Origin of the sequence: Paenibacillus oryziterrae (genome assembly GCF_042610485.1) — a bacterium.
In the GTDB taxonomy this organism is placed as follows: Bacteria; Bacillota; Bacilli; order Paenibacillales; family Paenibacillaceae; genus Paenibacillus_AQ.
In genome coordinates this window covers 1-57,671 of record NZ_JBGJZO010000025.1, presented here as the reverse complement: position 1 = coordinate 57,671, position 57,671 = coordinate 1, and the positions used below count along the sequence as shown (strand labels likewise).

Annotated in this window: 59 protein-coding genes, 1 rRNA gene and 1 riboswitch (1 of these 61 running past the window's edge); of the genes, 57 read left to right on the top strand and 3 right to left on the bottom strand. The window is 49.2% G+C overall.

Annotated features, from left to right (window positions below; genetic code table 11):
- The 7 genes from ACAN55_RS20330 to rsmI form a co-directional block, all read left to right on the top strand.
- Positions 1 to 205, top strand: partial view of a cyclic di-AMP receptor DarA gene (locus ACAN55_RS20330; RefSeq protein ID WP_379137121.1) — the 3' portion only. 125 nt of this gene lie to the left of the window's left edge; 205 of the gene's 330 nt are visible here — the last part of the coding sequence; its start codon lies beyond the left edge, outside the window; its stop codon occupies positions 203 to 205.
- A 118-nt stretch (positions 206 to 323) separates the two neighbouring features.
- Positions 324 to 767 carry a YaaR family protein gene (locus ACAN55_RS20325; RefSeq protein WP_379137118.1) on the top strand — a complete coding sequence of 148 codons (444 nt, stop codon included), beginning with the start codon at positions 324 to 326 and terminating at the stop codon, positions 765 to 767.
- Positions 768 to 785: 18 nt separating this feature from the next.
- Positions 786 to 1,760: a DNA polymerase III subunit delta' gene (gene holB, locus ACAN55_RS20320; RefSeq protein ID WP_379137115.1), complete on the top strand. Its 975-nt coding sequence runs from the start codon at positions 786 to 788 to the stop codon at positions 1,758 to 1,760.
- Between the two features lie 147 nt (positions 1,761 to 1,907).
- Entirely contained in the window at positions 1,908 to 2,708 is an 801-nt protein-coding gene (locus ACAN55_RS20315; RefSeq protein WP_379137112.1) for a PSP1 domain-containing protein, read from the top strand.
- Between the two features lie 28 nt (positions 2,709 to 2,736).
- Positions 2,737 to 3,111: an initiation-control protein YabA gene (locus ACAN55_RS20310; protein ID WP_379137109.1), complete on the top strand. Its 375-nt coding sequence runs from the start codon at positions 2,737 to 2,739 to the stop codon at positions 3,109 to 3,111.
- Positions 3,112 to 3,225: 114 nt separating this feature from the next.
- Positions 3,226 to 3,996: a tRNA1(Val) (adenine(37)-N6)-methyltransferase gene (locus tag ACAN55_RS20305; protein WP_379137106.1), complete on the top strand. Its 771-nt coding sequence runs from the start codon at positions 3,226 to 3,228 to the stop codon at positions 3,994 to 3,996.
- Positions 3,993 to 4,898, top strand: coding sequence for a 16S rRNA (cytidine(1402)-2'-O)-methyltransferase (rsmI, locus tag ACAN55_RS20300; protein ID WP_379137104.1), 906 nt, complete (start codon positions 3,993 to 3,995; stop codon positions 4,896 to 4,898). Before ACAN55_RS20305 ends, rsmI begins: the two co-directional genes overlap by 4 nt.
- Before the next feature lie 242 nt (positions 4,899 to 5,140).
- Here the strand turns inward: rsmI and ACAN55_RS20295 are convergent, their stop codons facing one another.
- Together ACAN55_RS20295 and ACAN55_RS20290 are read right to left on the bottom strand one after the other, a co-directional pair.
- Positions 5,141 to 5,323 (bottom strand): hypothetical protein, encoded by a 183-nt coding sequence (locus ACAN55_RS20295; protein ID WP_379137102.1) that lies wholly within the window; start codon positions 5,321 to 5,323, stop codon positions 5,141 to 5,143.
- Positions 5,324 to 5,520: 197 nt separating this feature from the next.
- The gene (locus ACAN55_RS20290) at positions 5,521 to 5,775 is read right to left on the bottom strand and encodes an AbrB/MazE/SpoVT family DNA-binding domain-containing protein (RefSeq protein WP_036651645.1); all 255 of its coding nucleotides are present in this window, start codon (positions 5,773 to 5,775) and stop codon (positions 5,521 to 5,523) included.
- Positions 5,776 to 6,206: 431 nt separating this feature from the next.
- On the opposite strand from ACAN55_RS20290, the gene ACAN55_RS20285 reads away from it, so the two are divergent.
- The 13 genes from ACAN55_RS20285 to ACAN55_RS20225 all read left to right on the top strand — a co-directional run bounded on the left by ACAN55_RS20285 (position 6,207) and on the right by ACAN55_RS20225 (position 18,704).
- The gene (locus ACAN55_RS20285) at positions 6,207 to 7,493 is read left to right on the top strand and encodes an HD domain-containing protein (RefSeq protein ID WP_379137099.1); all 1,287 of its coding nucleotides are present in this window, start codon (positions 6,207 to 6,209) and stop codon (positions 7,491 to 7,493) included.
- Positions 7,494 to 7,542: 49 nt separating this feature from the next.
- On the top strand, positions 7,543 to 8,313 hold the full coding sequence (locus ACAN55_RS20280; protein WP_379137097.1) for a TatD family hydrolase: 771 nt from the start codon (positions 7,543 to 7,545) through the stop codon (positions 8,311 to 8,313).
- A 200-nt stretch (positions 8,314 to 8,513) separates the two neighbouring features.
- A riboswitch (cyclic di-AMP (ydaO/yuaA leader) is annotated at positions 8,514 to 8,747 on the top strand.
- Between the two features lie 286 nt (positions 8,748 to 9,033).
- On the top strand, positions 9,034 to 10,182 hold the full coding sequence (locus ACAN55_RS20275; RefSeq protein WP_379137094.1) for a resuscitation-promoting factor: 1,149 nt from the start codon (positions 9,034 to 9,036) through the stop codon (positions 10,180 to 10,182).
- A gap of 174 nt (positions 10,183 to 10,356) precedes the next feature.
- Positions 10,357 to 10,908, top strand: coding sequence for a ribonuclease M5 (gene rnmV, locus ACAN55_RS20270; RefSeq protein WP_379137091.1), 552 nt, complete (start codon positions 10,357 to 10,359; stop codon positions 10,906 to 10,908).
- On the top strand, positions 10,905 to 11,789 hold the full coding sequence (gene rsmA / locus ACAN55_RS20265) for a 16S rRNA (adenine(1518)-N(6)/adenine(1519)-N(6))-dimethyltransferase RsmA (protein WP_379137089.1): 885 nt from the start codon (positions 10,905 to 10,907) through the stop codon (positions 11,787 to 11,789). The genes rnmV and rsmA overlap by 4 nt, the downstream gene beginning before the upstream one ends.
- Positions 11,790 to 11,860: 71 nt before the next feature.
- On the top strand, positions 11,861 to 12,763 hold the full coding sequence (yabG, locus tag ACAN55_RS20260; RefSeq protein WP_379137086.1) for a sporulation peptidase YabG: 903 nt from the start codon (positions 11,861 to 11,863) through the stop codon (positions 12,761 to 12,763).
- Between the two features lie 269 nt (positions 12,764 to 13,032).
- The gene (gene veg, locus ACAN55_RS20255) at positions 13,033 to 13,308 is read left to right on the top strand and encodes a biofilm formation stimulator Veg (RefSeq protein ID WP_379137083.1); all 276 of its coding nucleotides are present in this window, start codon (positions 13,033 to 13,035) and stop codon (positions 13,306 to 13,308) included.
- A 167-nt stretch (positions 13,309 to 13,475) separates the two neighbouring features.
- Complete coding sequence (locus ACAN55_RS20250) at positions 13,476 to 13,652, top strand: protein sspF (protein WP_379137080.1); 177 nt, start codon at positions 13,476 to 13,478, stop codon at positions 13,650 to 13,652.
- 148 nt (positions 13,653 to 13,800) lie between these two features.
- The gene (ispE, locus tag ACAN55_RS20245; protein WP_379137078.1) at positions 13,801 to 14,655 is read left to right on the top strand and encodes a 4-(cytidine 5'-diphospho)-2-C-methyl-D-erythritol kinase; all 855 of its coding nucleotides are present in this window, start codon (positions 13,801 to 13,803) and stop codon (positions 14,653 to 14,655) included.
- Between the two features lie 72 nt (positions 14,656 to 14,727).
- Complete coding sequence (gene purR, locus ACAN55_RS20240; protein ID WP_379137075.1) at positions 14,728 to 15,552, top strand: pur operon repressor; 825 nt, start codon at positions 14,728 to 14,730, stop codon at positions 15,550 to 15,552.
- A 194-nt stretch (positions 15,553 to 15,746) separates the two neighbouring features.
- Entirely contained in the window at positions 15,747 to 16,037 is a 291-nt protein-coding gene (spoVG, locus tag ACAN55_RS20235; protein WP_042123119.1) for a septation regulator SpoVG, read from the top strand.
- 227 nt (positions 16,038 to 16,264) lie between these two features.
- The gene (glmU, locus tag ACAN55_RS20230) at positions 16,265 to 17,665 is read left to right on the top strand and encodes a bifunctional UDP-N-acetylglucosamine diphosphorylase/glucosamine-1-phosphate N-acetyltransferase GlmU (protein WP_379137070.1); all 1,401 of its coding nucleotides are present in this window, start codon (positions 16,265 to 16,267) and stop codon (positions 17,663 to 17,665) included.
- An 85-nt stretch (positions 17,666 to 17,750) separates the two neighbouring features.
- A complete protein-coding gene (locus ACAN55_RS20225; RefSeq protein ID WP_379137068.1) occupies positions 17,751 to 18,704 on the top strand; it encodes a ribose-phosphate diphosphokinase in 954 nt (317 codons plus the stop codon).
- 138 nt (positions 18,705 to 18,842) lie between these two features.
- Here the strand turns inward: ACAN55_RS20225 and ACAN55_RS20220 are convergent, their stop codons facing one another.
- On the bottom strand, positions 18,843 to 19,043 hold the full coding sequence (locus tag ACAN55_RS20220) for a hypothetical protein (RefSeq protein WP_379137066.1): 201 nt from the start codon (positions 19,041 to 19,043) through the stop codon (positions 18,843 to 18,845).
- Between the two features lie 100 nt (positions 19,044 to 19,143).
- On the opposite strand from ACAN55_RS20220, the gene pth reads away from it, so the two are divergent.
- The 37 genes from pth to ACAN55_RS20035 form a co-directional block, all read left to right on the top strand.
- Positions 19,144 to 19,704 (top strand): aminoacyl-tRNA hydrolase, encoded by a 561-nt coding sequence (gene pth, locus ACAN55_RS20215; protein ID WP_379137063.1) that lies wholly within the window; start codon positions 19,144 to 19,146, stop codon positions 19,702 to 19,704.
- Between the two features lie 82 nt (positions 19,705 to 19,786).
- Positions 19,787 to 20,017 (top strand): anti-sigma-F factor Fin, encoded by a 231-nt coding sequence (locus ACAN55_RS20210; protein ID WP_379137060.1) that lies wholly within the window; start codon positions 19,787 to 19,789, stop codon positions 20,015 to 20,017.
- 129 nt (positions 20,018 to 20,146) lie between these two features.
- A complete protein-coding gene (gene mfd, locus ACAN55_RS20205) occupies positions 20,147 to 23,671 on the top strand; it encodes a transcription-repair coupling factor (protein ID WP_379137057.1) in 3,525 nt (1,174 codons plus the stop codon).
- The gene (locus tag ACAN55_RS20200; RefSeq protein WP_379137055.1) at positions 23,658 to 24,695 is read left to right on the top strand and encodes a peptidylprolyl isomerase; all 1,038 of its coding nucleotides are present in this window, start codon (positions 23,658 to 23,660) and stop codon (positions 24,693 to 24,695) included. The genes mfd and ACAN55_RS20200 overlap by 14 nt, the downstream gene beginning before the upstream one ends.
- Positions 24,696 to 24,956: 261 nt before the next feature.
- The gene (gene spoVT, locus ACAN55_RS20195) at positions 24,957 to 25,499 is read left to right on the top strand and encodes a stage V sporulation protein T (protein WP_379137053.1); all 543 of its coding nucleotides are present in this window, start codon (positions 24,957 to 24,959) and stop codon (positions 25,497 to 25,499) included.
- 136 nt (positions 25,500 to 25,635) lie between these two features.
- Positions 25,636 to 27,408 carry a putative polysaccharide biosynthesis protein gene (locus tag ACAN55_RS20190; RefSeq protein WP_379137051.1) on the top strand — a complete coding sequence of 591 codons (1,773 nt, stop codon included), beginning with the start codon at positions 25,636 to 25,638 and terminating at the stop codon, positions 27,406 to 27,408.
- Positions 27,409 to 27,544: 136 nt separating this feature from the next.
- Positions 27,545 to 29,044, top strand: coding sequence for a bifunctional methyltransferase/pyrophosphohydrolase YabN (gene yabN / locus ACAN55_RS20185; protein ID WP_379137048.1), 1,500 nt, complete (start codon positions 27,545 to 27,547; stop codon positions 29,042 to 29,044).
- 339 nt (positions 29,045 to 29,383) lie between these two features.
- On the top strand, positions 29,384 to 29,656 hold the full coding sequence (locus ACAN55_RS20180; RefSeq protein WP_379137046.1) for an HU family DNA-binding protein: 273 nt from the start codon (positions 29,384 to 29,386) through the stop codon (positions 29,654 to 29,656).
- A complete protein-coding gene (locus ACAN55_RS20175; protein ID WP_379137043.1) occupies positions 29,656 to 29,934 on the top strand; it encodes an RNA-binding S4 domain-containing protein in 279 nt (92 codons plus the stop codon). Before ACAN55_RS20180 ends, ACAN55_RS20175 begins: the two co-directional genes overlap by 1 nt.
- A 175-nt stretch (positions 29,935 to 30,109) precedes the next feature.
- Positions 30,110 to 30,394, top strand: coding sequence for a sporulation protein YabP (gene yabP, locus ACAN55_RS20170; protein ID WP_379137038.1), 285 nt, complete (start codon positions 30,110 to 30,112; stop codon positions 30,392 to 30,394).
- Positions 30,391 to 30,954, top strand: a complete 564-nt coding sequence (gene yabQ, locus ACAN55_RS20165; RefSeq protein WP_379137035.1) for a spore cortex biosynthesis protein YabQ — start codon at positions 30,391 to 30,393, stop codon at positions 30,952 to 30,954. The genes yabP and yabQ overlap by 4 nt, the downstream gene beginning before the upstream one ends.
- 21 nt (positions 30,955 to 30,975) lie before the next feature.
- Positions 30,976 to 31,308 carry an FtsB family cell division protein gene (locus tag ACAN55_RS20160; RefSeq protein WP_379137033.1) on the top strand — a complete coding sequence of 111 codons (333 nt, stop codon included), beginning with the start codon at positions 30,976 to 30,978 and terminating at the stop codon, positions 31,306 to 31,308.
- A 117-nt stretch (positions 31,309 to 31,425) separates the two neighbouring features.
- On the top strand, positions 31,426 to 31,941 hold the full coding sequence (locus ACAN55_RS20155; RefSeq protein WP_379137031.1) for a S1 domain-containing RNA-binding protein: 516 nt from the start codon (positions 31,426 to 31,428) through the stop codon (positions 31,939 to 31,941).
- 481 nt (positions 31,942 to 32,422) lie between these two features.
- Entirely contained in the window at positions 32,423 to 34,930 is a 2,508-nt protein-coding gene (gene spoIIE, locus ACAN55_RS20150) for a stage II sporulation protein E (RefSeq protein ID WP_379137028.1), read from the top strand.
- Positions 34,931 to 35,020: 90 nt separating this feature from the next.
- The gene (locus ACAN55_RS20145; protein WP_379137025.1) at positions 35,021 to 35,767 is read left to right on the top strand and encodes a vWA domain-containing protein; all 747 of its coding nucleotides are present in this window, start codon (positions 35,021 to 35,023) and stop codon (positions 35,765 to 35,767) included.
- A complete protein-coding gene (locus tag ACAN55_RS20140) occupies positions 35,757 to 36,689 on the top strand; it encodes a serine/threonine protein kinase (RefSeq protein ID WP_379137022.1) in 933 nt (310 codons plus the stop codon). Before ACAN55_RS20145 ends, ACAN55_RS20140 begins: the two co-directional genes overlap by 11 nt.
- A gap of 137 nt (positions 36,690 to 36,826) precedes the next feature.
- On the top strand, positions 36,827 to 38,254 hold the full coding sequence (gene tilS, locus ACAN55_RS20135) for a tRNA lysidine(34) synthetase TilS (RefSeq protein ID WP_379137019.1): 1,428 nt from the start codon (positions 36,827 to 36,829) through the stop codon (positions 38,252 to 38,254).
- A gap of 64 nt (positions 38,255 to 38,318) precedes the next feature.
- Positions 38,319 to 38,858 (top strand): hypoxanthine phosphoribosyltransferase, encoded by a 540-nt coding sequence (gene hpt / locus ACAN55_RS20130; RefSeq protein WP_379137017.1) that lies wholly within the window; start codon positions 38,319 to 38,321, stop codon positions 38,856 to 38,858.
- 98 nt (positions 38,859 to 38,956) lie between these two features.
- Positions 38,957 to 40,999 (top strand): ATP-dependent zinc metalloprotease FtsH, encoded by a 2,043-nt coding sequence (ftsH, locus tag ACAN55_RS20125; RefSeq protein ID WP_379137015.1) that lies wholly within the window; start codon positions 38,957 to 38,959, stop codon positions 40,997 to 40,999.
- Between the two features lie 201 nt (positions 41,000 to 41,200).
- Entirely contained in the window at positions 41,201 to 42,139 is a 939-nt protein-coding gene (gene nadA, locus ACAN55_RS20120; RefSeq protein WP_379137013.1) for a quinolinate synthase NadA, read from the top strand.
- Positions 42,140 to 42,178: 39 nt separating this feature from the next.
- Positions 42,179 to 43,795 carry an L-aspartate oxidase gene (gene nadB, locus ACAN55_RS20115; RefSeq protein ID WP_379137010.1) on the top strand — a complete coding sequence of 539 codons (1,617 nt, stop codon included), beginning with the start codon at positions 42,179 to 42,181 and terminating at the stop codon, positions 43,793 to 43,795.
- Complete coding sequence (gene nadC, locus ACAN55_RS20110; RefSeq protein WP_379137007.1) at positions 43,785 to 44,660, top strand: carboxylating nicotinate-nucleotide diphosphorylase; 876 nt, start codon at positions 43,785 to 43,787, stop codon at positions 44,658 to 44,660. Before nadB ends, nadC begins: the two co-directional genes overlap by 11 nt.
- A complete protein-coding gene (locus ACAN55_RS20105) occupies positions 44,657 to 45,424 on the top strand; it encodes a type III pantothenate kinase (protein WP_379137004.1) in 768 nt (255 codons plus the stop codon). The genes nadC and ACAN55_RS20105 overlap by 4 nt, the downstream gene beginning before the upstream one ends.
- Positions 45,425 to 45,470: 46 nt before the next feature.
- Positions 45,471 to 46,355: an Hsp33 family molecular chaperone HslO gene (gene hslO, locus ACAN55_RS20100; protein ID WP_379137001.1), complete on the top strand. Its 885-nt coding sequence runs from the start codon at positions 45,471 to 45,473 to the stop codon at positions 46,353 to 46,355.
- 3 nt (positions 46,356 to 46,358) lie between these two features.
- Positions 46,359 to 47,294: a peptidylprolyl isomerase gene (locus ACAN55_RS20095; protein ID WP_379136999.1), complete on the top strand. Its 936-nt coding sequence runs from the start codon at positions 46,359 to 46,361 to the stop codon at positions 47,292 to 47,294.
- A 137-nt stretch (positions 47,295 to 47,431) separates the two neighbouring features.
- Positions 47,432 to 48,370 (top strand): cysteine synthase A, encoded by a 939-nt coding sequence (cysK, locus tag ACAN55_RS20090; protein ID WP_379136996.1) that lies wholly within the window; start codon positions 47,432 to 47,434, stop codon positions 48,368 to 48,370.
- 234 nt (positions 48,371 to 48,604) lie between these two features.
- Positions 48,605 to 50,137, top strand: a complete 1,533-nt coding sequence (locus ACAN55_RS20085; RefSeq protein WP_379137138.1) for an anthranilate synthase component I family protein — start codon at positions 48,605 to 48,607, stop codon at positions 50,135 to 50,137.
- Positions 50,134 to 50,715, top strand: a complete 582-nt coding sequence (gene pabA / locus ACAN55_RS20080) for an aminodeoxychorismate/anthranilate synthase component II (protein ID WP_379136994.1) — start codon at positions 50,134 to 50,136, stop codon at positions 50,713 to 50,715. Before ACAN55_RS20085 ends, pabA begins: the two co-directional genes overlap by 4 nt.
- Positions 50,712 to 51,587 carry an aminotransferase class IV gene (locus tag ACAN55_RS20075; RefSeq protein WP_379136992.1) on the top strand — a complete coding sequence of 292 codons (876 nt, stop codon included), beginning with the start codon at positions 50,712 to 50,714 and terminating at the stop codon, positions 51,585 to 51,587. Before pabA ends, ACAN55_RS20075 begins: the two co-directional genes overlap by 4 nt.
- A 1-nt stretch (position 51,588) precedes the next feature.
- Positions 51,589 to 52,446, top strand: coding sequence for a dihydropteroate synthase (gene folP, locus ACAN55_RS20070; RefSeq protein ID WP_379136989.1), 858 nt, complete (start codon positions 51,589 to 51,591; stop codon positions 52,444 to 52,446).
- Between the two features lie 36 nt (positions 52,447 to 52,482).
- Positions 52,483 to 52,845 carry a dihydroneopterin aldolase gene (folB, locus tag ACAN55_RS20065; protein WP_379136986.1) on the top strand — a complete coding sequence of 121 codons (363 nt, stop codon included), beginning with the start codon at positions 52,483 to 52,485 and terminating at the stop codon, positions 52,843 to 52,845.
- 10 nt (positions 52,846 to 52,855) lie between these two features.
- Positions 52,856 to 53,404, top strand: a complete 549-nt coding sequence (folK, locus tag ACAN55_RS20060; RefSeq protein WP_379136983.1) for a 2-amino-4-hydroxy-6-hydroxymethyldihydropteridine diphosphokinase — start codon at positions 52,856 to 52,858, stop codon at positions 53,402 to 53,404.
- Complete coding sequence (locus ACAN55_RS20055; RefSeq protein ID WP_379136981.1) at positions 53,371 to 53,565, top strand: helix-turn-helix domain-containing protein; 195 nt, start codon at positions 53,371 to 53,373, stop codon at positions 53,563 to 53,565. Before folK ends, ACAN55_RS20055 begins: the two co-directional genes overlap by 34 nt.
- Before the next feature lie 34 nt (positions 53,566 to 53,599).
- Complete coding sequence (dusB, locus tag ACAN55_RS20050) at positions 53,600 to 54,622, top strand: tRNA dihydrouridine synthase DusB (RefSeq protein WP_379136979.1); 1,023 nt, start codon at positions 53,600 to 53,602, stop codon at positions 54,620 to 54,622.
- A gap of 202 nt (positions 54,623 to 54,824) precedes the next feature.
- Entirely contained in the window at positions 54,825 to 55,304 is a 480-nt protein-coding gene (greA, locus tag ACAN55_RS20045) for a transcription elongation factor GreA (RefSeq protein WP_379136976.1), read from the top strand.
- 224 nt (positions 55,305 to 55,528) lie between these two features.
- A complete protein-coding gene (gene lysS, locus ACAN55_RS20040) occupies positions 55,529 to 57,049 on the top strand; it encodes a lysine--tRNA ligase (protein ID WP_379136973.1) in 1,521 nt (506 codons plus the stop codon).
- Positions 57,050 to 57,488: 439 nt separating this feature from the next.
- Positions 57,489 to 57,671: ribosomal RNA gene (locus ACAN55_RS20035) — 16S ribosomal RNA — on the top strand; the annotation flags it as partial.

Here is a 57,671-nt window from a genome sequence, read left to right as displayed (position 1 = left end):
AACATTTATGATCGGGGTCGATGATGCCCAGGTAGAATCCGTATTAACTGTCATTCGCAACAGCTGTAAGGTTCGTGAACAGCTGGTAACCCCGGTTACACCAATGAGCGGTACTACTGATTCTTATTTGCCGCTTCCTGTAGAGGTTCAAGTAGGTGGAGCAACGGTATTCGTGCTTCCCGTCGACCGTTTCGAGCATTATTAATTCCTTTGGCAGTAACGGTGATCATTCACCGGTTACCGGTATGATCAACCGTTTCTGCCCGCTACGGGTCTTGTGAATATCGACATATAATTTAGTTTAGTAAAGGTGGTAGATCGCTTTGAAAATTAATCCGGGTTACAGGCCCCTGAAAAGTGATCTTTCAACCACAGAAGGGTCGAATAAACCTGTTCAGCAGAAGAACTTCTCTGATGTCTTTCATCAGCAGGGGGAACAAGCTTCACGGGATGAATTAACCCGCCAGATCAAGGATATTCAAATGCAGGGCGACCGGTTGTCCAAATCGATGACTGTTCGTGAGCTGACGATATACAAGGTGATGATTAGGCGATTCCTGGAAGAGACTGCACGACGGGGAGTATCGATGAAGGATACACGGGGCTGGGATCGCAGAGGCCGCGGTAAGCGATATAAAATACTAGAAGAGATTGATTCTGCCCTGTTAACTTTAGCAGATGATTTGCTCGAGAGCGAACAGGGACGTATTGACTTGCTCGGACGTGTCGGTGAAATTCGCGGCATGCTGATCAACCTTTCTTTTTAACAGTTCAGGGAGGAAATTATGCCTTTTCAAGATATACTCGGTCAGGACAATGCAAAACGGCTACTGCAGAATGCTCTCCGGAACGAATCTGTCAGTCATGCGTACTTGTTCAGCGGGCCGGCAGGCTGCGGTCAGATGAAGACGGCGTTAACTTTCGCCCAGGCCATCTTTTGTACCACTTCGCAGGATGATGCCTGCGGCGAATGCTTGGAATGCCGGAAGGTCGAGCATGGGAATCATCCCGATCTGCAGCTGCTTGCACCGGATGGAGCGAGTATTAAGATTGACCAGATCCGTGATCTTCAGCGGACCTTCTCTTACCGCTCCGGGGGCACTAATCCTAAGGTTTATATTATAGATGGAGCAGATAAAATGACGGTGCAAGCCGCCAATAGTCTTTTAAAATTCTTGGAAGAGCCGCCTGCACCGGCTGTAGGTATTCTAATTGCAGATAACGGGCGATCCCTGCTGCCAACAATCCAGTCGCGGACCCAGCGGATCCCTTTTAGTCCCTTGCATCCGGAAATCATGCTGCAAGCTTTGGCCAGCGAAGGTATTCCAGCTCCGCTTGCTAGGTGCGCGGTTTCGCTGACTGCCGGAATCGAAGGTTGCAGGGAAATTTTACAACAGAATTGGTTTGCAGAAATGAGAAACCTAATGTTACAATTAGCAAAGGAGTCTTTGAGCAAAGGAAGCTCTGCGGTGGCAACCGCCGGGCAGAAAGTGTTTAAGACCGGGCTTGGTGAACATTTGGATACCCTGTTTAGCATGTTTCATCTTTGGTTTAAAGATATGCTCTACTTCCTGCACCGAAAGCACGAAAGTATTGTTTTTATAGATCAGTTAGATTTCATTTCCAGGCATGCAGATCTACGGGACAAGGCAGAGTGGGTGAATTATATGGAAGCTGCGGCCGAGAGCAAAAAGAAGCTGCGATTTAATGTGAATCCCCAGCTTTGTTTGGAACAGTTCTTAATTTCTCTGGAACGTTGAAGCATAATCATTTTTTGTGCTTTTAGCATATATCCTCCGGATGTCGCTTCAACCTGAAAGTTAACGGTTTATCGGATGAGGAAGGACAAGCAATCATCAGAGCGAACAGCTCAGGTTCCTTTTACCGGCATACAAGGGGGTTAATTTTTGTACAGCGTAGTAGGGGTCCGCTTTAAAAAAGCGGGTAAAATATATTACTTCGATCCACTGGATTTCCCTATTGAACGGGATCAGCACGTGATCGTGGAAACGGCACGCGGGGTCGAGTATGGCAAAGTCGTTGTAGGCAAGAAGATTGTTCAGGAGTCTGACGTCGTTCTTCCGCTGAAGAAAGTAATGCGTATTGCCGGAGATTCCGATGCACGTATTGTGGAAGAGAACAAAGGAGCCGCAAAAGACGCTTTTACGGTCTGTTTAAATAAAATTCGCGATCATTCACTTAAGATGAAGCTGGTGGATGTGGAGTTCACGTTTGACCGTAATAAGATTATTTTTTACTTTACGGCTGAGGGAAGAGTGGATTTCCGTGAGTTGGTTAAGGATTTGGCCAGTATTTTCCGTACAAGGATTGAACTAAGGCAGATTGGTGTGCGTGATGAAGCCAAAATGCTTGGAGGTTTGGGACCGTGCGGACGAGTGTTGTGCTGTTCCTCATGGTTGGGTGATTTTGAGCCGGTATCGATTAAGATGGCCAAGGATCAGAATCTTTCACTGAACCCTACGAAGATTTCCGGACTTTGCGGTCGTTTGATGTGCTGCCTGAAGTTTGAACATGATAATTATGAAAGTGTGAAAGAAGAGATGCCAGCCGTAGGCAAAATGGTCATCACTTCTCTAGGAGACGGCAAGGTTGTAGGGATCAATGCTGGTAGTCGCACCATTCATGTTCAGTTGTTTGAAGTGGGCAAAGTTAAAGAACTTCCAATGGATGATGTTGTCGTCAAGTAAACCATTAGGTTACTTTCGGGGTGGAAACTTGGAAAAGAAAAATATATTTGCACACATGCAGGATATGGAAGCTCAGATGGAAAGCATGAGATCCAATCTGGGTAATTGGAAAGAAACCGTCAAGGAACTGATGGAAGCCAATCAAAGGCTCACGCTTGAGAATGAGCAGCTGCGCAAAATTTTAAAAAGAGAAGCACCGAATCCGCAGGACCCGGACACAGTTGTACCTGCAGATACAGAAGCTCTTCTGGCCGACGGTGAAAGAATCGGTGAAGTGGTTGGGGAAGGTTATGATAATCTGGCCCGGCTCTATCATGAAGGCTTTCATATTTGCAATGTGTATTTCGGGCATTTGCGTACGGAAGGCGATTGTCTCTTCTGTCTGTCTTTTCTTAATAAATAAGGATACTCAGCCGTAGGAGAAACTCGCCTACGGTTTTTTTTGAAGTAAAAGAGTCTGTAGGTTGCAACATGTAATGTAATGAAGTATAAGTTTTAGGATTAGGAGAATAAATGAATGAAGCCAATAAACGATGTAACGGTACCTTTACTTCCATCCGAGCGGATTGACGATCTGTTGACCCATGATTTAAGAATCATCCAAAGCGACGAGGTATTCAGCTTCTCTATGGATGCTGTGTTACTGGCGCGCTTCGCTAGTGTTCCGCCGCGTGGACGTGTGCTTGATCTTTGTACCGGTAACGGAGTGATTCCGATGCTGTTGACCACCCGTACACGCGCAGAGATTGAAGGAATAGAAATTCAACCACGCCTTGCGGACATGGCCCGCCGGAGTGTTGCACTGAACGGACTTCAGGAGCGGGTAGTAATTCACGAAGGGGATCTGCGGGAGCTGCATACGGTGCAAGGACATGGTGTATATGATGCGATAACAGTGAATCCGCCCTATATGCCGCTTAACGGCAGCGATCTTAAGCTGAATACCCATCAGGCGATGGCACGCCATGAGATTGGGTGTACTTTAGAGGAGGTTATTCAGGCATGTGTCCGTCTGGTCCGCACCGGAGGCAAAGTGAGCATGGTGCATAAACCTCAAAGGCTGGTGGATATTATGAGTCTGATGCGCCAATACAGACTGGAGCCGAAGATTATCCGCTTTGTACATCCGCGTGCCCATCTCGAAGCTAACATGGTGTTAATTGAAGCAGCGCGTGACGGTAAGCCCGAGGTCCGGGTACAACCGCCGCTGATTGTATATAATGAAGAGAATCAGTATTGCCAAGAGATCATGGATATTTATTACGGTGCTAAAGAAGGTAGATCATGACATTTACAAGACAAAGCAGCTTTCAAAATAATGGTGATGGATTTAAGCGCGAAGGCGCCGGTTCACTGTATCTGGTGGCCACCCCCATCGGCAACCTGGAGGACATGACGTTCCGGGCGATCCGGATGTTAAAAGAGTGCGATATTATCGCCGCCGAGGATACACGTCAGACCCGTAAATTGCTGAGCCATTTCGAAATTACCCCTTCCCTTCTGTTCAGTTATCATGAGCATAACAAGGAGGCCAGTGGCCCCGAATTAATCCGATATATAATAGAAGGTAAAAATTTAGCCCTCGTCAGCGATGCCGGATTACCCGCTATTTCCGACCCCGGATCCGAGCTCGTTGCACTTGCTATACAAGAGGGAATACCAGTCATTCCTGTCCCCGGAGCGAACGCAGCTTTATCAGCTTTAATCGCCTCCGGACTGCCGACTACGACCTTTACCTTCGCCGGATTTCTGCCCCGTGAGCGTAAAGACATCCGGACTACACTTGCAGCTCTTCGTTCTGTTCCGGGAACCCTCCTCTTCTATGAGTCACCCCACCGGGTCGCTAAGACCCTCGTGCATTTGGAGGAGGCCTTCGGCAACCGCCGCATCACTCTGGCCCGCGAACTGACAAAGCGGTATGAGGAATTCGTACGCGGTACCATCCAGGAGTGCAGCGAATGGCTTGCCGAGCATCCCCCGTTAGGCGAATATGTAATTGTCGTCGAGGGCGAAAGCAAGGAAGAGGCCGAAAGTGCCAGCTCCGCCTGGTGGCGCGAGCTTAGTATCGAGGAGCATGTCGCCCATTACGAGAACGCGGATATGCCCCGTAAAGAAGCGATGAAGAAGGCCGCTTCTGACCGAGGTGTCCCGAAGAGGGATATTTACAACGCCCTCCTGTCCCAAGATTAACTCCACAGTATAAAAGGGTAATATTATTACACACTGTAAAAATTTTAGTAGGATCGGTTTTGAAGCATTTGCAAATCCCGAAGGGAGAGCCCATCTTTCCCGTTCTGCGTTTCGATCTCGGTTCTGCGTCTCAGGCTTTCGGTTCTCTTTTTCGGTTCTTTTTCTCGAATTCCGGGTTCTTGTTCTCGAATTCCCGGTTCTCTGTTTCTGTTTCTGGTTTTTGGTTTTCAGTGTTTAGGCAGTTAGGCGATTCCCACAGGGAGAGCCACGAGTGTGCGGAGAAGCGCACGAGCGCTTGTGCCCACAGCAGGAGGAACGACTGCGATGTGACCAATGTTCGCATGAAAGGTTCTGAGGGCGCTCCCGTAAGGGAAGCCCGAGAGGAACCGCTCCACCGCCACCCCCGCTCTTCTGCGCGCACTCAAGGTAACAGACGAAAATTCCGGGTGTCCAGAGGGCGGGAGCCCTTGGGGCCCTCCCTAGAGGGAGGGTTTGGGAGGGTGAAAAAGTTTGGGAGGGTGAAAAAAGGTTAAAAAATACCCCCCGCAATTCGCGGAGGGTCAAGGAGATATTAAAAGGTTAGAATTAACAATTAGATAAGTTTTATTATATACTATCCGCCTTAATTTGTCACAGGGGTAGGGATTGCGGAAATACATTCATGACAAACAATTTTACCTTTGAAATAAGTAACATTCTCAGCATTTCCACAGAAAATGCAGGCAGGCTCGTATTTTTTAAGCATGATCCGCTCACCGTCTACGTAAATTTCGAGCGCATCTTTTTCACCAATACTTAGGGTGCGACGCAATTCAATTGGAATAACAACCCGTCCCAGTTCGTCCACTTTTCTTACAATACCTGTTGATTTCATCATACAAATGTTGCTCCTCTCAAAAACATCAAAATGATTAGTATAATCAAAAATAGTAAAGTGTCATTATTCGACATTGTTCTCTGTTTTATGATATTTATAATACCAACCATTCCCAAAACAGTCAACCTATTTTTCCTTAAATTAAAGTTTTTTAATCAATTTAGTAAAGAAATTATTGATAAATACGCAAATTGTTCAAATTAAATGGTATAATTTAGGGAAATAATTTGGAAATCCTTAATTCGTCATCATTCGACAACAAAAGACATTTGACGCTAAAATGCAAAGATATATTGTTTTTTTCGAAATACAAGAAGGTATAGTCTCTACATGATAAACTTTATCCTTGTATTTTTACGAGTAATGGTACCGTCCCATTAAGGACGCTGCAGCCGTTTCTTCTTATCAAAATATAAAAAGGAGTTGATCTTATGAAGCAGCCACTTACGGAAGAAAAGGTGTTTAAAGACCCCGTTCATAATTACATACATGTTCAAGATACGACCATATGGCGATTGATCAACACTAAAGAGTTTCAACGTCTGCGCCGGATCAGGCAGCTTGGAACCTCCTACCTTACGTTTCATGGCGCGGAGCACAGCAGGTTCTCCCATTCATTGGGTGTTTATGAAATTACGCGCCGAATCATCTCCCAATTCGAAAGAAGCGGATACGGAGATTGGATGCCTGAAGAGGGACTACTCACCCTGTGTGCCGCATTACTTCATGATCTGGGTCATGGACCCTTCTCTCATTCTATTGAAGAAGCTTTCGAAATGAATCACGAGGACTGGACCTGCCGGATTATTCTGGAGGATACTGAAATCACAGAGATTTTGCGTGAAGTGGAGGAAGATTTCCCGCAAAAAGTGGCCTCGGTTATTTCCAAAACGTATGAACATGCTATTGTTGTCAATTTGGTATCCAGTCCGCTGGATGCAGATCGCATGGATTACCTTCTTAGGGATGCTTATTACACTGGGGTTAATTATGGAACGATCGACATTGATCGAATCCTGCGCGTGCTGCGCCCTTATAACGGAAGAGTGGTTGTTAAAGAATCGGGGATGCATGCGATTGAAGATTATTTGATGTCTAGATACCAGATGTATTGGCAGGTTTATTTCCATCCGGTGACGCGAAGCTCCGAGATTATTTTGCGCCAAATTTTCCGCAGGGCGAAAGAGCTGTTCCAGGGTCAATTTCCTTTCCGTTTTATGATTGAGCCTTTGAGTGATTTATTTGGCGGAGAGGTAACTGTTGAGCAATATTTACAGCTGGATGAAGCATTGGTACAAACCGCGTTTATGCAATGGACAATGGAAGAAGATGAGTTGTTAAGCGATCTATGCAATCGATTTATACATCGAAAACTGTATAAATATGTAGAAATGGAGAGCTTAGATTTGGAGACAATTGATGAAATCCGCCGAAGTTTTTCCGGTGTCGGCCTTCATCCCGAGTATGCTCTGGAGGTTGATTTTCCAACAGATTTGCCCTATGATGTGTTCCGTCCGGGTGAAGGGTTCGACAAGAAGCAAATCCTGCTTCTGGACCGCGAGGACCGTCTGCGGGAAATCTCTGAGGTATCGGATATTGTCCGTTCCATCAGCGGGATTCACCGGGGCCGATATCACCTCTATTTCCCTGCAGACCAGTTGGAAAAAGTACGTGATCAACTGCCTTTATCCATCGCCCAGATATTTGCTAAAGCATGAAAAAACTAACTCTATAACCTTATAAATAAAGCTTGGAAGGGGAACGAAAATGCTTCTTTTTGACACACATACACACCTGGATGCTCCGGAATTTGACGAAGATCGTGAAGCTGTAATTGCACATGCCGTCGAAGCCGGAGTCAGCAAAATGATCAACATCGGTTTTAACCGCGAAACGATTCCAACTACGATGAAACTTGCCGAAACCTATGATTATATTTATGCAGCCGTCGGTTGGCATCCAGTCGACGCTATCGATATGCTGCCAGGGGACCTCGACTGGATTGCTTCCCTCTGCAGTCATGAAAAGGTGGTCGCCATCGGTGAAATCGGACTGGATTATCATTGGGACAAGTCGCCAAAGGATGTTCAACAGCGCGTGTTCCGTCAGCAAATCGGTCTTGCCCGCGAGCTGGGTATGCCCATTTCGATTCATAATCGTGATGCCCATGAAGATATCGTGAAGATACTGCGTGAAGAGAAGGCAAATGAAATCGGCGGAGTGATGCATTCTTTCTCTGGAAGCTGGGAAACGGCTAAAATGTGTCTCGATTTAGGTTTTCATTTGTCCTTCGGGGGACCGATCACGTTCAAGAATGCCAGAGTGCCCAAAGAGGTACTTGCACAGACACCTTTAGACCGGATTTTGATTGAAACGGATTCCCCATATTTGACACCACACCCATTTCGCGGCAAGCGTAATGAGAGTGCTAATGTGAAGCTGGTAGCCCAGGCAGCAGGGGAAATAAAAGGGATAAGCTGGGAGGAAATGGCTCAAATTACGTATGCGAACGCACTGGAACGATTTGGGATTGTGTGAAAACGGGAGTAAAACAGGTGAAAAAAAGAGTATAGACGATATATTAAACTTTTTTAACACATAAACGGCCGATTATTACAATATTTTAATCATTTTTTTACGTAAACGTGCTTGAAGTGAACTTTACAACCTGCATCAAAACAGGATATTATCTTTTCAGTGCAATGAGCTGTTGATATTTGTAAACGGCCATTGATTCATGAATCGTCTCGCTGAGTCTCCGTATGGAGAACGGGGGAACCAATAATGGTTAGCCGCATCCTATCACGTACATAGAGTACACATTGAGAAGTGCCGCAAACATTATTCGATTTCTTCACGTGGTCTTTGGGGTGAATTTGAGGGCAACCGCCGTGAGCGGGTGACCTGAGATAGGGCGTCTCTCTTTCGTCCGAACCCGACAGCTAACCCCGTAAGCGCAAGTAAGAGAGGAAACCTCGTGCATGAGCCGTGTTTTTTTGAAGCTCGGAAAGCCACGAAAGAGTCCTCACAGTACTCTTTTTCAGGCTTTTTTTTGTTTTGAATAAAGCGGTCACCTCCGACATACTGTTATACGACAGGAGTGGGAGAAGCTATGCCGGGCAGGCGATCCATGAGCAGGAGACGCAATCTGAAGTAAGGCGTGTCCTGTGACAATCTCAAACTAGTTTTCGTCAGAACAGATACAGTCAGCTTTGTTAAGCATGTAGACGACGGGACTATGTAAGGAGGATGGAGAAAATGGGCGTATTCCAACCAGAGGCAACCCATGATTCACAATCATCCAGCAGGTCTTACGCAATACGGTGGGAACAAGTGAATTTGCGCGTACTTTCACTTGCAGGCGTGATTTCAATCGCTGTCGCGCTGTTAATTCTGCTGTACGTACACGGTCAAAGCAGCAAACAAATCAGTTTAGTCATAGACGGACAAGTGCAGAAGTTCGAAACCCGGGAATCGCTGCTAAGCGAGATGCTAGCGAAAGAACAAATTATTGTGCAGCCGTACGATGAAATATCCATAAGCCCCAGTGATACGCTACAGGACGGCGACCGTGTTGTCATCACCCGTGCCAGGCCCTTTAGTTTAACGGCGGACGGAACAACACAAACCATGTACACAACTGAAGGCACCATAGGAGAAGCCATCGATAAACTCGGCATCGAACTACAGAGCTATGACAAGATCTTCCCTTCGATAGACACCACTATAGCCGCCAATATGGAAATCAAGGTCATCCGAATCAACAAGCAAATGGTTGAGCGGACCGAAAGCCTTCCGTTCCGTATTATCAAGACCGCGGACCCCACCTTAGCCAAGGGAACAGTTAAAGTAACGCAAGCAGGCGTACCAGGCGTAATGATCCAGCACATTGAGAAGACTTACCAAGATGGTGAGCTGGTATCTATGCGAATGATAGGTAAGGAAGTACAGACAGTTACCAAAGATAAGGTAATTGCCGTTGGTACCAAAGTGATTCCTAAGCCCGTTGTTGTTGCAAAAACCACCCAAAAAACCAAATCCGTCACAACCAAAGAGAACGGCAATAACGTCACGAGCAAAGCAGGCGTTGACTTCGAGTATAAGAAAATAATTAAAAACGTCTCGATGACTGCCTATTCTTCGGAAGAACCGGGTATTGGAACACGTACCGCCTCCGGAACACGCGTAACGGAAGGCCGGACGATTGCAGTTGATCCTGATGTAATTCCCATGGGATGGTGGGTTTATATCGAGGGACTTGGTTTCCGCCGTGCTGAAGACACTGGTGGCGCCATCAATGGCAATAAAATCGATGTCTACTATGAATCACTCAGTCACGCACGTAATTTTGGACGTAAATCCCGTACCGTCTATGTCATTGGTCCGGTGAAGCCTGAACTGAATTAATGTTCTATTTTGCAAATCAGCTTTTAATAAGCTATAGTGATGAGAGCAGAATATGGAAAAGTCCATGAACTTTCAGAGCTGTCGCTCAGCACTTATACAATTCTTTAGCCAAAGAAGAGGGGCAGATCCTCTTCTTTTTGCGTTTTCCGTATTTACCTGAAAGGAAGATTGTCAATGATTAAGGAAATAATAGTTGTTGAAGGCAGAAGTGACACTGTGGCCGTCAAACGGGCTGTACAGGCCGATACCATCGAGACTGGAGGATCGGCGGTGAACAGCAGAATCATTGCTAAAATTGCCCTCGCGATGGAGCGGCGCGGTGTGATTATACTGACTGACCCTGACCATGCAGGGGAACGTATCCGCAAGATCGTTGCTGCAAAAGTGCCGGGATGCAAGCATGCGTTTATTCCGGAGAAAGATGCTACCCGTAAAGGGGATATCGGAGTGGAGAACGCTTCGCCTGAAGCGATCCGCCATGCCTTGGCACATGTTCACACGGCATACGATGAAGCAGAGCCGGTGATTGGGATTGAGGATTTAATGGCAGCGGGTATGCTGGTGCACCCGGAAGCCGCAGAAAGAAGAATGGCCCTCGGCAATCTGCTGGGGATTGGATATTGTAACGGCAAACAGCTGTACAAGCGGCTGACGATGTTTGGCATCACGCGGGAGGAGTTTGCCAGTGCTCTCGCACAAATCGAATTAGGAGGCTCCACTTCATGAACGGCAGAGAGGAAATATCTTCACCAAGAAGAACCAAGGAAATTATCCAGCGTTACAACTTTTCATTCAAAAAAAGCTTAGGCCAGAACTTTCTCATCGATCAGAATATTTTGGATAAAATTGTGGATGCAGCCGGGCTAGATGAACATTCAGGAGCGCTGGAGATAGGACCGGGAATTGGTGCCTTGACGGAACGTCTGGCAAAAGCAGCGGGTGCTGTAACTGCCGTTGAAATCGATCGCCGCCTGATTCCAATTCTGCGGGATGTATTATCGCCGTACCCCCATGTGAAGGTGCGCAATGATGATGTGCTCAAGGTGGATCTTAAAGAGCTGTTCGCCCAGGATTTCGCCGGAGTGGAGAAAGTCAGTGTAGTGGCCAACCTGCCCTATTACGTGACCACTCCTATTTTGATGAAATTGCTGGAAGAGAAGCTGCCTCTGGCGAACATCGTCGTGATGATTCAGAAGGAGGTTGCCCAGCGGATGGCGGCCTCACCTGGCGGCAAGGAGTATGGAAGTCTGAGTATAGCTGTGCAATACTACAGTGAGCCTGAGCTTGTCTGCAAGGTGCCGAGAACGGTCTTTATTCCTGAGCCGAATGTAGAGTCGGCTGTAATCCGGCTGAAGGTAAGGGAGCATCCTCCTGTTCAGGTCGCTGATGAGAAGCATTTCTTCGATGTGGTTCAAGCGTCCTTTGTTCAGCGGCGCAAAACGATCGCGAACAACCTGAAAGCCCGGTATTTTGCAGGAGAAGGCAGGGAGCGTCTGGAGGCACTGCTGGCAGAAGCCGCAATTGAACCATCACGGCGTGCAGAGACATTAAGTCTGGAAGAATATGCTCGTCTTAGTGAAGTGCTGCTCTCTGCGGGAATTGTCTAGGTTAAAAACAAGTAAGGAATATGAACCAACCATGACCTTTGCCCATACGATGGGGTAGAGGTGATGTTCTGATGAATTTGGGAGACCTGGTCGTTCGTAAATCTTATGGCGGCGATATAACTTTTCGCGTGGAGCATATGGTACAGAATAGAGCTGTCATCAAGGGAACCGAATTTCGCCTGCTGGCGGATTCACCGGTGGACGACTTGATTCAAGTGCCTCCTACTGGCACGACAGAGCGGGGACAACGGGCACAGATTAAAGCTATGGAGTCACTTAGTCAGCTGCAGAAGGACCGGCAGGAACAAAGTCAGCGAAGTATAGGAGCTGTCGCCAGCCCTTGGGCACAGCAGGCACCACAAGAAGCGTCTCATTTTGAAGTGCCCGGGAAGGTGCTTCATCTGGATGGAGACCCTACGTACCTGAATAAAAGTCTTAGCCTGTACGAGCAGCTGCGGATTCCTGCCGAAGGGCATTATGTCCGGGAATCGGCTATGGCTGACACCCTATACAGATTGCTTCCTCGGGTACGCCCGGATATTGTGGTCATTACGGGCCATGACGGTGTACTAAAGCAACAGAATGCTTATGATCTGGTTAGTTTGAATAGCTACAAGAACTCTCAGAATTTCGTAGCGGCGATCCGGGTGGCCAGGGAGTATGAACGTCATTTCGATGCCCTTACGATTGTAGCAGGAGCCTGTCAGTCCCATTTTGAAGCGCTATTAGGAGCTGGAGCCAATTTCGCCAGTTCACCGGGGCGTGTTCTGATTCATGCGCTTGATCCCGTATACGTTGCGGCAAAAGCCTCGTTCACTTCGGTTCGAGAGACGGTTAACCTTGGGGATGTGCTGAATCATACCATTAGCGGCAATCAGGGGATGGGTGGCATTGAAACCCGGGGCAGCTTCCGAATCGGAATGCCAGGACTCAAAAATTTGTCTACTCTTAAGGTAACACCGTCCGTAATGTGAAGTCGTGAGTACCAATGATCAAAGGGTTGTACCAAAGAAACACCTCCCGAAATGCAGAATACGGAAGGTGTTTTTGCTATTATTTACCGATAAACTTCATTCAATATTTAATGAATACTTCTGTTAACAATGTGTAAAATACTGTTATACCTAATATCCAAAAAAATTTCGTTGACAACGTTTTTTACATACTCTATAATTATTTATTTAATTTGACAATTGATAAAAAAAGCGGTATAATGGACAAGGAAAGAGGTGGTCGTCAGGCAATGGCTAATAACTCGCTGTTGGAAATTAAACGCAGTCTCGAAGCTCATGTCGGTCATAAGATTACGTTGCGTGCAAACGGTGGTCGCCGTAAGACCGTCGAACGCACCGGAGTCCTGGAAGAAACGTACCCTTCTGTTTTCATTGTTAAACTGGATCAGGAGCAGCAAACATTCAAACGCGTCTCCTACAGCTATACCGATATACTTACTGAATCTGTGGAAATTACGGTCTGTGAAGAAGACGGGCAGATGCGGGTTATGTATATTAAAGCTTAACTGTCTGTTTAGAAACAGCTTTCCTCCGGGGAGGCTGTTTTTTGCTATCTCCCGCCATTTAAGTATGAGTACTTTAAGCGGGGATCATGCATGATTGAGCCGGGCAATACCCATACTATGTGAGCCATCTGTTTCTTTATCCAATACCCGAAGGAGGAATTCCGTAGATGAGCCGCAGAAGACGGAGTATGATGTCGGAGGAACTGAAGACGGAGCTTGCTAAGGACCTGGGGTTCTATGACACAGTAGAACGTGAGGGCTGGGGTGGAATCCGTGCGAAAGATGCGGGAAATATGGTCAAACGGGCAATTCAGCTAGCCGAGGAGGCTGCCCGTAAGTCATAATAACGCCACAATCTGGTTGTAAAGGAAAGAGTGCTCGCTAAACGGCGGTGCTCTTTTTCACGTTTCATATTAGAATGGACTTAGAAACAAGTTTCTCATATAATATGTTAAGTTGTTTTGAGGGAAAAGTTGAAGGTGGGTGAACGCCTTGAAGATGTATGAAAAAGCGCCGGCTAAAATTAATTTAATGCTGGATGTGCTGCATAAACGTGCTGATGGTTTTCATGAAGTGGAAATGATTATGACTATGGTGGATCTGGCGGACCGTTTGGAGCTGTCAGAGATGCCAAGAGATTCAATTATCATATCAAGCCAGGCGGGTTATATCCCTCTGGATGAGAAGAATTTGGCCTTTCAGGCGGCCAGGTTAATTAAAGATCGTTACGATGTGAAGAGCGGCGTACATATTCATCTGGACAAAAGAATTCCTGTTGCAGCCGGTCTGGCTGGAGGCAGCAGTGACGCCGCAGCGACGCTGCGTGGACTGAACCGTTTATGGCGCCTGGGTATCCCAGAGAAAGAACTGCTGGAGCTGGGGGCAGAGCTGGGATCTGATGTGCCGTTTTGTATCACCGGTGGGACAGCCCTTGCTACAGGGCGAGGAGAGAAGCTAACGCCGATTACAAATCCGCCGCAATGTTGGGTTGTGCTGGCTAAGCCGCCGATCAATGTATCGACAGCGGAGGTATATGGCAAGCTGCGCAGCGGGAACATTGCCGTCCATCCTTCTTCCCGGGCGATGATCGAGGCGATTGAGGAAGGTAATTTTCAGGATGTGTGCGGGCGGCTGGGCAATGTGCTCGAAGAGGTGACATTAAAGCTACATCCGGAAGTGCAGCAGCTTAAAGAAGCCATGATCAAATTAGGGGCAGACGGCGTATTAATGTCTGGAAGCGGACCTACTGTATTCGGACTAGTATCCAAGCAGTCCAAGGTTGCCAGAATCTATAATGGTCTGCGCGGATTCTGCAAGGAAGTGTATGCTGTACGGATGTTGACGTAGCAGAGTCTTGTGTAAACCCGTACAAAAGTGATATATTTCTTCTATAATATTCGGTTTTGGCGAGGAGATTCTGTGAATAAACTTAAAAGAAGCCAGCGTTTGGTAGACATGACCCAATTTTTGCTTGAAAGACCGCATGAGCTGTTGCCGCTGTCCAGATTTGCCGACCGTTACGGAGCTGCCAAGTCATCCATCAGCGAGGATTTGGGGATTATCAAGGAAGTGTTTGAAGGCGAAGGCATGGGTGAACTGCAGACACTGGCGGGTGCAGCGGGTGGGGTGCGCTATATCCCAAAAATGCCCGGTGAAATGGCACTCTCTTTTGTCCGGGAGTTATGCGTGCAGTTAGAGCAGAGTGACCGGATTTTACCGGGGGGTTACCTGTACATGTCGGATCTCCTGGGGCAGCCTACCTTGATGGAGCAAGCGGGGAAGATTATTGCTACGGCCTTTTACGGAGTGGAGATTGACGCTGTCATGACCGTAGAAACGAAAGGGATTCCGTTGGCATATGCGACTGCAGCCCAGCTAGGCTTGCCGGTTGTACTGGTGCGCAGGGATCACAAGGTAACAGAAGGATCTGCAGTAAGCATCAATTATGTCTCAGGCTCCCATAAGAGTATACATACGATGTCGCTGTCCAGAAGAGCGCTGAAAGAGAAGTCGCGGGTACTGATCGTCGATGACTTCATGAAAGCAGGCGGAACCGTACGGGGCATGATTGATCTATTGGGGGAATTCGGGGCCGTAGTGGCTGGTGTGGGCGTGCTTGTGGAATCGGATGCCGTGGAATGGGAACAACGGTTATTGCATGATTATGTGTCACTCGTGAAGCTGAGCGAGGTTGATTCTAAAGAAAAGCGTATCTCCGCATATCCAGGAAATCACTTCTCCTAATAGAGCAGGAAGTATGGAAAATTGTCGAATATATGAAGAATTTTGGTGCGGACTCTCGAATTATGTCAAATACATTTGCACCTCAAAAAAAATCTTCTTTAACAGTCATTTATTGGAATCAAAAAGAAGGAATTCGCTTTGCAGTGTGGAATTATACACCAAGTCTCTGATGGAAAAAGGTGGTGAACACACACATGCAAATTACGGATGTCAGACTCCGCCGTGTTAACTCTGAGGGGAGAATGAAAGCAATCGCATCCATTACCATCGATAACGAGTTTGTTGTTCATGACATTCGCGTCATCGACGGCAATAACGGGATGTTTGTTGCGATGCCCAGCAAACGCACACCGGACGGCGAATTCCGCGACATCGCTCACCCGATCTCGTCGGGTACCCGCGAGAAGATTCAATCCGCAGTCCTGGCTGAGTACGATCGCGCCGCTACGGAAGAAGAAGAAGAAGTTATTGAAGAGGGAGCCTAGGCTTTCTTGGAAGGCTGCTGCTCCCAGGGCAGTATAAGGCTATACCGTTTTTTTCAAAAGAAAAGCTAACGCTGGTGCTCGAAGTCAGTTGACTTCTTTTAGTACAGTGAAATTGCTCTTCTTATTGGGGTTCGAAGAAAAGAGAACCATTACCTATGGTTCTCTTTTCTTTTTGCCTGGAATGAGATATATTCAGTAGTGAGTTCAAGAGTAGGAGGTTGGCATTCTTGAAAAGAATGGCTGTAGTTCTTGCCGCAGGCCAAGGCAAGCGAATGAAATCTAAATTATACAAAGTGCTGCACCCCGTCTGCGGTAAGCCGATGGTAGGGCACGTGCTTGATACAGTAAAAGCGACCGGATGCCAGCGTAGCATTGTTATTGTTGGGCACGGAGCGGAAGCGGTTCAGGCTTATTTGGGCGACAAGGCGGAATATGTGCTGCAGGAAGCGCAGCTCGGTACAGGCCATGCCGTGAAACAGGCCAAGAGTCTGCTGGGAAGTGAAGAAGGGACAACTATAGTTATTTGCGGTGATACGCCGCTTGTAACGAAGGAGACCCTGGAAGGACTTATGGCTATGCACGAGGAGAACAGTGCAGCAGCAACTGTATTGACCGCTGTGATGGAACAGCCGGCAGGATACGGACGGATTATACGTGATGAGAACGGCGGAGTCCAAAAGATCGTGGAGCAGAAGGATTGCACTGCGGAAGAAGCTGCCGTACGGGAGATCAACACGGGTACTTATTGTTTTGATAATGCCAAGTTGTTTGACGCTTTAGAGAAAGTGACGAACAGCAACAATCAACAAGAATATTACTTAACGGATGTTATTGGGATACTCCGTTCCCAGGGTGATGTGGTTCTAGGTTACCAAACTGGCGATGCCGCAGAATCCATCGGGGTTAATGACCGTTTGGCATTATCGGAAGCCGAAGCCCATATGCGTCAGCGTATTAACCGTCAGCACATGCTGGGTGGTGTAACCATTATTGATCCGGCTTCCACGTATATTGGAGCCGAAGTAGTAATTGGAGAAGATACGACGCTTTATCCGGGAACCATCTTGAAAGGAAAGACTGTGATTGGCAGCAATTGCATTATTGGACCTTCCAGTGAAATCGAAAACTGCGTGATTATGGACGGAGCGGAGATTAAGAATTCCGTACTGAATCAGGCACAAGTCGGCGCACGGACATCCGTTGGGCCTTTTGCCTATTTACGCCCGGGTGCAGTGATTGGTGAAGATGTTAAAATCGGTGACTTTGTTGAAGTTAAGAATGCCACGATTGGCGACGGCTCCAAAGTCTCACATCTTAGCTACATTGGTGATGCTTCTGTCGGCAAGAATGTAAATGTTGGCTGCGGAGCAATTACTGTGAATTATGATGGATATAATAAAGCCAAGACAGAAATTGAGGACGATGCCTTTATCGGCAGCAACGTCAATCTTATCGCTCCCGTCAATGTAGGCAAAGGGGCTTTTGTTGTAGCTGGTTCCACGATTACTCGTTCGGTTCATGAGAACGATCTCGCTATTGCCAGAGCACGTCAGGAGAATAAACCGGGGTATGCGGAGAAGATCCGTTCCCGCGCGAAAGCGAAGAAAAACCAGACAGGTCCATCGTAAGCGTTAATGAAAGCGCCGGACGGACCACGAAGATCCGCGCCGGTGCTTTTGAAAGTTAAATTCCGTCACGGAGGGTTTAAACGTTATGACTTATTGTGATTCCAAGTTAAAAATCTTTACCTGCAACTCCAACCCCAAGCTTGCTCATCAGATTGCCGATTACATCGGTATTCCCATGGGTGAATCCCATACGACCAGTTTCAGTGACGGAGAAATCCAGGTTAAACTGTCCGAAAGCGTACGTGGATGCCATGTCTATATTGTCCAATCTACATGTGGCCCGGTTAATGACAACCTGATGGAGCTGCTCGTTATGGTAGATGCCTTGAAACGGGCTTCCGCCAAGAGCATCAACGTTGTTATTCCTTACTACGGATATGCCCGGCAGGACCGTAAGGCCCGTTCACGTGATCCGATTACGGCCAAGCTGGTTGCTAACCTGATTGAAAAAGCAGGCGCTCACCGTGTCATTACGATGGATCTTCATGCCATGCAGATTCAAGGTTTCTTTGATATCCCGGTAGATCATTTGCTCGGCGTGCCGATTCTGGCCCAATATTTCCGCTCCAAACAAATCCAGAACCCCGTTGTTGTATCTCCGGACCATGGTGGTGTAGTACGGGCAAGAAAGCTTGCTGATTTCCTGAATGCTCCGCTTGCGATTATTGATAAACGCCGTCCGGAACCCAATGTCAGCGAAGTAATGAACATTATCGGTAACATTGAAGGCAAAACGGCGATTCTGATTGATGATATCATCGATACAGCCGGAACAATCGTTCTGGGAGCCAATGCTCTGATGGAGGGCGGCGTGAAGGAAGTTTATGCTTGCTGTACGCATCCTGTATTATCGGGACCTGCGCATGAACGTCTGGAGAACTCTCCGATCAAAGAAATTATTGTAACGGATACGATTCCAATCCGCAGCGAGAACCCGACTTCCAAGCTGAAGGTCCTTTCGGTAGCTCCGCTTATGGGTGAAGCCATTATCCGCGTGCACGAAGAGTTGTCCATCAGTAAGCTGTTCGAGATTGAATAAGATACAAAGAGAAACAGCCTCTCCATCCTGCTAAGGACGGTTATTCTGTTCTCAGAGAATGATAAGTCTATATTAAAGGGTTACACCCCCGTTTACGGAGATGTAACCCTTATCGTGTAATACCGGCTTGACCCCGTCCTAATAACCGGGACGGGATATGAATGTGAATAATCTGCGGTTATAAAGGGTTCCCTGCAGCTCGGCAAAATGGTCATCTGCGGCTGTGAGTACCCCGATATCAATATGTTCGTTGCCCCTGAAGACTTCAACAGGTACAGCGTATTGAATATGATATTGAAAATGGCGTTGCAGCGTCAGAATCTCACCCTGATGTAACATAAGCTCATCACCTGTCTTCGAAGTAAAATGCAGTTAAGGATATTGTACCAAAAATGGACATCTCCTGCCGGAGAGTCTGTATGAAAGGAAAGGTTTCATCATGAAATGGATAGTCGGATTAGGAAATCCGGGCTCGCAATACGCCAAGACCAGGCATAATGTAGGCTTTATGGCTTTAGACGAGCTTGCGGGCAGACATGGGATTGCCTTCAACCAGAGCAAATGTAAATCCGTGATCGGTGAGGGCAATATCGGCGGAGTGAAGACGGTACTCATCAAACCGATGACATTTATGAATCTTTCCGGTGAAGCGGTCCGTGCCTACATGGATTATTACAAAGTGAAGCTTGAGGATATGATTGTTGTCTATGATGATCTGGATACAGAGATTGGTAAAGTACGCCTTAGATATCAGGGTAGTCCCGGAGGGCATAACGGAATCAAGTCTATTATCCAGCATACAGGTACGCAGACGTTCAACCGTGTGCGGATGGGAATCTCCCGTCCCGAGCCGGGATTTGCCGTAGTGGACTATGTGTTATCTTCTTTCCCCAAGAAAGAAGGCGATAAACTGAAGACCATGCTAGAAAGTACGTGTGATGCGCTTGAGTACAGTCTGCAGCATACGTTCGAGCAGACGATGGCTAAATTTAACGGATAGAACAGCGTAATGGGAAGATTCGGCTAAACCCCGGAGGATGAGGGCATACTGAAGGCATACATTACCTTCAGGAGGCATATAGATGGCAATAAATTATGTTTGCAGGCACTGCAGAACATTTCTCGGGAGCATTGATAGAAGCGAGGCTACAGAGATGCAGCTTGGCCTTCATTCCTTGACCCCTGCGGAGCGCAGAGATATAATTGCGTATGATTCAGGTGGCGAGATCACGGTGAAGGTGACTTGCGATTACTGCAAGGAAGCCTTGGATAATAACCCGGAGCTTAGTCTGCTGGCCAGTCCGCTTCAGTAGTGGAGGCGGTGCTTGTCTTATCGCCATCCGCAAGCCTTGGCCTCACAGCTGAGGCTTCTTTTCGATTTTAATTATGACAGGAGTGGCGGCTGCGGCCGCTTGGCCTGTTCAGTAAGAGAGGTGCGCCTTTTGTTGCAAGGTCTTATAGAAGCTTTTTCCAAAGACCCCGATTTTCAATCTGTAACCCGGGGCGTTGCTGCAGGAATGAAAGAGCAGTTGATTTCTGGACTCTCTGGATCAGCGAGGCAGATTATGCTTGCTGCGCTGCACGAGGAGACTTCCCGTCCACTCCTTATCGTTACCCATAATATGTTCTCGGCACAGAAAATGGCTGAGGATCTTCAGGAAGCGCTTTCTCCTGACAGGGTGCTGCTGTATCCTGCCAATGAGCTGGTTGCTGCCGAAGCCGCAGTTTCAAGTCCCGAGACTCTGGCTCAGCGTATTGATGTCCTGACGCGATGTGCACGGGGCTTCCGTGGCATTGTGGTCGTTCCGTATTCCGGTGTGCGCCGGCTGCTGCCTTCACCGCAGGTTATGGCCCTGGCACAGGTTACGGTTTCCCAGGATGCGACGCTTGTGCTGGAGGATTTTTTGCTGTCCATGATTACTATGGGATATGAGCGTGTAGAACGTGTAGAGAATCGCGGAGAGCTCAGTGTACGGGGGGGCATTATTGACTTCTATCCCATGACTTCTTCCTTGGCATACCGGGTGGAGCTATTTGACGATGAGGTCGATTCGATCCGCACTTTTGACCCGCTGGATCAGCGTTCCATTGATAAGGTTCGCAGTGTAACCATCACACCTTCCAAGGAGATTATCGCTGATAAGAACCGCCAGGGGTACGCTGCTTCCGAAGCTGCTGCCATGCTGGAAAGACAGCTGGAGAAAATGACGGACCGGCAGGCCAAACTTCGTCTGCGTGAGGAGATAGGCCGGGAGCTGGAAATGCTGCGGGAGGGTACTTATTTTCCGGAAATCTATAAATATATCAGTCTCCTTTACCCGGAGCGCACGCATTTATATGATTATATGGTTGAGGATACCCTGCTTATTTTTGACGAGCCAGCGCGTCTTCTGGAGACGGCGAAGCAGCTTGAACGCGATGAGTCGGAGTGGAACCTGCATTTGCTGCAGAACGGCAAAAACCTGCCGGATCTTCATCTCTCCGTGGATACGGATGTGGTCATGTACCATCGTCCATTCCAGAGCTTATTCATGTCTATTTTCCTGCGTCAGGTTCCTCATGTTCAACCACAGAACATTCTGGGCTTTATCAGCCGCGGGATGCAGGATTTTCATGGCCAAATGAACGTCCTGAAGTCTGAAATGGAGCGCTGGCATAAGTCCGGCGTGAAGGTTATGATGCTCGCAAACGGTGAGGAACGGATTGAACGTGTCCGACGGGTGCTGTATGACTATGGAATTGAAGAGCCCACCATCATTCAGGGGAACCTGGGCTCAGGTTTTGAGCTGCCTTCCATTCATCTGGCGGTCATCACCGAGGGTGAAATGTTCTCCCAGAAGCAGCGCAAGGCGCGCAAAGTTTCGAAGGGAATCGATAATGCCGAACGAATCAAGAGCTATACAGAGCTGAAGATCGGCGATTATGTGGTTCACCAGAATCATGGGATCGGCAAGTACATGGGAATTGGAACGCTTGAGGTCAGCGGAATCCACCGGGACTACATGCACATTATGTACGCCGGAGGCGACAAGCTTTCTGTTCCTATCGAGCAGATCGATCTGATTCAGAAATATGTAGGTTCTGAAGATAAGGAGCCAAAGGTCTATAAATTAGGCGGAAACGAATGGGCCCGGGTAACGAATAAGGTGCGTTCTTCTGTACAGGACATTGCCGATGATCTGATCAAGCTGTATGCCGAGCGTCAAAGCGCCATGGGATATGGTTTCGAGAAGGATACACAGGAGCAGCGCGAGTTTGAAGAGATTTTCCCGTATGAGGAGACACGCGACCAGATTCGGGCGATTGAAGAGATCAAGAAGGATATGGAACAGAACCGGCCGATGGACCGGCTGCTGTGCGGCGACGTAGGCTACGGCAAGACCGAAGTGGCAATTCGCGCCGCATTCAAATCGGCGATAGAAGGCAAGCAGGTGGCCGTGCTGGTACCGACGACGATTTTGGCCCAGCAGCATTATGAAACCTTCCGGGAGCGGTTCTCCAATTATCCGATTAACATTCAGGTATTGAGCAGGTTCCGCAGTCGCAAAGAGCAGAACGATACCATTAAAGGTGTCCGGCAAGGTACGGTTGATATAGTCATTGGCACTCACCGCCTGCTTTCACAAGATCTTGTATTTAAAGATCTGGGCCTCTTGATTGTCGATGAAGAGCAACGTTTTGGCGTTACCCATAAGGAGAAGCTGAAGAAGCTGAAGACCAATGTCGATGTCCTCACACTGACAGCAACTCCAATTCCGCGCACACTGCATATGTCCATGCTGGGTGTACGTGATTTGTCGGTTATTGAGACACCGCCGGAGAACCGTTTTCCGGTACAGACGTATGTGGTGGAGCATAGCCAAACCCTTACACGAGAAGCTGTAGAGCGCGAATTGGCCCGTGGCGGCCAGGTGTACTATTTGTATAACCGGGTTCAGGGAATTCAGGAAATGGCGGCGCAGATCTCCATGCTGGTTCCGGAAGCGCGGGTCGGTATCGGTCATGGACAGATGTCAGAGTCGGAGCTAGAGAAGACCATTCTCGATTTCTTAGACGGAGAGTATGATGTGCTCGTCAGCACCAGTATTATCGAGACCGGCGTGGATATCCCTAACGTCAATACGCTCATTGTACATGATGCCGATAAGATGGGACTTTCCCAGCTGTATCAGCTGCGCGGACGTGTCGGCCGGTCCAACCGGATTGCCTATGCGTATTTCACGTATCAGCGGGACAAGGTGCTGACAGAGGTTGCGGAGAAACGTCTGCAGTCGATTAAGGAATTTACGGAGCTTGGTTCCGGGTTCAAAATAGCGATGCGTGACCTCTCCATTCGTGGAGCAGGTAATTTGCTGGGGGCGGAGCAGCATGGTTTCATTGCTTCCGTTGGTTTCGATCTCTATTCACAGATGCTGGCGGAAGAAATCCGTAAGCGGAAGGTAACTGTACTGGGCGAAGAGGACACATCGCTGAAAGAAGGCAACACTGTCATTGATTTGGCGATAGACGCCTATCTTCCATCCGAGTATATTTATGACAGCATTCAAAAAATAGAAATTTATAAAAAGGTTGCAGCCGTCACCTCGTTTGATGAAGCGGCAGAGCTTGCGGATGAGCTGCTCGACCGGTTCGGAGAGCTTCCGGAAGCGGTGGAGAATCTGCTGGCCGTCGCCAGGCTGAAGGTGTATGGCAAAATGTACGGCATCGATTCCATGGTCAGAAGGGGCGAGGAAGTCTCGCTCAACTTCTATGAAGGGCGTACCGGTGCTTTTGATACGGCAAAGCTCGCTAAGATTGGAAATCGCTACGAAAGACGTGTACAATTTGATAGGGACGCGAAAGCAGCGATCCGGGTGAAGTCAAAAGGGCTTGGGGATAAAGAGCTGCTTGGCTTGCTCGAAGAGTTCCTGGGGGAAGTCAAACAGTCTTTTAAATCGAAGGGAGAATTACACAATGTCGTTAAATAACAAAAAATCATGGAAGGTGCTGCTGGTATCGCTAGTTGCCGCAGTGTCCTTCTCCATGCTGTCTGCATGCAGTAATAACAATAGCAATACCAGTGCCGAGGATACAAGCGCGGCCGTAGCAACTTACGATGGCGGTACTATTACCGAGAACGAATTCAATATGGATCAGCAGGTTATGAAGTTCCTGTCGCCGGAGCAGGCGCAGTATTTGGAGATTGCAGAATTTAAGGAATCCATACTGAAGCAGGAAGTGGCCTTCGAATATCTGGCAGGCAAAGCGAGCGATGATGCGAAGAAGGAAGCCGAGAAAGAAGCCGATGTTCAGGTGTCGAAGATGAAAGAAAGCCTTGGCGATACCTATGAAAGCACGCTGAAGGAACAGAAAATCTCTGAAAGCGACATCCGGACTTACATGGTTCGCGTATTGACTGTGTATCAAGATATGCTGCTTAAGGTTAAGGATGAAGAAGTGACTAAATATTTTGAGGAGAATAAAGGTGACTTTACGGTAGCTACGCTTCGTCACATCCTGATCCAATTTAAAGATTCGGAAGGCAAAGAACGCACCAAGGAAGAGACTCTGAAGCTGGCTCAGGATGTGAAAGCTAAGCTCGATGGGGGCGCTGACTTCGCAGAAACCGCGAAGCAATATTCCGAAGATCCGGGCTCCAAGGACGCTGGTGGTCAATATAAGGATGCAACACTTGGAACGTACGTGGAGGAGTTTAAAAAAGCCGCTCAAACCCTGCCGTTGAATACGATCAGCGATCCGGTAGAGACCGCTTACGGATACCATGTAATGAAGGTGGAGTCCCGTACTGAGAAGACATTTGACCAGTTGACCGATGACGAGAAAGAGCAAATTAAGAGCAGCGTTGCTTCTGCGAACCTGCAGACTTTCCTGGAGAAGGATCTGGATGGAATCGTGAAGAGTATTAACCTGCCTAAGAGCTCCGCACCTGCAGCAACTGATGGCGGTACTGAACCGTCGGCATCCCCAGCTGCAACTGAAGCGGCTAAATAAATCTGATTTCAGATGGACAGGCCTTTCCCGGTGAACTCCGGTATTTCCCTGTTTCAGTTCAATACCGCCCCGGTATCCGGGGCGGTATTTTTGTATGAAATCGACCTCTGTTGGGCCGAAATTCTAATCAAGTAATGTTATGTATAAGGATCTGGAAAGAGATGAATACTAGGCTCAGATATCAAGAGTAATCACTGGGATTATCCTTCCCATAAGACAGTAGTTGGACCATACTTCTTAAGAAAGCGGGGCACATGTGAAATGAAAGCTACTGGAATTGTACGCCGTATCGATGACCTCGGACGAGTTGTTATCCCCAAAGAAATCAGACGGACTCTTCGTATCCGTGAAGGTGATCCGCTGGAGATATTTGTAGACCGTGATGGTGAAGTTATTCTGAAAAAGTATTCCCCGATTGGCGAGCTTGGCGATTTTGCCAAAGAATATGCTGAGTCTCTTTATGAAAGCACAGGACATATTACGATGATCTCTGACCGGGACACTTTTATTGCCCTGGCGGGCGGTTCTAAAAAGGATTATTTAGAGAAGCAGGTTGGGACTTTGCTGGAGACCTGTATGGATAATCGAAAAACTACTCTCGAAACGAACAGCGGATCGTACGAAATTTGTAAAAATCATCCGGATAGTCTGTCTTCCTATGTAGCGGCACCCATTATTTCTGGCGGGGACCCCATTGGTACCGTAATACTGCTCAATAAAGACGAAGCCGTGAAGATGTCGCAGATGGAAGTAAAGATGGCTGAAACAGCTGCTGCATTTTTGGGTAAGCAAATGGAGCAGTAATATTTTTAAGTACAGAACTCCTGCATTTCTCCGCGAACTTGGTTCACCGGAGAGGCAGGAGTTTTGTTGTGCAGGGCCTTCATACGGTATAATATAGAAATTCATTTATCCCAGCCGTAGAAGCAGGTATGCATATATGAAACCCAGAACACCAAACTCCAAACTGCTGGAGGGCGCATTTATCCTTAGCGCTGCCGCCATTATCTCGAAGCTGATTGGTACACTGCAAAAAATTCCGCTGCAGAATCTTGGCGGTGATGCCGTATTTGGCATTTATAACACGGTTTATCCGATCTACACCTTAATTGTTACGGTAACTATGCTTGGACTGCCTGCGGCTGTCTCCAGATATGTTGCGGAGGCGGAAGCCGGGGGACAGGGTGAGGAAGGGCAACGGATCGTGCTGAAATCCGCGCTTATTACCGGAATCAGCGGTCTCTTTATGGCTCTTGCCACCTATGCGGGGGCACCGCTCATTGCCCGCTGGGTAGGCAGCTCACATATTGTTGACGCCTTGAGGACTGCTGCCTGGGGGCTTGCGGTTGTGCCTATCATGACCGTGCTCCGTGGTTATTTCCAGGGTCTGCACAATATGGTCCCAACAGCGCTGTCGCAAATTGTTGAGCAGACGGTCCGCGTTGCGGTAATGATCTCCCTCCTGTTGTATTTGAGCTCCATTGCAGCCGGACCAGAGTCGATAGCCGCCGGCGCTATGCTGGGCTCTGCCGGCGGAGGGGCTGCCGGGTTGGTTATCATGCTGCTCTATTGGCGCCGGCACCGGCGCAGCCGCATCACGGGCAGAGCCGCCGAACAGGCGGGAGGCAGTGGTGCAGAACACATAATACTCGAAGGCACCCGGCATCCGGATAAGAGCAAAATCAGTGGAGCGGTTGAAGGCAGTAAGCGCACGGAAGAGAGCAAGTCAAAGGAAGAGAGTAGCACCTCTACTGCGGCGGAAGGCAGCAGACGCCTTACCGGAAGCACGACTACCCGGCAACTGCTGTCTTACGGGGTGCCCGTTATGCTGGGGGCGCTTGCTCTTCCGCTGATGGGGCTGGTAGACGTGTTCACCCTTCCGAGATTGCTCTCCTCTGCTGAAGGAAGCGGACGCGAAGCTATGGTGCAATTCGGCATATACAACCGGGGGCTTCCGCTGGTGCAGCTCGTAACGATGCTGGCCACTTCACTGTCTGTGGTGTTCATACCGTCCCTCGCTGAGGCCAGGTTCAAGGGAGACACCAAGCTGATAGAGCTTCGCTGCCTTTTGTCGCTGCGTTGGTTCTGGCTGCTTGGGCTGGCCGCATCGGCTGGGCTTGCGGTGCTGGCCGGGCCGATTAATTCGGCCCTGTACGGCAGCATGGACGGCACGGCCACGATCGCCTGGGTGGCGTTCACCGCCGCCGGAGGGACCGTCAGCATCATCTCTGCGGCGATGCTGCAGGGACTGGGTGCAGCGCGTGCTCCTGCGCTGCACCTGCTTGCCGCCGCCGCACTGAAGGCGGCGCTCAACCTGCTGCTCGTCCCGCAGCAGGGGATCACGGGCGCGGCCATCGCCGGCGTGGCCGCGTATCTCTTCGCAGCAGCACTGAACGTGCTGCTGCTGCGGCGCAAGGCCCATCTGCGGCTGCGCCCCGCAGATGTCCTTGCCAGGCCCGCGCTGCTGACCGCGGCGCTGGCCCTGGCCGCTGCTGCGGCCAGCCGGGGGACCGGCTGGGCCTTCGCGGCAGCGGGCCTGGACGGGCGCGCCGCGAGCCTGGCGCAGAGCCTGCTCGGCGTCGCCGCAGGATGCGCCGCCTTCGCCGTAGGCGCGGTCGCCCTGCGGCTGCTCAGCGAGAGCGAACTCCGCCAGCTTCCGGGCATCGGCCCGTCCCTGGCGGACCTGCTGCGGAAGCTGGGGCTGTTCCGCTAGTTACCTCCGCCGGGATTGGCGGAAGCAACACTCATTTACATAGCCGCCTAAGGAGCTTTACACTCCGGCAGCTTTCATTTCGAAATAATTACTACAAGCCCGCCATTTCTGTTGGCGGGCAGAAGAGAGGAACAGTATGAGCGCGATATTAACTGTTGTTGGCCTCGGATCGGGAAATCCTGACCGGCTGACACTGGGCATCATTAACAAGCTGAAGGAGGCTTCCGTTGTTTATGTGCGGACCAAGGAGCATCCGGTCATGGCGGCACTGGATGAGCTGGGCATAACCTCACAGTCCTTCGACGGGCTATACGAATCGTTATCCTCGTTCCCGGAGGTGTATGAAGCGATTGCCGCCAGGCTTATCGAAGAATCACGTTCCGCGGAAGCGGGTACGCAGCTGGTTTATGCGGTTCCGGGTCACCCGATGGTTGCGGAGTCGGCGGTGTCTCTACTTCGCGCCAGGTGCCCGGAAGCGGGAATCACGCTGCATATTATGGGTGGAGAAAGCTTCCTAGACGAAGCATTCGTTCGGCTGGGTTTTGACCCGATTGAAGGCTTTCAACTGTTGGATGCTTCCGGTATCCGCAGATCGCAGCTTCAGCCGGAGCTGCACACCCTGATCGGACAGGTGTACGACACCTTTACGGCGTCAGAAACCAAACTCTGCCTGATGGAAGTTTATCCGCCTGAATACGAGGTTATTGTCGGACATGCCCTTGGCGTGGAAGGTGCTGAGCAGATTCACAAAGTTCCACTATACGAACTGGACCGGATCGAGGACTATGGCAATTTGTCCCTGATTTATGTGCCTGCTAACCGTGATGGCGGTATCCGCAGCCGTACGTTTGCCCGCCTGCATGAGATTGTGGGCATCCTGCGCAGCCCGGGAGGCTGTCCTTGGGATCAGGAGCAGACGCATGAATCGCTGCGAAAGAACCTGATTGAAGAAACCTACGAGGTGCTGGAGACGATCGATGAGGATGATCCGGAGCATATGAAGGAAGAGCTTGGCGATCTGCTGCTGCAGATTATGCTTCATTCGCAGATGGAAGAGGAAGTGGGGACCTTTGATGTTTTTGACGTCATTCAAGGTCTGAATGACAAGCTGATCTTCCGCCATCCTCATGTGTTCGGAGACAAGGATGCGGGCAATGCCGAGGAGGCGCTGCAGAACTGGGAAGGCATGAAGGCAGAGGAGAAGCGGCTCAAAGGGCTGCAGCCCGAAGCGCAGTCCGCGCTCAGCGGCATTCCCCGGGATTTGCCTGCCCTGATGAAAGCCTACAAGCTGCAAAAGAAAGCCTCCAAGGTTGGTTTCGATTGGGATGACGTTCGTGATGTTCTCGCCAAAATCCGCGAGGAGGTAGACGAGCTGCAGGAGGCTATTGAGAATGGCGCTCCTGCCGAGGAGCAAGCTCTGGAGCTGGGAGATCTGCTCTTCGCAGCTGCCAACGCCGCTCGTTTCATTGACGCTGACCCGGAAGAGGCCCTATCGCGCACCAATCGTAAATTTGTGGAGCGTTTTGGCTATATTGAGCAGAACCTTAGGGACAAGGGGCGCAGATTGGAAGACAGCAGCCTTCAGGAGATGGAAGAGCTTTGGCAGGAAGCCAAGGTTAAGGAACGCGGTCAATGAAATAAGGGAACGAAAGCTTAACAGAGTACGATACCTCTAGTTTTCGTGCATCGAAGCTAAGTGTGACATGGACTGTCGTTGGCAGCGTTGCAACCCTATTTAAAGGGAGCAATTCAGCAGCTTCTTCCAAGTTATTGATTTAAAGCAGGGATCGCGGTTTATAATGTTACAGTATTCAAGATTGCAGCTTCTCGGTTTTTTGTTAGAAAATGACGGATTGCGGCAGGAATTCGAGAGGAAGAGCAAGAATACCATAAAGACGAAACGACGGTTTGCGCCAGAATTTGGATGCAGGCAGTCTTTCATTTATTTTTTGTATCCTAGGAGGAACTTCAAATTATGAACAAGACAGATCTGATCAACAACATTTCCGAGAAAAACGGATTGGCAAAGAAAGACGTAGAAGCTGTACTAAACGGTTTCCTCGGTGAAATTACCGAAGCTTTGGCAAGCGGTGACAAAGTTCAATTGATCGGTTTCGGCACTTTCGAAACGCGCAAGCGTTCCGGACGTACAGGCCGTAACCCGCAAACGGGCACAACGATTGAAATTCCGGAATCTACAGTTCCTGCCTTCAAGGCCGGTAACAAGCTTAAAGAAGCAGTTAACTAATGCGTCTTGATAAATTCCTGAAAGTATCCCGGCTGATCAAGCGCCGTACAGTGGCCAAGGATGTGTCCGAACAAGGCCGCGTGCTGATTAATGGACGGGAAGCGAAACCGAGCAGTACGGTGAAGATCGGTGACGAGATTACGGTGCAGTTCGGCCAGAAACTGGTAACGGTCCAAGTCGAGAAATTGGTCGAAACCACCCGTAAGGATGAAGCGGCAGGCATGTACACGCTTCTCCGGGAAGAGCCGATTGTGAAGAGCAACGGCCTGGACTGGTAGCATTCAACGGGTAAGGAATAAGAGAGAGCGTACCTTCACGACAGTAGAGGTGCGCTCTTTTTGATGAATTATCCTTTACTTGGATACTCCAGATAGACAATTCATACCGTGCCTCTATTGTTCTATACGGCCTACCCTTGGCATACATTAGGACCAGGGAGGAGGGGTACATGCTATGGTTGAACCAGGAAAAGTGAACAAGCAGCATGATCTGCACATGCAAAGCCGCAAGCAGCTGGAGCTGACAGGCGTTCAGAATGTCGAGAGCTTTGACAGCGAGGAGTTTCTGCTGCGTACAGAACTCGGGCACCTTACCATTCGCGGGAATCATTTACATATTAAGAACCTGAGTCTGGAGAATGGAATACTATCGCTTGAGGGCAATATTCATTCTCTGATTTATCTGGATCCCGGAACGCAGGGCAAAAATAAAGGAATTATCCGCAAACTGTTCAAATGAATCCCGGAGTTCAATGGGTAACACTGTTATACATGCTGCTGGCTGGTGGGGCGATGGGTCTGGCTTATGACAGCTACCGGGTGCTGTCCTTCAAGCTGCACTTTCCCAAGTGGCTGAATGCCGCACTTGATCTGCTCTATTGGCTGGCAGCCGCACTTTTTGTATTCCGTATGCTGTATGCCGGCAATGATGGGCAGTTGCGGTTTTATGCTTTTCTGGGACTGTTTCTAGGTGTATGGATCTATTTTTTGCTCTTTAGTATCACGGCTAAACGTTTTGTGGTAATGTTAATTCGATGGTTCCAGTATGTGTACAAGCTGCTGGTACGGTTTCTTGCAGTCGTCATTGGAATGCCGCTAAAGTGGCTATGGCGTCTTTTTCTGGGTATCCTTCGTCTGCTGGGCCGTGTGCTTATGGGAGTGCTTAAATTACTGCGCTGGCTGACAAAGCCTATATGGTTTATGCCGGTGCGATGGATCTCCAAATGGCAGCCATGGCTGAAAGCCAAAACCCGGATCGCGGAAGGATACGGATGGTTCATCAAACTATGGAAACGCTGACCTTGAACTGGAGGGGCTAAGATGAGCAGATTTGCTACAGAAGAAAAGAATACCAACACGAAGTCTTTAGCCGCCGGTGCGAAGAGACGCAGGTTCATATGGTTTGTATGTGTAGCCTTATTTTTTAGCTGGGCAGGGTATACTTTTTTTAGCCAGAGTGTACTGCTTGCGGACAAGCAGGAGGAACTGGCCAAGAAGCAGGCGAGTAACGATAATGTTTCGAAATCGCTGCTTCAGCTGAAATATGAAGTATCCAGATTGAATGATGATGAGTATATCGGACAACTGGCGCGTAAATGGTACAATATTTATCCCGAAGGGGAGAAACCGATTCGAACCGAACAATCTGAGTAATAAAGCGGCCAAAACAGGCGCCGCTCTGTTGCCTTGCATTGCTCTTTACTGTATAATCAAATCACCGCAGACACTAAGATGGGTCTGTATATTTTTAAGGGAGGATCATTTTATTCTATGGCAATTGAAGTGGGCACCAAGTTAGAAGGCAAAGTGACAGGCATCACGCATTTCGGAGCATTTGTGGATCTGTCAGGAGGTGTCACAGGTCTCGTTCACATCTCGGAAATCGCCGATAATTACGTCAAGGACGTTAATGATCATCTCAAGATTGGTGATGTAGTAACCGTCAAGGTGATCAACGTTGACAAGGACGGTAAGATCGGACTTTCCATCAAGCAGGCTGTTGATAAGCCCGCATCAGAAGTACGTCCCCCTAGAGCTCCAAGACCCGATCGTCCAAGCGGTGGAGACCGTTTTGGTGGTGGCGGTGGTGGTGGCGGCCGCGAAGGCGGCGGTGGTGGCGGTGGATTCAATCGTGAACGGGGAGGGCGTCCATTCAAGCCTGCAGCCGGTAAACCTTCATTCGAGGATAAAATGTCACGCTTCCTGAAAGATAGCGAAGAACGGATGTCTTCGATCAAGAAGAACACGGAAGGTAAGCGCGGAGGCCGTGGGGCTAAACGCGTGTAATCTTAATTATCCTGCATCACAGAAGAAATGCTGGACAGTTCTTGTCAAGGATGAGTCGCATTTCGCGCAGAAATACAAGGATATAGCATGACGTGTAATTGGACTTACTTATATTTAAAATAACCGCTGGGGCTTATGGCCTCATGCGGTTTTTTTGTTTTTTTAATGATTTGTCACCGTTTTGGAGCTATTTGTCGGGACCCAAGAAATTGCCGACAGCATCCATGCCATTCTCACATAACAATGGGGCAATCGCTGGCGAAATGGTGTAAGTATAGCTTGCATCCGGTGAATGAAAAACAAAGTCAAAGCAGATAAACTCCCGGTCCATCAAGGCGAAACGAGATTCTACAGAGGATGGATAGGCAGGCTTTTTTGTCGGAAACTTTTTATGGACGCCCCTCCTGTTCTGACAAACTTTAGCAGTGGCACCACTATATAATGAGACCCATAAATTTACAAACGGGTGGTGCTTTGGGTAATGAATAAAGGCAACGTGATGAATTTACCGGAGTGGACAAGAACCGGCAACGCCGTCGAGAAGGACAAGAAAGCGATGACAGAACGATTTAGCTCTTGGTGTGAGCGGCAGCGTATCTTTCAGTTTCTCGCCACAAAGAAATGGATGCTGCTGCTGACCTGTATGGGGTTTCTGCTGGGCAGAGCCATGATATTGGACGAGCTTTCCCCATTCGCCGTTGCCTATTTTGCGGTCGTGGTGTTCTTACGAAGAGATTCCATCTTACCAGTAGCTTGCGCCATCATTGCCGGTAGCCTCTTTACCCCATTCCCCGGAGGAATTGTAATCACTGCCGAGCTGATTATTTTTTTCCTGACCTACAAAGGGCTGGAGACCTTCCAAAAAATTGATATCTCCTATACGCCTATGATGGTGTTCGTGTCCTCGTTCATGGTGGGCTTGTTCCGGACGGTAATTGGTCCTTCCCTATCCTGGTATCCTTTCATGATGATGACACTGGATGCTTTGCTGGGATTCGTACTTACCCTCGTATTTCTGCAGGCGCTTCCGCTGCTTACCTATCGCTACAAAAGCCGTATGCTGCGCAACGAAGAGATCCTTTGTCTGATTATTCTATTAGCCTCTGTAATGACAGGGCTGGTAGGCTGGACCATTAACGGCTTATCACTGGAACATATGTTGTCCCGTTATCTGATTCTGCTGTTTGCCATGGCGGGCGGAGCCCCGCTGGGTGCATCTGTCGGTGTCGTTACGGGGCTTATCCTTAGTCTGGCTGATATCAATGCTATCTACCAGATGAGCCTGCTTGCTTTTTCCGGGATGCTGGCGGGGATGATGCAGGGCGGACGAAAAGGTGCCGTATCCATTGGGATGTTGCTCGGATCAAGCATTCTTTCGGTCTATTTCACGGGACCAAACGATATGATGAACTCCACCTGGGAGACATGTATTGCGGTGCTGTTATTTCTTGTGACCCCGAAGACGCTTATTTCATCCATAGCTAAATATGTGCCGGGTACGGTGGATCATAGCCGCTCCCAGCATGAGTATGCAAGAAGGGTCCGTGACCTTACCGCGGAGCGGGTTACCCAGTTCTCGCAGGTATTCAGGCAGCTCTCGAGCAGCTTTGGCCAAATTCCCCGTTCGGGAGAAGCAGGATCATCGGGCCGGGAGATGGACCATTTCATGAATGCGGTAACCGAAGAGGCCTGTTCAGGCTGCATACGCCGCAAGCATTGCTGGGATGCCAAGTTTTATCAGACCTATAGATATATGACCGATATGATGACCACGGTGGAGGAATGCCCTGAGATTACAGCAGCACAGCTTCCCCCTGAATGGAACCGCATTTGCAGCAAAACGGGTGAGGTGCTGGATGTCATGAAGAGCGAATACGGTCTTTACCAGCATGATATGCGATGGAAAAGACAAATATACGACAGCCGCCAATTTGTAGCTGAGCAGTTATCCGGAGTCTCTCAGGTGATGGAAGACCTTGCCCGGGAGATCAAACGTGAAGGCCAGGCGATGTACCGGCAGGAAGGGCAAATCCGTGAGGCGCTTGAGAAGCTGGGATTATCTATTCACAGCATCGATATCATGAGCCTGGACCCGGGACATGTAGAGATTGAGATTATCCATGCCTATACCCGGGGATTTGACGAGTGCCGTAAAATGATTGCCCCGCTGCTGTCCGATATTCTGGAAGAGAATATAGCGGTCATCAGTGAGATGGCAGTGAATCCGCGTGAAGGGTTGTCTATGGTTACCTTCGGTTCTGCCAAAGCCTTTGAGGTCAGTACGGGGGTAGCGGGTGCCGCCAAAGGAGGCGATATGCTGTCCGGAGACAGTTACAGTACCGGGGAGCTGGGAAACGGGACGTTTGCCGTCTCTATCAGCGATGGCATGGGTAACGGTGAACGTGCCCGCATGGAGAGCAGTGCTGCGCTCTCTATGCTGGAGAAACTGCTGCAGTCGGGCATGGATGAGAAGCTGGCGGTCAAATCGGTCAATTCCATTCTTATGCTGCGTTCTCCGGAAGAATTTTATGCTACGGTCGATATGGCGCTGATTGACCAGTATTCGGCCCAGACCACTTTTATGAAGATCGCTTCGGCGCCAAGCTTCATCCGGCGGGGGAGTGAGGTAATCCCAATCTCGGCAAGCAATTTGCCAATCGGCATCATTCAGGACATAGATGTTGATCTGGTCAGCATGCAGCTGCGTCCAGGCGATATTTTGGTCATGATGACCGATGGTATTTATGATGCGCCCGGTTATGCCGTTAATAAGGAAATATGGATGAAAAGACTGATTCAGGAACTGGAAGGCGATGATCCGCAGGATCTGGCGGATAGTCTGCTGGATAAGGTCATCCGTTACCAGGGCAATGAAATTCATGATGATATGACAATCGTAGTCAGCCGGTTGGATCATTATCGTCCGGAATGGTCTAATCTTCACGTGCCCGGTCTTTCAAGAATGGAGCGCCCGCGTACCGTAAGCTAATCAGCATTCCCCAAGTATGCGTTTGAACTCTCTCAATTCTGGAAATGATAGAGAGGGAGATTCATTTGAAACGAAGGGGAGCGGATACGCATGAAACAAATACTGCTTATTACGGACGGATGCTCAAATGTGGGAGAAAGTCCGGTTATGGCGGCGGCACATGCTTTGCAGGAAGGGATTACAGTGAATGTGGTAGGTGTCGTAGATTACGGTACGATCGGAGAGCTGGGACGCCGGGAGATTGAGAATATTGCTAAGGCGGGAGGCGGGCTTAGCCGCATTGTCGGAACGCCGCAGTTGGCTCAAACGATGCAGATGATGACCCGCAAGACCGTGGTTCAGACGATTCAGCAGGCGGTTAATAAAGAGGTAAAAAAAATACTGGGTGATGGTTCACTGGAGGATTTGCCGCCGCTGCAGCGTTCCCAGGTTGTTACGGTTATCGACGATCTGACGGAATCCTCGCCGCTGCGGATTGCATTGCTTATTGATGCCAGTGCCAGTATGAAGCCGAAGCTGGCGGCTGTTGAAGATGCCATACGGGATCTGGCACTTAGTCTGGAAGCGCGGGAAGGAAGCAGCCAAATTGCCGTATTCCATTTTCCCGGACGGGACAGCAGTGAAGACATCATGCTTGATGCGGACTGGACTTCGGATTTGTCAGGCATCCGCTCCCTGTTCTCCCGCTTGCGGATGAGAGGGGCAACACCAACGGGACCAGCGATTTTCAAGGTGCTTGAACATTATCGTTATGATACACTGGATGAGCATCCAGGCCGCCATCCGGCGGAATACCAGGTTGAAAGAGAAGGGATGTTTGGTGGGCATGTCGTCTAATCCGCCCTATCCGGCTGGAACCGTTATTCAAGGCAAGTGGCGGGGTAACCGTTATATTGTAGAACGGCTTCTGGGTAAGGGGGCTAATGGAACTGTATACCTCGTGCAGCGGGAAGGCCGGCGGGGACATTATGCGCTAAAAATCGGATACGATACACTCGATCTGCAATCCGAGATCAATGTGCTGACCTCGCTGCAATCCTGCCGTAACCGGAACGAGCATCGGAGGGGTTCCCCCCAATCAGCATATCTGCTGGAATCGGATGATTTTGCGGATGGTAATCACGATCCCTTCTATGTCATGCGTTACATGGAAGGCCGGCCGCTGCACCATTTCCTCCTGAAGAACGGTCCATCGTGGATCGGCCTGATCGGTCTGAAGCTGCTCGAAAGATTGCGTGGCCTGCATGATTGCGGCTTTATATTCGGGGATTTGAAGCCGGAGAATGTGATGGTGTCCGATTATGGTGAAGCTGAGCTTATCGATTATGGTGGAGCTAGCCCTATTGGCAAAAGTGTAAAGCAGTTTACCGAGTGGCATGACCGGGGCTTCTGGAATGCGGGAAGCCGTACCGGCGATGAAGCCTATGATCTATTCTCATTTGCGGTGCTTTGTCTGCGTCTGTTGGATGAGGGTGGACTAAAGGTTGCTGCTACTCAGTTGCCACAGACTCGTAGTGTAGAGGAACTGCTGAAGCTGACCCGTAACCTGCAGAACCGCAAGCTGGCTTCATGGCTGAGCCTTGCCTTGAGGGGTGAGTTCACCGGCTCGGCACAGGCTCTGGGAATCTGGAAGGAGCATGTCTACAATGCCCGGACTGCGAGACCGTCAGGGATGAAAACTCCACGATGGCTGAAGAATACCTTTGCGATCTCAATCTGTCTGCTTATTTTTACTATCGTTTGGGTTATTCGATTTTGAACTCATTTTCTTATGCTGAAATACATACAGCCGTGTGTGAGAATTATACCGGTAATTCATCGCCGCAAACGGCCGGGGAAGAAGGAGCGGTTGTCCGTGATTAGCGAGGGCATCCGTTTCAAGAAGGGGAGCCGGATATGGAACAATTAAATGGATTGGTGGACACGGTACTTGCTGCCGCAGCAGAGCATGGGCTCTGGTCACCTCATGATACCCTTGTAGTCGCAGTTTCCGGGGGGCCGGATTCTGTGGCTCTTTTGCGTATATTGCATGAAATATCTCAGAACCGGATGCCCCTTTCGCTGATCTGTGCTCATGTGAACCACGGATTCAGAGCAGAGTCTGTGGAGGAAGCAAAAGCCGTTCGCGCAATGGCAGAAGAGCTCGGTATTCCATTTGAAATGGCGGTCTTTGATATTCCCTCCTTCATTAAGGATAGCGGGCTGGGTGCGCAGGAGGCCGCCCGCAAAAAGCGGTATGAATTCCTAATCGACACTGCACACCGGTATAAGGCCTCTGCCATCGCCTTGGCGCATCATGCTGACGATCAGGCCGAGACGGTGCTTATGCGGCTGCTGCGGGGAAGCGGTCTTTCGGGTCTTGCAGGCATGAGGTGGAAGCGGTCCGAAAAAAACGTGGAACTCATTCGTCCGTTCCTGCGTATTAACAAAACAGCTCTTGTTGAGTTATGCCAGAGTGAAGGGTATGCTTACGCAGAGGATGCCAGCAATCTGCAGACCAAATATAAGCGCAATGCGATCCGGCTTGAGGTACTGCCCTTCTTGGAGAAGTACAACGGAAGGTTAAGCCAATCGCTTACGCAGCTTGCGGAAATCGCCGGAGCCGAGGACGAATATCTGGAGGCGGAAGCTGTCAAATGCTTTGAAGCGCTGGTTCTTAACAAGCAGGGGGATTTCACGCTGAACAGGGCTTCTTTTGCCGCGCTGGCTCCCGCTTTACAACGGCGTTTGATTAAACTAATATTAAATTATCTGTCGGCGGATCAATCTTTATCAGATTTTAACAAGATTGAAGCTGTACGCCGTGGAACGCTGCAGGATGTTCCTACCACCTGGACTCTTCATTTGGGTGGAAGCCTAACCTGTGTGCGGCAATATGACACTATTTTGTTCTCGTCCAAGCCTCCGCAGCAGCAGGAAAGCTATACATACCGGCTGTCTTTGTCAGAGTCACGGCTGTTCCTGGGTGAAATCGGTAAGGTCCTGACGATGAATGTTTTTGCGAAGGAAGACTTTTCTGTTGTCAAAGGTGAGGAATCAGCGAAAGTTTCAGCCTGGTTTGACGCTGATGAGCTAGTTTTGCCGCTGATAATTCGTTCCAGACTGCCTGGTGATGTCATAAAAGTCATGGGATTAAACGGAAGCAAAAAGGTAAAAGATATTTATATCGATGACAAAGTACCTTCTTCCGAACGCTCCCGTATCCCACTGGTTTGTGATGGACTTGGCAATATCGTCTGGATTCCGGGCGTAAGGCGCTCGATGCATGCCGCAGTAGGGCGGCAGACCACAGCTGTGCTTCTTCTGTCTCTAGAAGAGGTGTAGACAGAGGCAAGGGCTGTAATGGTTGAGGTAAATCTTTCATAGTATATCTTAGGAGGTTCGCAAGTTGCAGAACGATATTCAGGAAATTTTGATCAGCGAAGAGGAAATTCAACAAAGAATCAGAGAGCTTGGCGCAGTGCTGAGCGCAGAATACGAGGGTCGTACCCCGCTGGTTATTTGCGTCCTGAAGGGCGCGTTTATTTTCATGGCCGATTTGGTTAAGGTCATTACAGTACCTGTCGAGATGGATTTCATGGCGGTATCAAGTTATGGGGCTTCAACTAAGTCTTCCGGCGTCGTTAAAATCATCAAGGACTTGGATGTGTCGATACAGGGGCGTGATGTATTGATTGTTGAAGACATCATCGACAGCGGTCTTACACTCAGCTATTTGATTGAAATGCTTCAAGGCCGGGGTACAGCTTCTGTTAAAGTAGTTACCCTGTTCGATAAACCGGCAGGACGCACAGTCAATCTGGAAGCTGATTATACAGGTTTTGTCCTTCCTGACGAGTTTGTGGTAGGTTATGGTCTGGATTACGCCGAGTTATATCGGAATCTCCCTTACATCGGAGTACTAAAGCCTGAGATTTATTCCAAATAACAGCTTGGATCTGCGGATCAGATATCGGGGACTGCACATTTGAGGTGGCCCGACAGGCTATGGTACAATAACTTAAGTGTTGTGAGAGGAGGTAGGGGATGAATCGGTTCATCCGGAATTCTGGTTTTTATTTGATTTTATTTTTAGTCGTGGTGGGCATTGTCCAATTCGTAAGTAATGGAAACGAAGCCGCCGATTTCCCTAGATACGACGAGTTACGGCAGGAACTGAAGAGCAACAATGTGAAGAAGCTGACCGTTCAGTTCGAGGACAACGCCTTCTTGGTTACCGGCGAGTATAGAGAAGCGCCTACTGATTCCAAGTCGAAAAGCTTCTCCACATATATTCCTCCAACAGATGCTGCTATAACTGAACTCGTAGAGGCCAGCACCGCTAACGGTGTGGAATTTACCCAGAAGAAGATGGAAGGCAACAGCATTTGGCTGACATTCCTTTCCTCCATTATTCCGCTGGTAATTATGTTCATCCTGTTCTTCTTCCTGTTTAATCAGGCGCAGGGCGGCGGCGGTAAGGTCATGAATTTCGGTAAGAGTAAGGCCCGGTTATATAATGAAGAGAAGAAGAAGGTCAGCTTCGAGGATGTTGCAGGAGCCGATGAAGAGAAGCAGGAGCTTGTCGAAGTCGTTGAATTCCTGAAGGATCCACGCAAATTCGCAGCTGTAGGTGCCCGCATTCCTAAAGGCGTACTCTTAGTAGGTCCTCCCGGAACTGGTAAAACCCTGCTTGCCCGCGCTGTTGCTGGTGAAGCCGGTGTTCCTTTCTTCAGTATTTCCGGTTCTGATTTCGTAGAAATGTTCGTAGGTGTCGGGGCTTCCCGGGTTCGCGATTTGTTCGAGAATGCCAAGAAGAACGCGCCTTGTATCATCTTTATTGATGAAATTGATGCCGTTGGACGTCAGCGCGGCGCCGGTCTCGGCGGCGGGCACGACGAACGCGAGCAGACATTGAATCAGCTCCTCGTGGAGATGGACGGCTTCGGCGGCAATGAAGGTATCATTATTGTTGCAGCAACGAACCGTGCGGATATCCTGGACCCTGCCTTGCTTCGTCCGGGACGTTTTGACCGTCAGATTACAGTAGACCGCCCTGATGTGAAGGGCCGTGAAGCCGTTCTGAAGGTACATTCCCGCAACAAACCGATTACAAAAGATGTTAAGCTTGATGTTATTGCCAAGCGGACGACCGGATTTACCGGTGCTGATCTGGAGAACCTGCTCAATGAGGCTGCACTGCTTGCAGCACGCCGAAACCGCAAGGATATTTCCATGAAGGAAGTAGACGAAGCAATTGACCGCGTTATTGTGGGTACAGAGAAGCGCAGCCGTGTGATCAGTGACCGCGAGAAGCGTATTGTAGCCTATCATGAAGCCGGTCATACCATTGCGGGTTATTTCCTTGAACACGCCGATGTCGTGCACAAGGTAACCATCATCCCTCGGGGCCGTGCAGGCGGATATGTTATTATGCTTCCGAAGGAAGACCGGATGATTGTAACCAAGCAGGAACTGCTTGATAAAGTTACCGGGCTACTCGGCGGACGTGTTGCCGAAGAATTGTTCATCGGTGAAGTCGGCACAGGTGCATATAGTGACTTCCAGCAGGCTACCCGTATCGTGCGGGCCATGATTATGGAATACGGTATGAGTGAGAAACTTGGGCCGATGCAGTTCGGTACATCCCAAGGTCAAGTATTCCTCGGTCGTGATATCGGACATGAGCAGAACTACAGTGATTCTATTGCATATGAAATCGATCAGGAAATGCAGAACTTCATCCGTCAATGCTACGAGCGTTGTAAAGATCTCTTGATCAAGCATTCCAAAGAAATGCACCTCATTGCGAATACACTGGTGGAGAAAGAAACTCTTGAGCTGGATCAGATCACGGAACTGATTGAGCAAGGGTATTTGTCTGAAGACGGTCCGGCTACTGAAGGTGAAGCTGTTGCGGTTGAAGCCGGAGAACCGGTAATTGATACTATCGGGGATGTACGTGTTCGGATTCAAGGTAAGAGCGATGAGTCCAGCGCTAACCTTGGGGATCTGACCAAGGATATCCCGGGTAATCCGGAAACAGATGGCGAGGATGGTAATAAAGGCGGCGGCGGTAGCCTCGTTTAATTGCTTCCTAAGACATGAATTTAGACAAAGCCCGGGGAACTTCACTGTTCCCCGGGCTTTTTTGCAGCTAAATCCATGCTTTCGACTCCGGCCCGTTACATTGACATGGCGTAGATCGTTGTGTACATTAATGATGAATCAAAAGTCTTTACACAATATTGATTCGGCGATAACGCCGCGAAGATATAAGGGGGAAGATCCGTGGAAGCTCTGGCACTTGAGCGCAAACAGGAACAGAACAGGGAGCTGCGTGTACGACTGGAACAATTGAAAAAGGAACGCAATGCAATCATTTTGGCCCATTATTATCAGCGTGATGAAGTTCAGGAGGTTGCCGATTTCCGCGGGGATTCTTTTCTGCTCGCGCAAAAAGCAGCAGAGACAGATGCGGAAGTCATCGTATTTTGCGGAGTCCACTTCATGGGGGAGAGCGCCAAAATATTGGCTCCGAATAAAACAGTTCTCATTCCAGATGAGCGTGCGGGCTGCCCAATGGCCGACATGGTCAATGTGGACGGTCTGCGTAAGCTGAAAGCCCAACATCCTAACGCCAAAGTAGTCACCTATATCAATTCATCTGCAGAAATTAAGGCGGAAACCGACATTTGCTGTACTTCGGCCAATGCGGTGAAGGTCATTGAATCGCTGGATGCCGAAGAGATCATCTGGGTGCCTGATAAGAACCTGGGACAATACGTTCAGGATAAGACCGGCAAAAAGCTGATCATCTGGGAAGGATATTGCAACACTCATGATATGCTGACCGTTAAAGATGTAGTGGAGATGAAGGCTAAATATCCGGATGCAGAATTTGTCGTACATCCCGAATGCCGTCCAGAAGTGGTGGCTATGGGCGATTTTGTAGGAAGCACCACGGCGATTTTGGACTACTGCCGTAAATCGGAGCGCCGCCAGTTTATCGTAGGTACGGAGGACGGAACCGGCTACCAGCTCCGGAAGGATAGCCCGGACAAAGAATTTCATTTCGCTACCAAATTTCTCGTGTGCCCTAATATGAAAGTAAACAATCTAAAAAAACTGGTAAAATGCCTGGAGACGATGAAGCCGCAAATCTATGTCCCTCCTGCTGTTGCAGACAAAGCCAGACAATCCCTAGAGCGCATGCTACAAGTCCGGTAGCATGCGCTACTCTTTCGTTGAAGCAGGTGAATAGCAGTCATGATTCCACAATATCTGGTAGATTTCGACCTGCGGGAGATACCTACCGTCAAGACGGATTGTATAGTGATCGGTTCAGGCATAGCCGGTTTATTCACAGCAATTAAAGCCAGCGAGGACCGGCGCGTGGTGATGATTACCAAGAAAGCATTAATGGAGAGTAATACCCGCTATGCGCAGGGAGGCATTGCAGCGGTTATCGCTGATGATGACTCTCCGGAATATCATCGGCAGGATACACTGATGGCGGGAGCTGGTCTGTGCTCTTCCACCGCAGTGGATGTGCTTGTGAATGAGGGCCCGGAAGGTGTGCATGAGCTAATCCGTCTGGGAACCCTGTTTGATCAAGAGGATGGAGTGCTGGCGTTAACCCAAGAAGGCGCGCATAGTCACCGACGGATTCTGCATGCCAACGGTGATGCAACTGGATATGAAATTGTCCGCGCACTCTCCAAGCAGGTGGAAGCGAATGATAATATCGAAATTTGGGATGATCATTATGTGATCGATCTCATTACCGATAACGGGGAATGCTTAGGGGTTCTTCTTCAGCAACCCGATGGAAGCCGCTTGTTCTTGCAGGCGCCGGCAACCGTTCTATGTACTGGCGGCGCCGGCCAGTTGTACCGATATACGACTAATCCGGAGGTTGCAACTGCAGATGGTGTAGCTATTGCCTACCGGGCAGGGGCTCATGTGCGGGATATGGAATTTATTCAATTTCATCCTACAGCATTAAGTTATCCCGGCGCTCCCCGCTTTTTGATCTCCGAAGCCGTACGAGGGGAAGGGGCAGTACTGCGAAACATTCATGGGGAACGGTTTATGGACAAGTACCATGAATTGCTTGAATTAGCGCCACGGGACATCGTTGCCCGTGCGATCGTCAGTGAAATGGAGATCACCAAATCCACTTTTGTATATCTCGATATTACGCATGAATCTGCTGAGATGGTGAAGCACCGTTTTCCGACGATTTATGAAACCTGTATGGGTTACGGACTGGATATTACAAGTGACTGGATTCCCGTGGCCCCTGCTGCGCATTATATGATGGGGGGCATCAAAACCGATCTGAACGGAGAGAGTAATATCTCCCGGCTGTTTGCCTGTGGAGAGGTTTCTTCTACAGGTGTTCATGGGGCTAACCGGCTGGCTAGTAATTCTCTGTCCGAGGCCATTGTGTTCGGTCGGCGGATTATAGAACGGGTGCGGGAACTTCCTCCGCTGAATAGCGAGAGAGTGATTGCCGGTAGCTCGGAAGGGCGAAGTGAGCATTCAACCCAGGCGATTGTCGAACGGCGGCTCAAGCTACAGAAGGTTATGGTCCGTTACGTCGGATTGCGCCGCAATGAAGAAATGCTGACCAAGGGATTTGAGGAGCTGAAACGGCAGCTTCCGATCTTCGGAAGTGTCATGGTTAAACGGGAAGAATTCGAATTTGCCAATATGCTGACCTGCTGTCTGCTGATTACTGAAGCAGCACTGGCGCGTGAGGAGAGCCGGGGGGCTCATTACCGCGAGGATTATCCTCAGCGGAACGACGAACAGTGGCGTAAGCACCTGCTCCAAATTCGTGAGATCGGAATAGTGGAGGAAACAAGCGATGATGTTTAATGGATATAACGAGGAATTAGTGCAGTCTATAAGGGGCTGGCTGCGTGAGGATGTAGGCTCGGGAGATATAACGACCCAAACCACAATTCCCGCCAGACATGAGTCCAAGGGGATTATTCATGCCAAAGAAGACGGTATTGTCTGCGGACTGCCGGTAGCGGAACTGGTCTTTGAGGTGGTGGACCCTAGTCTGCAGTTCACTGCCCTTGTTCAAGAAGGCCAGAAGGTTACCAAAGGAACTGTACTTTGTGAGGTTGAGGGCAGTACCCATGCCATTCTGACCGGTGAGCGTCTTGCGCTTAATTTGATGCAGCGTTTGTCGGGCATTGCCTCGCGTACAGCTTCGTTCGTACAGGCTTTGGATGGATTGCCGACAAGGCTGGTAGATACCCGTAAAACAACACCCGGTCACCGGATGCTGGAGAAGTATGCTGTCCGAGTGGGCGGGGGAGCGAACCATAGGTTTGGTCTTTATGATGCCGTGATGATCAAAGATAACCATATCAAGGGAGCTGGTGGAATCCGCCAGGCTGTCAGTCGCGCTCGGGCCAATATTCCTCATACGATGACTATTGAAGTGGAGACGGAGAACCTGGAGCAGGTTGAGGAGGCTTTAACTGCCGGAGCGGATATTATTATGCTGGATAATATGTCCGTTGAATTGATGAAAGAGGCGGTGCGCCGAATTAAGACAAAAGCGCCTCATATTAAGACCGAAGCATCGGGCAATGTGTCGCTGGAGACGATCCGCGGTATTGCGGAGTCCGGTGTGGACGTGATTTCTGTCGGCCGGCTTACGTATTCTTTTTCCAGTCTGGATATCAGTTTGGATCTGAATGCGAAGAAGGAGGGTCCGCTCTCATGATGCTGGCTGTAGATATCGGTAACACGAATATTGTTCTCGGGGTATACCGGGGGCGGGAACTGCTACACCACTTCCGCCTCAGTACCGCCCGTCAATCTACTGTGGATGAATATGGAGTGCTCATTCACAATTTGTTTCAAATGTCGGGCCTGAACTTTAAAGAAATTGAGGGAGTTATTATTTCTTCAGTAGTACCTCCACTCGTGCAGGTTATTGTGGACATGTGCGTTAAATACATTGGTAAAGATCCGCTTCTGGTAGGTCCTGGCATCAAGACAGGCCTTAATCTGCGTTATGAGAATCCGCGTGAGGTGGGAGCGGACCGTATTGTTAATGCTGTTGCTGCTATTGAGCAGTATAAATGCCCGCTCGTTGTTGTTGATTTCGGAACGGCCACCACATTTGACTGTATTGATGCAGGGGCCAACTATCTTGGCGGTGCGATTGTTCCTGGACTTGGAATTTCGACAGAGGCTTTGTATCAGCGTGCTTCCAAACTTCCGCGTATTGAGCTGGAGAGACCCAAAAAGGTCATTGGGCGTAATACGGTGCATGCGATGCAGGCCGGAATTATTTTCGGCTATGCCGGTCAAGTGGAGGGAATTGTAAGAAGAATTAAACTCGAAATGAATGCACCGGATTTAAAAGTAATTGCTACCGGAGGGCTTGCCTCACTGATTGCCGGTGAAACGGATTGTATTCACGAAGTGAATCCTATGCTCACGCTGGAAGGCCTGCGCATTATTTACGACCGGAACAAATAAAAATAGAGAATGTTTATGATTAAGGAACAGGAGGAGTATGGAACCAATGGAAAATATGAAGGATCGGCTGATCCGGGGAACGGCGCTGAATGGAAAAGTGAGAGCTTTTACCGTCCGGACAACAGAACTAGTCGATGAATTGCGGCGCAGACATGATACGCTGCCTACAGCCACCGCGGCTCTGGGGCGTACGGTTACCGCAGCGGCCATGATGGGAGCCATGCTCAAGGGTCAAGAGAGACTGAATATCACTGTAAAAGGTAACGGTCCACTGGGGCAGATTATTGCGGAGTCGAATGCTGATGGGGAAGTGCGCGGCTACGTGCATAACCCGCATGTCGATTTGCCGAGTAAAAGTCCAGGCAAACTGGACGTAGCCGGTGCTGTAGGAACAGAGGGTTATCTCGATGTCGTCAAGGATCTGGGATTAAAAGAGCCATACCGCGGAAGTATACCGCTTATCTCGGGTGAGCTAGGTGATGATTTTACGTATTATTTTGCTGTATCCGAGCAGACTCCGGCCGCGGTTGGCCTTGGGGTGCTGGTGGCTGAGGATCATTCCGTTATCGTATCGGGAGGTTTCATTATTCAATTGCTGCCGGGACTTACCGATGATGAAATCAGCGAGATTGAGCATACGATTCAAACGATGCCTTCCGTAACCACGCTGCTGGCTCAAGGTCTTGGGCCGGAGGAAATATTGACGTTCCTTCTCCCGGATGCGGTAATTCTGGATCAGATGGATATTCACTTTACCTGCCAGTGCTCCCGTGAAAAAGTGGAGAAGACGCTGGTCAGCCTGGGACAACATGAATTGGAGCGGTTGATTGAAGAGGATGAACAAGCCGAGGTCGTTTGTCATTTTTGCAACGAAGCCTATGTCTTCAATAAGGATGAAATGCAGGTCATTCTTGACCAGGCTAAATCGTAAGGTATGGTGACTAGACAGGAACGAACACTGCGCAAGGTGGCTATTAGCTTGACTGTTGTAACTCTTGTACTGGTTCTGCTGCTCATTTGGAGCCTGCGCTACAGTCTACTAAACAAGACCCCTGACCCTGTGCGGGAGGTTGCCACCGTAGCCGATCAGAGAATTACAGAGCAGCAATGGGTGGAGGAGCTTAAGCACAAGCATGGTGATGAAGTGCTGCTGGGTATAATTAACCGTATTGCAGTCAGTAAGGAAGCTGAGGCACTGGGTATTCAAATTTCAGAGCATGAGGTGGATCAGGAACTTAGGAATACCATGGCTGGTTATAGCTCGGAGGAACAGTATTATGCCCAGATGTTGTCGGAGCTTGGATTATCACGCCAGGAGATTCGCGAAGAAACGCTGTACCGCCTTACGCTGCAAGCAGTGGCAACCGCAGGCATTGAAATCGGAGAGTCTGAAATCTCGGATTATTTAGAGCAGAACAAGGACCGGTATCTTCCGAAAAAGACCATGGACCTCTCCCTGATAGAGGTACATACCTATGCAGAAGCTGAGTCCGTTATGGATCGTCTGGAGCAGGGTGAAGATTTCGCGGAGCTGGCAAAGGCGTTATCCATTGATGAGGACAGCAGTGCAAGAGGCGGCAGCCTGGGGACAGTGGAGGAAGATGACCCGTTTTGGCCCGAAGAATTGCTTACGACGGCGGCAGGTTTGGATGCGGGTGATATCGCCGGCCCCCTTGAGTATGAGAATAGCTATGCGATAATTCGTTTGGAGCGTGTGACATCGCCAGAAATGCCTGATGAGCGGGAGATTAGGGAACAGGTGCGTCGTGAAATGGCTTTGGAGCAAGCAGCTCCGCTGCAGCAGGTGGAGAGCGATTTGCGGGTTAAATATGATGCGGCAATTGATATTGACAATCGTCACCAAGATTGATAATATGATATTAATATAAAGCCTACTGATTTACTCGGAAATAAAGATTGCGGGGAACCAATTATCCGCGATTATACGCCTACATTGCTATCTCACAATTGCTCTCATATCCATCCATTCCAAGGAGGTTTTTGCACATGGCTAAAGTCGTTAACAATGTAACAGAACTGATCGGAGGCACTCCTCTCGTCAAACTGAACCGGGTCGTACCAGAAGGTGCTGCGGATATCTATCTGAAGCTGGAATACCAAAACCCGGGCTCCAGCGTGAAAGACCGCATTGCAATCAGCATCGTGGAGGAAGCGGAGAAGGAAGGCCGTCTGAAGCCCGGTGATACTATTGTTGAAGCAACCAGCGGCAACACCGGAATTGGCTTGGCCCTGGTAGCTGCGGCTAAAGGGTACAAAGTTGTTATCGTAATGCCTGAAACCATGAGCTTGGAGCGTCGCAACCTGCTGCGTGCATACGGGGCGGAGTTGGTATTGACGCCAGGGTCGGAAGGTATGAATGGTGCGGTGAAGAAAGCAGAACAAATCTTAAGTGAGAACCCTGGCTTCTTTATCGCTGAGCAGTTCAAGAATCCTGCGAACGTGAAGATTCACCGTGAGACAACCGGACCGGAAATCGTGGAAGCGATTGAGTCCATCGGAGGCACGCTGGATGCATTTGTAGCAGGTATTGGTACAGGTGGAACCATTACGGGTGCCGGTGAAGTGCTCAAAGAGAAATTCCCTGATGTGAAGATTTATGCGGTTGAACCGGCAGCTTCGCCAATTCTGGCAGGCGGCAAACCAGGTCCTCATAAAATCCAGGGGATCGGCGCTAACTTCATTCCTGATATTCTTAACCAGAACATCTATGATGAGATTATTCACGTTGAGAATGACGAAGCGTTTGAAATGGCACGCCGTGTAGCCAAAGAAGAAGGAATTCTTACAGGTATTTCTTCCGGTGCGGCTGTAACTGCAGCGATCAAGGTTGCTAAAGAACTGGGTGCAGGCAAACGTGTAGTAGCGATTATTCCAAGTAACGGGGAACGCTACCTGAGCACACCGCTGTACAATTTCGAAGTATAATCTTCGTCCCTGGAACTATAATAAGATTATTAAAGCCTCCGTTGCCGCTATACCAGTGGCTGCGGAGGCTTTTTTTGCAAATACAAGAAAGTCCGGGCTTTTCAAAACAGCAATAGTTACAGTATACTGACAGGCAATAAGCGAATGGTAGAGAATTGTCTTTCTAGGAGGATGAACTTGGAGATTCTAACATCTTGGGAACAATGGGAGCAGTGGGCCGGTGAAGACTGGAATATGCTGCCTTACATCATACAAACGAATCCGGGTGCCGAAGGTCTGCCTTCCTCCTGGAAAAAAGCGTGGGAATCGGCATCTCCGTATTCGGTAGTACTGGAGAGCGGGAAAGGCGGGCGATATACCTATCTGGGGCTTTCCCCCGTATCAGTACTACAGGGTAAAGGCGAATCTGCTGAAATTCTGGATTATCGTGATGTGAACATAGGGAAGCCGCTGGAGATGGAAAAATGCCAAGGTCAACCTTTGGAACTTTTACAGAAATGGATGACGTCGTTCACTTCACCCCGTCTGCGCTCTTCAGACATTCCTCCATTTACGGGTGGATGTATTGGATTCCTTGGTTATGATGTCGCACGTTCACTTGAACGGCTTCCTGTCATTGCCGAGGACAAGCCGGGATTTCCGGATTTTCTATTCATGAGAATGGAAGAACTATGGATTTACGACCATGATAAGAACGAACTGTTCTGCGCGCTGCATGTTCCGCTGAACGGAGAGGTACTTTCGACTGAGGCACTCCAAGAGCTGTATTCCAAGGCTGAAGCCCGTGCGGGAGAAATGCTGGAGCAATGGCTTGAGATTTCTGCGGAGAAGCCTGCTGCTGTAGACGATGATTACATCTCATCTCTATACGCCGATGCCTCGGGAGAATGGCCCGGCATGACTTCGGAGTTCACCCGCGAGAAATTCCAACAGGCTGTACTTGATGTTCAGGAATACATCCGCCAAGGCGACGTATTCCAGGTCAACCTCTCGCTGCGCCAGCAGGCGCTGCTGAAATCGTCGCCGGAGGATATCTACGAGTGGCTGCGCAAGCTCAATCCGTCCCCTTATATGGGGCTGCTTCGTTCCCCCGGCTTTGCACTTTCCAGCGCTTCGCCGGAGCTGCTGGTGAAGCTGCACGGGGACCGGGTGAGCGCCCGCCCTATCGCCGGCACCCGTCGCCGGGGCCTCACTCCCGCGGAGGATGCCGCCATGGAGGCGGAGCTGCGCGGGAATGAGAAAGAGACCGCCGAGCATATTATGCTTGTCGATCTGGAGCGCAATGACATCGGCCGTGTCGCAGCCTATGGCTCTGTCAGTGTTCCCGAGCTCATGACTGTAGAGCGCTACTCCCACGTGATGCATCTGGTCTCTCAAGTGGAGGGCAAGATTGCAGAAGGCAAAGATGCTTACGATGTCATTGCTGCGCTGTTTCCGGGAGGGACGATCACTGGAGCGCCTAAAGTCAGAACCATGGAGATCATCGAAGAGCTTGAACCGGTAAGGCGCGGACCTTACACTGGATCGATGGGCTGGATTGACTATAACGGTAATATGGAATTAAATATTATCATACGAACACTTGCAGTGAAGGATGGAATCGGTTATATCCAGACAGGTGCCGGAATTGTGATTGATTCGGATCCGTACCGGGAATACCGGGAATGCCATAATAAAGCCAAAGCGGTAGTCAAGGCGGTTCTCTGCAGTGAACATCAGCAGGAGTCCCGTAATGCCGGCGGCACCAAAGGGGGAGCAACACTATGATTTTGGTCATCGATAATTATGATTCTTTTACGTACAACCTCGTTCAGTATTTAGGAGAACTGGGAGAAGAAGTGAAGGTGTACCGCAATGATGAGATCAGTATCTCAGAGATTGAGCAGCTTGCACCGGATCATATTTTGATTTCCCCGGGACCTTGTACTCCGAATGAAGCGGGTATTAGTCTCGATGTACTGCATCATTTCAAAGGCGTCATTCCGATCTTTGGCGTATGCCTCGGACATCAGGCGATCGGTCAGGCCTTCGGCGGCAACGTCATTCGTGCCGAGCGGCTCATGCACGGCAAAACATCGCCGATCTACCATAACGGAACCTCTGTATTCGAAGGTCTGGAGTCTCCGTTTACGGCAACAAGGTATCACTCCCTTCTTGTGGAGCGTGAAAGCCTGCCGGATTGCCTTGAGATTACGGCAGAAACTGCTGAGGGTGAGATCATGGCTTTGCGCCACCGGGATTACCCGATTGAGGGCGTGCAATTTCACCCCGAATCCATTATTACCTCGCATGGTCACACCATGCTAAGCAACTTCCTGAAACGGAGAGCCGGCGAAACGGCATGAAATATATTGGACTAAATAACATGGTGATTGACGCCAAAGATGCCGTGGTTTCTGCTCTGGATCACGGCTTTTTATATGGCGTTGGTCTGTTTGAGACGTTCCGGACCTACAAGGGCAAGCCTTTTCTGCTGGAGCGGCATCTCAAACGGATGGCAGCCGGCTGCAGCGAACTAGGTATTCCGTTTCATCTAGATATCGTCAAGCTGCAGGACGGGATCAGCCGGCTGATGGAGATGAACGAGCTTGAAGAAGCCTATATCCGTTACACCGTAACGGCCGGCGAGGATATTCTGGGTTTGCCTGCGGGAGACTATGCCCATCCAAATTTCCTGCTGTATATCAAAGCGCTGCCTCAAGTACCGGAAGAGTTGTACACCAAGGGGAAGGGGCTGCAGCTGCTGTCATTGCGTCGGAACACACCTGAGGGCGGAGTGCGCTTCAAGTCTCTCCATTATATGAACAATATTTTGGCGAAAAGGGAGCTGATCGGATATCCATCGGCTGCTGCTGGAGCAGAAGGACTAATGCTGACCGCAGGCAATGAGCTGGCTGAGGGGATCGTCAGCAATCTCTTTTTTGTACGGGATGGCGTATTATGCACGCCCGATACAGGGACAGGCATCCTGCCCGGAATTACCCGGGAAATGGTGCTGGAGCTGGCTAGATCCGCCGGAGTTCCGGTAGAGGAGGGCCTGTACTCCTGGGAGCAGCTGAAACAAGCAGACGAGATATTCCTGACGAACTCCATTCAGGAGATCGTACCGGTTACTGCGTTGTATGAGAAGGATGAGCGCTATCAGGTTGGAGACGGGATAGCTGGTTCTATAACGACGACGTTGCGCCTGCTCTATAATGAAAGGACGTTATGCTGAAATGAGACCAACATTATATAAGAGAGAATACAGCTTAGGAAGCAGTTCACTGACCCTTGGGGATCGTACTCTTATTATGGGTATTCTCAACGTCACCCCGGATTCATTCTCGGATGGTGGTCTTTGGAATGATCCGGACAAAGCAGTAAGTCATGCGATGCAGATGGCAGCGGAGGGTGCGGATATCATCGATATCGGCGGGGAGTCCACACGTCCCGGGCATGACCCGGTAAGTCTGGAAGAGGAACTGGCTCGTGTGCTGCCTGTCATTGAGAGCATTCATGCAGCGGCCCCGCATTTGATTTTATCTGTAGATACTTATAAAGCAGAAGTTGCACGTAGGGCTATTGCTGCAGGCGCACATATCATCAACGATGTATGGGGCTGTAAAGCGGATCCGGATATGGCCTATGTGATGGCTGCTGCGGGATGTCCGGTAATCCTCATGCATAACCGTAAGGATAGCAACTACGATGATATGATGAAGGACATCGTCACCGATTTGAAATCCAGCGCCCGGCTGGCTTTAGCGGCGGGGGTGAAACCGGAAAATATTATTTTGGACCCGGGCATCGGCTTTGCTAAGGATTATACGGAGAACTTGCAGATGATGATGTCCCTGGACACATTGACCGGACTGGGCTACCCCCTTCTTCTGGCCACTTCGCGCAAAAGATTTATCCGAACCGCACTCGACCTGCCAGCTGATGATGTAGTGGAAGGTACTGCGGCTACTGTTGCCTTCGGGATTGCCCAGGGCTGCCAGATCATTCGCGTGCATGATGTAGCTAAGATTAAACGAACTACCGTGATGTGTGACGCCATGCTATATTCAGTAGCACCAGAAATGCGAAACTAACGTTGAACGACATTTACTTGAAAAGGCGGTTTTTCCATGGATAAAATGAAGCTTCACCGGATGGAGTACTATGGCTACCACGGCGTATTTGAAGAGGAACGTAAGCTGGGGGCACGTTATTATATTGATCTTGAGCTGGAACTTGATTTGCGTGAGGCCGGCCTGAGTGATGATCTTACCTTAACCGTGAATTACGCCGAGGTTCATGAATTAGTTAAAAGTATTGTCGAAAAAAAATCCTTTAAGCTGATCGAAGCCTTGGGAGAAGTTATTGCATCCGCGTTACTCGACACTTATACTGTTATCAATGCATTAACGGTCAAAGTGACCAAACCGCATCCGCCATTCGACATTCATTTCCAGGGAGTGACTGTTGAACTACGCAGAACCAGAAAGTGAGATTAGGCTTATGAACACACACACTACCTCTGAAATATCAGAGGCTTATATTGCTTTAGGGGCTAACTTGGGCGACCGTCAAGGGACACTGGCGGAGGCTTTAAAACGGCTGGATAGCCATGAGGACATTAGCATTATTCGTACTTCGGGAGTATACGAGACGGATCCGGTAGGCTATCTGGATCAACCGCAATTCTTGAATATGGCTGCCGCTCTTCGAACTACGCTTTCACCGGAGAAGCTGTTAACAGTTATGCTTGAGATCGAAGCTGGACTAGGCCGGACACGCGATATACTAAATGGCCCGAGAACAGTAGATTTGGATTTATTGTGGGTAGAAGGAAAGTCTATGGACACGTCTCACTTAACACTTCCCCATCCGCGGATGCTGGAGCGCGCTTTTGTGCTCTTTCCGCTGAGTGACATTGTACCGCAGGACGAGGAATCAGGACTTCGCAGCCTTGTGACTTCAGCACTGCAGGATATGGATGGAAAGGATGGAATTCGGATTTGGACAACAAGCGTATGGGACGAAGGGTCCGGGCATTCCGTAAATTAAAAGGGTACACTCAGCAGGAACTGGCGGATCATATTGGGGTTTCCCTTGCTGTACTTGGTGCAGTAGAGAGGGGAAACAGACGTTTAGAAGATCAAATTTTAAATAAAATTGCGAATGTTCTGGGGGTTAGCACTCGGGAACTAACTGACTCAGCGATGTAATACATCATTTAGAGCATAAAGGAAGTGAACGGCAATGCTTAAAATCGGCGATATCCAAATGAAAAATCAGGTGGTTCTCGCACCGATGGCCGGTGTATGTAATCCGGCATTTCGGCTGATTGCCAAGGAGTTTGGAACTGGCCTTGTCTGTGCTGAGATGGTGAGTGACAAGGCTATTGTTCATGGAAATAAACGTACACGCGAGATGTTGTTTGTAGACGAGCGGGAGAAGCCGCTCAGTCTGCAGATTTTCGGAGGGGACCGAAAGTCCTTGGTTGAAGCGGCAAAAATTGTCGATAAAGAGACCAATGCCGATATTATCGATATCAACATGGGCTGCCCTGTACCCAAAGTAGTAAAAAGCGATGCGGGTGCACGCTGGTTGCTGGATCCGAATAAAATTTATGAGATGGTCTCTGCGGTTGTGGAAGCTGTTGAGAAGCCGGTCACTGTAAAAATGCGCATCGGCTGGGACAGCGAGCATATTTTTATCGAGGAGAATGCACGCGCGGTGGAGAAGGCAGGCGGCAAGGCGGTTAGTGTTCACGGCCGGACGCGGGAACAGCTGTACACGGGGCGCGCGAACTGGGACTATATCCGCATGGCTAAAGAAGCAGTCTCTATTCCTGTTATTGGCAACGGTGATGTGAATACACCGGAGGATGCACGGGCTATGCTGGATCAAACCGGCTGTGATGGTGTAATGATTGGCCGCGGAGCGCTGGGTAATCCATGGATGCTGTACCGTACAGTGCAATATCTGAACACAGGGGAGCTTATGCCCGAGCCGTCAGCGCCTGAGAAGATTAAGGTTGCCATTCTCCATATGGACCGGCTCATCGAGCTGAAAGGGGAAGCCGTAGCCGTGCGCGAAATGCGGAAGCATATGGCATGGTATCTCAAAGGATTCAAAAGTGCAGCCCGAGTGAAAGACGTTATCATGGAAGAGACAAAACGCGATGACATGGTGAAGATTTTGCACGATTTTGTTGAACAACTACAAAATGCTGAAGACAGCGGAACCAGTACTTTAGAAGCTTCTCTTTCAGCGGTTTAAGGCCCTTCTCCTAACAATTGTTGATTGCAGCGAACATTATATGGGGCGTCATTGACATTTTGTAGCGGTTCCAATATAATTTCACAGTATAAAATTGCCGTTACAGTTACAGCAATGCAGCAAGGAGGGTTCTGATCCCTTCAGATTCGCATATAGTTATGTTGTTCTCAATAAATGTATAACGACAGGAGAATCGGTTGAGATGAGCGATAAAGAAGTCATCCTTACATCGGACGGTCTAAAGCGTCTGGAAGAAGAGTTAGAGACCCTCAAATCCGTGAAACGCCGTGAAGTTGCGGAACGGATTAAAGTAGCCATTGGTTATGGTGATATCAGTGAGAACTCGGAGTATGAAGACGCGAAGAATGAACAGGCTTTTATTGAAGGCCGAGTGATCACTTTAGAGAAAATGCTCCGCAACGCGCGCATCATTAACAGCAACGAAATTGTTACGGATGTGGTAAGTATCGGGGTTACCGTAATCGTTGAGGATATGGAGTATGGCGACACCATGGAGTATACCATTGTCGGCACTGCTGAATCCGATCCGCTTAACAATAAGATTTCCAATGAAAGTCCGGTAGGCAAAGCGATTATCGGCAAGAAAAAAGGAACTGTTGTTGATGTAAGTGTACCTGCTGGAGTTATCCAATATAAAATCATCGATATCAAGATGAAGTAAATTATAGACTGCGCGTCTACTGTGCCCTACGCCTTTGATATTGCAGCTTTGGATGCGGTCAGTAGTGATTGAAGAAAGCTTCCTTTGGGAAGCTTTTTTCAAAATATAACCCGTTTATGATCTAATATTTTTCTGAGAAACGGAATCCGTCCCTGTGAGGATGGGCAAGCCGTTTCTTCTTACGTATATGGCATAACTTGAGTGAAAAGAAGGGGATGTATAGCATGACGGAAGAAATGAATAACAATGAGAACAACCAGGAACAGGAGTTAAGTGAACTTCTGCAGATCCGCCGCGCCAAATTGGACGAGCTCCGCGCCCTTGGAATCGATCCTTTTGGCAAAAAATATGAACGTACGGCAAATGCCGGAGAGCTTATTGCTAAGTATGACAGCTTGACTAAAGAAGAGTTGGACGAGCAGGCAGTAGAAGTCAGCGTAGCCGGACGGATTATGGCTAAACGGGTCATGGGCAAAGCAAGCTTCGCGCATATTCAGGACCTGAGCGGCAAAATTCAGATTTATGTACGTCAGGACAGTATTCCGGAAGCTCAGTACGCCGGATTCAACATTCTCGACCTGGGCGATATTGTCGGCGTAAAAGGTATGATTTTTAAGACAAAAACGGGAGAAACCTCTATTAAGGTACATAATCTTGAGGTGCTGTCGAAATCACTGCTTCCGCTGCCGGAGAAATATCATGGACTGAAGGATGTTGAGCTTCGTTATCGTCAGCGTTATGTCGATCTCATCATCAACCCTGAAGTGCAGCAGACCTTTATTGCGCGCTCGCGGATTATCCAATCCATGCGCCGTTACCTGGATTCGCTGGGCTACCTCGAAGTGGAAACACCAACCCTGCATGCCATTGCCGGCGGTGCCGCTGCGAGACCGTTTATTACTTATCACAATACACTTGAGATGCAACTCTACATGCGGATTGCCATTGAGCTTCACTTGAAACGTCTGATTGTGGGCGGTTTGGAGAAAGTGTATGAAATTGGCCGTGTATACCGTAATGAGGGTATTTCTACCCGCCATAACCCGGAATTTACAATGATTGAGCTGTATGAAGCTTATGCCGACTATAAGGATATTATGGCTTTGACCGAAAATCTGATTGCCCATATCGCCCAGGAAGTGCTCGGTACACTTAAAGTTAACTATCAAGGTCATGAAGTGGATCTAACGCCGCAGTGGCGCCGTGTATCCATGGTGGATGCAGTTAAAGAAGTTACCGGTGTGGATTTCAGTGTGCATATGAGTGACGAGGAAGCACAGGCATTGGCCAAAGAGCATCGTGTGCCGGTTGAGAAGCATATGACCTTCGGACATATACTGAATGCCTTCTTCGAGCAGTTTGTAGAAGAGACCTTGATTCAGCCGACTTTTGTTACCGGTCATCCGGTAGAAATTTCGCCGCTTGCCAAGAAGAACGACGAAGACCCGCGTTTTACCGACCGGTTCGAGTTGTTCATTGTTGCGCGTGAGCATGCTAATGCCTTCAGTGAGCTTAATGATCCAATTGATCAGCGTCAGCGCTTTGAGGCACAGATCCATGAGAAAGAGCAAGGTAACGATGAAGCACATGAGATGGATGATGATTTCATCCGCGCTCTGGAATACGGAATGCCGCCAACAGGCGGACTGGGTATCGGCGTTGACCGCCTGATCATGCTGCTTACTAATTCTGCATCGATCCGCGATGTGCTGTTATTCCCTCATATGCGTAATCGTACGGAGTAATAATAGATGAGATGTGGTTAAAAGGGGGTCCGCAGCATTGCGGGTCCCTCGGCCACTTCTTTAAATGGAATACCTATTACTAATGTAACAATCGGCTTTTGAAATACTTTTTCATAAAAAGCTTGCACAAGATCTGAATACATGGTATATTCTTATTCCGGCCAAGAAATACGGATGCTTCGCTCGAAAGAAACTTAAAAAAAGAGCTTGCATTGAACGGCTGGATGTGATATATTATAAAAGTTGCTGATGCGACAAAACATCAACGACGAAGAGACATTGATCTTTGAAAACTGAACAACGAGTGAGTGGGATTTTACGAAAGTAAAATCCAAAACTGATGGATTTCATCGCGTGTTTCACGCTTTCGAAATTCCATCGTGAGAATGAAAATTCTCGTCAGATGTTTCAAAATGAGCTATCGCTCTTTCTAAATACCAATTTGGAGAGTTTGATCCTGGCTCAGGACGAACGCTGGCGGCATGCCTAATACATGCAAGTCGAGCGGATTCAACGGCGATCTTCGGATCGCTCTTGGGTTAGCGGCGGACGGGTGAGTAACACGTAGGCAACCTGCCCTTCAGACTGGGATAACTACCGGAAACGGTAGCTAATACCGGAT

Coding starts and splice junctions, on each gene's coding strand:
- holB (WP_379137115.1), top strand. CDS start 786: ATGCCTTTTCAAGATATACTCGGTCAGGACAATGCAAAACGGCTACTG.
- ACAN55_RS20210 (WP_379137060.1), top strand. CDS start 19,787: ATGGCAATAAATTATGTTTGCAGGCACTGCAGAACATTTCTCGGGAGC.
- ACAN55_RS20085 (WP_379137138.1), top strand. CDS start 48,605: ATGCTGCCTTACATCATACAAACGAATCCGGGTGCCGAAGGTCTGCCT.
- ACAN55_RS20285 (WP_379137099.1), top strand. CDS start 6,207: ATGAAGCAGCCACTTACGGAAGAAAAGGTGTTTAAAGACCCCGTTCAT.
- ACAN55_RS20180 (WP_379137046.1), top strand. CDS start 29,384: ATGAACAAGACAGATCTGATCAACAACATTTCCGAGAAAAACGGATTG.
- ACAN55_RS20105 (WP_379137004.1), top strand. CDS start 44,657: ATGATGCTGGCTGTAGATATCGGTAACACGAATATTGTTCTCGGGGTA.
- ftsH (WP_379137015.1), top strand. CDS start 38,957: ATGAATCGGTTCATCCGGAATTCTGGTTTTTATTTGATTTTATTTTTA.
- spoVG (WP_042123119.1), top strand. CDS start 15,747: ATGCAAATTACGGATGTCAGACTCCGCCGTGTTAACTCTGAGGGGAGA.
- ACAN55_RS20095 (WP_379136999.1), top strand. CDS start 46,359: ATGGTGACTAGACAGGAACGAACACTGCGCAAGGTGGCTATTAGCTTG.
- folB (WP_379136986.1), top strand. CDS start 52,483: ATGGATAAAATGAAGCTTCACCGGATGGAGTACTATGGCTACCACGGC.
- nadB (WP_379137010.1), top strand. CDS start 42,179: ATGATTCCACAATATCTGGTAGATTTCGACCTGCGGGAGATACCTACC.
- rnmV (WP_379137091.1), top strand. CDS start 10,357: ATGATTAAGGAAATAATAGTTGTTGAAGGCAGAAGTGACACTGTGGCC.
- folP (WP_379136989.1), top strand. CDS start 51,589: ATGAGACCAACATTATATAAGAGAGAATACAGCTTAGGAAGCAGTTCA.
- rsmA (WP_379137089.1), top strand. CDS start 10,905: ATGAACGGCAGAGAGGAAATATCTTCACCAAGAAGAACCAAGGAAATT.
- dusB (WP_379136979.1), top strand. CDS start 53,600: ATGCTTAAAATCGGCGATATCCAAATGAAAAATCAGGTGGTTCTCGCA.
- ACAN55_RS20280 (WP_379137097.1), top strand. CDS start 7,543: ATGCTTCTTTTTGACACACATACACACCTGGATGCTCCGGAATTTGAC.
- ACAN55_RS20225 (WP_379137068.1), top strand. CDS start 17,751: ATGACTTATTGTGATTCCAAGTTAAAAATCTTTACCTGCAACTCCAAC.
- lysS (WP_379136973.1), top strand. CDS start 55,529: ATGACGGAAGAAATGAATAACAATGAGAACAACCAGGAACAGGAGTTA.
- yabP (WP_379137038.1), top strand. CDS start 30,110: ATGGTTGAACCAGGAAAAGTGAACAAGCAGCATGATCTGCACATGCAA.
- ACAN55_RS20075 (WP_379136992.1), top strand. CDS start 50,712: ATGAAATATATTGGACTAAATAACATGGTGATTGACGCCAAAGATGCC.
- ACAN55_RS20305 (WP_379137106.1), top strand. CDS start 3,226: ATGAAGCCAATAAACGATGTAACGGTACCTTTACTTCCATCCGAGCGG.
- ACAN55_RS20220 (WP_379137066.1), bottom strand. CDS start 19,043: ATGTTACATCAGGGTGAGATTCTGACGCTGCAACGCCATTTTCAATAT.
- spoIIE (WP_379137028.1), top strand. CDS start 32,423: ATGAATAAAGGCAACGTGATGAATTTACCGGAGTGGACAAGAACCGGC.
- spoVT (WP_379137053.1), top strand. CDS start 24,957: ATGAAAGCTACTGGAATTGTACGCCGTATCGATGACCTCGGACGAGTT.
- yabQ (WP_379137035.1), top strand. CDS start 30,391: ATGAATCCCGGAGTTCAATGGGTAACACTGTTATACATGCTGCTGGCT.
- folK (WP_379136983.1), top strand. CDS start 52,856: ATGAACACACACACTACCTCTGAAATATCAGAGGCTTATATTGCTTTA.
- ACAN55_RS20155 (WP_379137031.1), top strand. CDS start 31,426: ATGGCAATTGAAGTGGGCACCAAGTTAGAAGGCAAAGTGACAGGCATC.
- ACAN55_RS20290 (WP_036651645.1), bottom strand. CDS start 5,775: ATGATGAAATCAACAGGTATTGTAAGAAAAGTGGACGAACTGGGACGG.
- hslO (WP_379137001.1), top strand. CDS start 45,471: ATGGAAAATATGAAGGATCGGCTGATCCGGGGAACGGCGCTGAATGGA.
- yabG (WP_379137086.1), top strand. CDS start 11,861: ATGAATTTGGGAGACCTGGTCGTTCGTAAATCTTATGGCGGCGATATA.
- pabA (WP_379136994.1), top strand. CDS start 50,134: ATGATTTTGGTCATCGATAATTATGATTCTTTTACGTACAACCTCGTT.
- greA (WP_379136976.1), top strand. CDS start 54,825: ATGAGCGATAAAGAAGTCATCCTTACATCGGACGGTCTAAAGCGTCTG.
- ACAN55_RS20175 (WP_379137043.1), top strand. CDS start 29,656: ATGCGTCTTGATAAATTCCTGAAAGTATCCCGGCTGATCAAGCGCCGT.
- ACAN55_RS20250 (WP_379137080.1), top strand. CDS start 13,476: ATGAGCCGCAGAAGACGGAGTATGATGTCGGAGGAACTGAAGACGGAG.
- tilS (WP_379137019.1), top strand. CDS start 36,827: ATGGAACAATTAAATGGATTGGTGGACACGGTACTTGCTGCCGCAGCA.
- pth (WP_379137063.1), top strand. CDS start 19,144: ATGAAATGGATAGTCGGATTAGGAAATCCGGGCTCGCAATACGCCAAG.
- veg (WP_379137083.1), top strand. CDS start 13,033: ATGGCTAATAACTCGCTGTTGGAAATTAAACGCAGTCTCGAAGCTCAT.
- ACAN55_RS20140 (WP_379137022.1), top strand. CDS start 35,757: ATGTCGTCTAATCCGCCCTATCCGGCTGGAACCGTTATTCAAGGCAAG.
- cysK (WP_379136996.1), top strand. CDS start 47,432: ATGGCTAAAGTCGTTAACAATGTAACAGAACTGATCGGAGGCACTCCT.
- ACAN55_RS20145 (WP_379137025.1), top strand. CDS start 35,021: ATGAAACAAATACTGCTTATTACGGACGGATGCTCAAATGTGGGAGAA.
- yabN (WP_379137048.1), top strand. CDS start 27,545: ATGAGCGCGATATTAACTGTTGTTGGCCTCGGATCGGGAAATCCTGAC.
- rsmI (WP_379137104.1), top strand. CDS start 3,993: ATGACATTTACAAGACAAAGCAGCTTTCAAAATAATGGTGATGGATTT.
- ACAN55_RS20160 (WP_379137033.1), top strand. CDS start 30,976: ATGAGCAGATTTGCTACAGAAGAAAAGAATACCAACACGAAGTCTTTA.
- ACAN55_RS20190 (WP_379137051.1), top strand. CDS start 25,636: ATGAAACCCAGAACACCAAACTCCAAACTGCTGGAGGGCGCATTTATC.
- ACAN55_RS20055 (WP_379136981.1), top strand. CDS start 53,371: ATGGGACGAAGGGTCCGGGCATTCCGTAAATTAAAAGGGTACACTCAG.
- ACAN55_RS20275 (WP_379137094.1), top strand. CDS start 9,034: ATGGGCGTATTCCAACCAGAGGCAACCCATGATTCACAATCATCCAGC.
- ACAN55_RS20200 (WP_379137055.1), top strand. CDS start 23,658: ATGTCGTTAAATAACAAAAAATCATGGAAGGTGCTGCTGGTATCGCTA.
- nadC (WP_379137007.1), top strand. CDS start 43,785: ATGATGTTTAATGGATATAACGAGGAATTAGTGCAGTCTATAAGGGGC.